This is a genomic window from uncultured Megasphaera sp. (genome assembly GCF_900539295.1).
In the GTDB taxonomy this organism is placed as follows: Bacteria; Bacillota; Negativicutes; order Veillonellales; family Megasphaeraceae; genus Megasphaera.
Window position 1 is genome coordinate 1 of the sequence record NZ_UQBH01000006.1, and the last position, 57,671, is coordinate 57,671.

Sequence of the window (57,671 nt, forward strand, 5' to 3'; positions counted from 1 at the left end):
CACGTCCATTCGCGGTGGATGATTTAGTTGGCACCCCAATATTTGACAAAGAGCCCATTTTTTGATTCACGCACCCATGAAGGGTGCGACATGTAGCCGGAATACCCAACACTTTTTCAAGTTGTTTCAATCCACGCACCCATGGCGGATGCGACTCATACGTATGGAATTACGATTGTCATAAGGGTGTTTCAATCCACGCCCCCCACAAAGGGTGCGACGCGCAACTTTTATCTTTTGGTTTCCGATGATGTCGTTTCAATCCACGCACCTCTTGCAAGGTGCGACCTACAAGGCCGAATGCCGGCGGCGAAGCTGGAATAGAACTCCGTTTAATATTATCTAAAAGTTGTTCTCCGACAGACCTTGGCTTTTTGGAGGCATGTAAAATTGTATTCCATCTTACCCATAGTTACCTCCTGACATTAACCTGGCCGTGAATGAAGATAATAGACGGGTTATTCTGGAAATTTGTATAAGCCTACTTAATACATTCGATGATAGGATCGATACCCTTTTAAAACAAACCAAGCAATCATGAGAGCGATAGTGATAATAAGAAGTGTAATACCTTTAGTCTTATTTTTTCTTTTTATTTCTCCTATGGAGTATTTACCAAGACCAATAAGAAAAAAGAATACGGCCCATAATATAAAATTCATAAATAACACCATCCTATCCTTCAATACATCTACATAATAAGTGCGCCTCTTTATACGTCATTACATCGCGACTCCTGGGGACCGTTTGCAATAGACGTTCATCGACGTTATAGCAATACGACAATAAATACACAAGGTAAAGGTTGCAATCCACGCACCCGTGAAGGGTGCGACGATAAAATAATAGGTCAGGACGAATGTTTCAGCGATGTTTCAATCCACACACCTATGAAAGGTGCGACGACTTTTCAAACAAAAGCTGCTAGGATGCTGTATATTTCAATCCACGCACCTCGTGTGAGGTGCGACAATAAGATAGTGGACCCCGACGGAATTAGTAGAAGTTTCAATCCACGCACCTCGTGTGAGGTGCGACTAACTGCGCCATGATATTGGCAGCCGACGGCGTGTTTCAATCCACGCACCTCGTGTGAGGTGCGACTACAGGCCAATGCAAGACTTTGCCGGCAAGGGCAGTTTCAATCCACGCACCTCGTGTGAGGTGCGACATCTATGGGCGCAGCTGTATCTTATCGACGGCGGAGTTTCAATCCACGCACCTCGTGTGAGGTGCGACCATTATATAGCCCTATTATACGCCCAATGTTCCCGTTTCAATCCACGCACCTCGTGTGAGGTGCGACTCAAGCGTTATCGTCTGGCGTCTTACAGGGCGATGTTTCAATCCACGCACCTCGTGTGAGGTGCGACTTTGTCGCGTACCAACGGTCCCGGGACAAGTAAGTGTTTCAATCCACGCACCTCGTGTGAGGTGCGACCCTAGAAACGTTATCTTGGACGTTATGGCGGCAGCGGTTTCAATCCACGCACCTCGTGTGAGGTGCGACATTACCGGGAAGCGGCTAACATCCGCATCCCGAGAGTTTCAATCCACGCACCTCGTGTGAGGTGCGACAAGCAGCTCGTAAACGGGCCGAAAAAGAAAGAGAAGTTTCAATCCACGCACCTCGTGTGAGGTGCGACGAAGCCCGTGTCCAGCCCGCTATTGTCGACCACGTTTCAATCCACGCACCTCGTGTGAGGTGCGACGAGAGCTGCCTTGATAATGCTGTTTGGAGAGTCATAGTTTCAATCCACGCACCTCGTGTGAGGTGCGACATCGCTTTTCAATCGTATCTGATGTTTGCTCTTCGTTTCAATCCACGCACCTCGTGTAAGGTGCGACGAAGTCATTCGTTTTGTTTTTCGTGGTGCTGGTGTTTCAATCCACGCACCTCGTGTGAGGTGCGACTTTCATTTTACTGTAAGCACCTTGTTCCGACTGCGTTTCAATCCACGCACCTCGTGTGAGGTGCGACACTGCACACCGGCAAAGCTGCAATTCCAGATTCCGTTTCAATCCACGCACCTCGTGTGAGGTGCGACTGCCGGTTAGTACCCCGGCGCGTGTCACAACGTCGTTTCAATCCACGCACCTCGTGTGAGGTGCGACCTGGCCTATCCCAACGCGCTCGATGACGAGCGCATGTTTCAATCCACGCACCTCGTGTGAGGTGCGACTATCATGATATCGATGACAACTACGAGACATATGTTTCAATCCACGCACCTCTTGCGAGGTGCGACCGTGGCCGAAACTTAATTCATCTATCAGTTTTTCGCGTTTCAATCCACGCACCTCTTGCGAGGTGCGACAGGCGGCCATTTTCAACTACAAATTCGTTTCGAGTTTCAATCCACGCACCTCTTGCGAGGTGCGACTGAAAACCTCATTTACGGCCGACTCGTCAAGCTGCTGTTTCAATCCACGCACCTCTTGCGAGGTGCGACGCCGTCTACACTCGATAATAGCGGACGCATCGACGTTTCAATCCACGCACCTCTTGCGAGGTGCGACAATAAGCTTGTTAAGCGATACTCACATAGTTATGGCGTTTCAATCCACGCACCTCTTGCGAGGTGCGACTTTTTGGTCAGGACGATGGAGTCGGACTGTAAATGTTTCAATCCACGCACCTCTTGCGAGGTGCGACAGATGCCCACGGGCGACGGGATTGAGTGGAACGGTGTTTCAATCCACGCACCTCTTGCGAGGTGCGACCCAATATCGGTCTATTTCGAGAAAATTCCAAAAAGTTTCAATCCACGCACCTCTTGCGAGGTGCGACTCTGTCACCGGTTAGTCCGTGCGGTCCGGCGATCCCGTTTCAATCCACGCACCTCTTGCGAGGTGCGACCAAAGAATTTGACGTCCCGGTGCCGGAAGCCGAAGTTTCAATCCACGCACCTCGTGTGAGGTGCGACCGGCTCGCCCCCGTAGCGATATGCAATTTTCTGGTTTCAATCCACGCACCTCGTGTGAGGTGCGACGAGCATCCAAAACGAGGTATTGCAGCTTATCACGGTTTCAATCCACGCACCTCGTGTGAGGTGCGACCGCTCCAATTCCCGGCGTCGTATTCTTGCTTGAGGTTTCAATCCACGCACCTCGTGTGAGGTGCGACAGGGTAATTTCTCCATCAAGCTTGCCGACAAGATGTTTCAATCCACGCACCTCGTGTGAGGTGCGACCGTGAGCTATAACGGGGGATCGTTTTTGGTAGATGTTTCAATCCACGCACCTCGTGTGAGGTGCGACGCCTATTAATGATCCGCGGGTTGCAGATAAATTGTTTCAATCCACGCACCTCGTGTGAGGTGCGACTAGAATTTTCGTTTTTCCGCGATACGCCGGTTAACGTTTCAATCCACGCACCTCGTGTGAGGTGCGACGTCGTGGCCGCATCAACGCAACAAAATACTTGATGTTTCAATCCACGCACCTCGTGTGAGGTGCGACGCTAGGAAGTGAGCAATTCGACTTTTCACAGATGGTTTCAATCCACGCACCTCGTGTGAGGTGCGACTCATGTTTACGGTGGACAACGTTAAGATGCTGATTGTTTCAATCCACGCACCTCGTGTGAGGTGCGACTTTAGACGGAATGACATTATAGGAGGCATAAATGGTTTCAATCCACGCACCTCGTGTGAGGTGCGACATGATATTACCTCCCTTATTTTTTCAAATTTATGTTTCAATCCACGCACCTCGTGTGAGGTGCGACCCGGCTACGACTTATCTACATTAACGGAAGGAGCAGAGTTTCAATCCACGCACCTCGTGTGAGGTGCGACTTGGCGGCACGCAAACGCGCGAGGTCAAAGAGGGCGTTTCAATCCACGCACCTCGTGTGAGGTGCGACTCCTAGGTATTGAATATGACGACAAAGATCACATTGTTTCAATCCACGCACCTCGTGTGAGGTGCGACGCTGGCCGCGCTGGAACGTCATCATAGCGATAGCGGTTTCAATCCACGCACCTCGTGTGAGGTGCGACAATTGTTGTTAAATAAGGAGGCAAAACAATGAATGTTTCAATCCACGCACCTCGTGTGAGGTGCGACCATTTCTGCAACCAATTTGACCGAGTCTGTACGGTTTCAATCCACGCACCTCGTGTGAGGTGCGACTAGCTGCTGAGGTCCTCCGCCTGGATGGACAGTTCGTTTCAATCCACGCACCTCGTGTGAGGTGCGACCGGATAGCCTTAATTTTATTCGTTTCTTTTTCTACTAGTTTCAATCCACGCACCTCGTGTGAGGTGCGACGCACATCATCATCACTCCTTTTTGCGCATAAAAGTTTCAATCCACGCACCTCGTGTGAGGTGCGACGGTCAACTAAAAACGCCCATTCAAAAGAGCAGGCGTTTCAATCCACGCACCTCGTGTGAGGTGCGACACGACAAGCTTAAGGGCTTGCGTGACCTGTTTTTGTTTCAATCCACGCACCTCGTGTGAGGTGCGACGGCTGCTGTATCGCAACCCCGCAGCAGGGGTCCGGTTTCAATCCACGCACCTCGTGTGAGGTGCGACTATTTCGGAAGCCGAGCACATGAAGGCACAGAATGTTTCAATCCACGCACCTCGTGTGAGGTGCGACCTAGAGGAAAAACCAGCAGCTGCTGGCGCGAACCAGTTTCAATCCACGCACCTCGTGTGAGGTGCGACACTCTTTGGCCGTCATATGATACCCCCTTACAGCGTTTCAATCCACGCACCTCGTGTGAGGTGCGACTCAGGTAGTTTCCAAACTTCCCGCCAAGGTCGCCGTTTCAATCCACGCACCTCGTGTGAGGTGCGACAGCCGCCAAAAACGTCAGGTAGCCGCCAATGGCGTTTCAATCCACGCACCTCGTGTGAGGTGCGACTATTGGATTTCGACGCATCAAAATCAGCCCTCATGTTTCAATCCACGCACCTCGTGTGAGGTGCGACGATCGATGATGACGACCTCGGATTGGATGATTATGTTTCAATCCACGCACCTCGTGTGAGGTGCGACGGCGACCAGCAGGATGCATTCTATCAGTCCTGCGTCGTTTCAATCCACGCACCTCGTGTGAGGTGCGACGTTGAAATACATAAATGAGAGAGCATTTGACGAAGTTTCAATCCACGCACCTCGTGTGAGGTGCGACATCGGGCTAAAGCCCGATAGAAAGACAGGTACAGGTTTCAATCCACGCACCTCGTGTGAGGTGCGACCTTGGTTAATTTGATCCCCTCAACAACGATTCCATGTTTCAATCCACGCACCTCGTGTGAGGTGCGACCTTACCGCTTGCATCGGCATTGCATCCGTCTTCGGGTTTCAATCCACGCACCTCGTGTGAGGTGCGACGCTATCACAACTTAATTCGCAAGCAATTCCATGCGTTTCAATCCACGCACCTCGTGTGAGGTGCGACGGTAGATGAATCGCGATTGTTAGTTTTTGACGGCGTTTCAATCCACGCACCTCGTGTGAGGTGCGACGTCCCAAGGTAACACATTGTAGAGATGGGCAGGCGTTTCAATCCACGCACCTCGTGTGAGGTGCGACATGCAGGCGGAAGATAGAGTACATCGTATCGGCCAGGTTTCAATCCACGCACCTCGTGTGAGGTGCGACTCAATTCTTATCCCGCTTCCGGTCCGTTATGCTGTTTCAATCCACGCACCTCGTGTGAGGTGCGACTGTAACATTTACGGACGGGTAATCAAGCGTCAAGTTTCAATCCACGCACCTCGTGTGAGGTGCGACGGACCGGCCGCCGTCTTTAAACGGTATTCCAACTGTTTCAATCCACGCACCTCGTGTGAGGTGCGACCAATGAGCTTCAACCGGCGCCGAAACGCCTTGTCGTTTCAATCCACGCACCTCGTGTGAGGTGCGACCCCAAGCGTCCCGGGCTTCCTTTGTTTCAAAAGCGTTTCAATCCACGCACCTCGTGTGAGGTGCGACGCTCAGAAACAGTGTCGGAAATGGGTTCATAGTGTTTCAATCCACGCACCTCGTGTGAGGTGCGACACAACGAGGAGCTCACCAAGCAGATTGAGACGATGTTTCAATCCACGCACCTCGTGTGAGGTGCGACACTTAACAAGGTACTGGACAGCGGAGCAGAGCCGGGTTTCAATCCACGCACCTCGTGTGAGGTGCGACGTTTGACAGAGCTACAATCGCAAAAATGCAAAGCTGTTTCAATCCACGCACCTCGTGTGAGGTGCGACAACCATAACCTTTAGCATCTATTAAATTACAAAAGTTTCAATCCACGCACCTCGTGTGAGGTGCGACGTTCTCCGTCCTGCGGGTAGCACCAATCCGGCGCGTTTCAATCCACGCACCTCGTGTGAGGTGCGACGATGATCCCCCCGGGGTCCTAAAATTTTTAAGCAGTTTCAATCCACGCACCTCGTGTGAGGTGCGACGTAAGTCGCGGATGGATGGTAACGCCCGCTTGGGCGTTTCAATCCACGCACCTCGTGTGAGGTGCGACCCATTATTTCATCTATTTCTTGCTGATATTTAGCGTTTCAATCCACGCACCTCGTGTGAGGTGCGACGCGAGTCCACATGTATCCAGCACTAACTGGAGATGTTTCAATCCACGCACCTCGTGTGAGGTGCGACAGCATTACCTGTATCTTTGCCGGAAGGACTGCGGGTTTCAATCCACGCACCTCGTGTGAGGTGCGACAATCCAACTCCGACGCAATTACGATATATCAACGTTTCAATCCACGCACCTCGTGTGAGGTGCGACAAAAAAGGACCTTGCGTCGATATGTAACGTGCTTCGTTTCAATCCACGCACCTCGTGTGAGGTGCGACCGCGAAGATATCCGGCCGCTAAAAAACGGCGAAGTTTCAATCCACGCACCTCGTGTGAGGTGCGACAATATCTATTTAACTGTTTTTTCTCTTTTAGTTTGTTTCAATCCACGCACCTCGTGTGAGGTGCGACTTCGAGTCTGTCGGGTGCCCGGCGTTATACGCAGTTTCAATCCACGCACCTCGTGTGAGGTGCGACTCACTCATATTGTTTTAATCTGAATTATGTATTGTTTCAATCCACGCACCTCGTGTGAGGTGCGACGATACGCAAGACACTAACACCGTAGATGACTTCCAAGTTTCAATCCACGCACCTCGTGTGAGGTGCGACATAGGTTGCATCGGCGCCGTCATCGTTCCACCGGTTTCAATCCACGCACCTCGTGTGAGGTGCGACGGGCCATCGTGCAATAGCCACGATCAACAGAGTCGTTTCAATCCACGCACCTCGTGTGAGGTGCGACTGTGAAATCAGCACCGTTTCGATTCAGCTTAGAATTGTTTCAATCCACGCACCTCGTGTGAGGTGCGACCGAAGCGTCCTGTCCTGGCCGCACCGTAGAACTGGTTTCAATCCACGCACCTCGTGTGAGGTGCGACGGCGGGCTATACCCCAAATAGTGTCGCCGTCTTGTTTCAATCCACGCACCTCGTGTGAGGTGCGACATCGTGAAATTGGTCAACGCTTTTTACAGCTTGTAGTTTCAATCCACGCACCTCGTGTGAGGTGCGACGCTATTGCCATTGTTATTACGACTTCTAGCCAACGGTTTCAATCCACGCACCTCGTGTGAGGTGCGACTTTTCGACCTCTTTTTCTAAAATGTCCATTCTGTGTTTCAATCCACGCACCTCGTGTGAGGTGCGACGCCGGCGGTGAGTGGACGCGCTTCGGGAAATACGTTTCAATCCACGCACCTCGTGTGAGGTGCGACGCGGTCTCTGTTTCCGCCAGTCTCCGCGCATTGTGGTTTCAATCCACGCACCTCGTGTGAGGTGCGACTATCCGGGACAGCAACTAAAAATAAGGAGATAAGTTTCAATCCACGCACCTCGTGTGAGGTGCGACCTGGTATTAACTAACGAAGAAGCCGACTACTTTTTGTTTCAATCCACGCACCTCGTGTGAGGTGCGACGCCTTATTAATACCGCCACCTATCAGCCCGAACAGGTTTCAATCCACGCACCTCGTGTGAGGTGCGACCCAAGCATCCCTATCGGCCTTGCTGTCAAAAGCGTAGTTTCAATCCACGCACCTCGTGTGAGGTGCGACTCTTTGATTTGCCGTCATCATCATCGTCGAAGTTGTTTCAATCCACGCACCTCGTGTGAGGTGCGACGATTAGTAACGCCGCCAGTCATAACAAGCAAAAGAGTTTCAATCCACGCACCTCGTGTGAGGTGCGACTTCCGATGTGCTTTATATCGTGTTAATAGGTTTTGGTTTCAATCCACGCACCTCGTGTGAGGTGCGACAATCGGGGAAAGGGCGATAAAGATGTATGGAAGCGTTTCAATCCACGCACCTCGTGTGAGGTGCGACTCTCTGAGTTCAGCATAATATGCTGGTTTGACGTGTTTCAATCCACGCACCTCGTGTGAGGTGCGACTCGTCGTACCTAGACGGCTACCGCATCCATTCTTGTTTCAATCCACGCACCTCGTGTGAGGTGCGACGGCCATGCCGCGAACACCAAGGGTGTGCATCAAGTTTCAATCCACGCACCTCGTGTGAGGTGCGACAGTAGCTACACGTTGACCACTTTTGCCGACATCGTTTCAATCCACGCACCTCGTGTGAGGTGCGACGGCAAAAGGACAGTTTTACCGTCTCTTTTGCTTGTATCCATGGGGTATAATGCCACAGATACGGTTCTTTCTTACTAAATTTAGGGATTTCATCAGATTTTTTATGTTTTGTTTAAGACTTTTGGTGGCTGATATGGTGTTCACTACACCTTCGCACTGTATAATTTACTTTTACACAGGTTGCGATTCGCAATCTCCGGCATAGATTTTGACACCATATCCGCCTACCATTGCAAAAATCGGATTCCCTTTTCCAGCATTACTTACTGGATTTTTTCGCCTTCTTGATAGATTTCAATATTGAGGCCTTCGATATTCTTCAAGGCGCTGTCATCGATGGCGTAGTCGTCAAAGGTATGAGGGGCCGTAACGTCTTCTTTCAAGTTAGACGTAATACTATGATGAACTCGGGCCGACGAGGCGTTACCGGTTTTATTGTTATGGCGAACCCAATAGAATTTCGTCATTTCAATACTGCCTTCCGGCCGAGCTGAGGAAGCATCGTTTTCAAATAAGGTGACCAAGGCTTCTTTTACCTTTTCTGAATCTTCTTCGCTAAAGCCCGTTTTTTCAGCCGATTGGACGTTGATGCTGCCGACGATTTTATAGACGCCGAAGTCAACGCGATGTTTCATCCCCATCGTATCGGAACCTTTTTTATCCCCCGGTTCAGTGTTAACGCTTTTTGTAATCTGCATGCTGGTAATGATGACCGGATTCAGGCTGACTGCCGTATGAACTGACACAGGACCGCGCACACCAATAGAAACAGCGTCAATCCCTGTCGCCTTTTTAAGGGCAAAGACCTGACCAAAGGCACGGACATCAGTCCAAATTTTGCAGGCTTCGTCAGCAAATAATTTTGCTCGTCCCGTATCTTTTTCTTTCATAGCCAAGGGCTTTTTCATGGCTTCTTCACTCTCTACTCTAGTCCGGATACTGTCACAACCGTCATCACAGCGTTCGTTGGACTGAACTAAAATCCGTTCGCCCATATCCTGCAGGCGATTACGAATCTTGCGCTTAATGCAGACGTCAGAAATTTCACCGTAGCCGTCGTAATCACTGCGCGGCTGATTCCCGTTCAAAGGATCCCCATTGGGATTGGCATGGTCTACGGTAATGAAGCCAATAAAGTCAATTTTGTTTGCTAATGTAGTCATGATAATTCCTCCCTATTTCGTTTCATCTGACTGATTCGTTGTATTATTGTCTGCATTCTTACTTTCTCTCAACGCTTTTTCTTTCTTCCGTTCTTCAATGATCTGCTGAATAGAAAATTGCTGACTGTAGAATCCAAGCAGGAATCGACTTCCCAAAGGGGCGTCGGAGACAAAATCTTCTTCTTGAAAAAGGTTCATGATTTTGGCTAAAAGTTTCCGTTCTTCTCCGTATGGTTCCCGTTTCTGCATATACGGGAGCAGGCGATTGTGAATGGTCATCCACGTCGTCGCCGGACGCATGGAAAAGACTTCCATATACTTCATAGCGTTCGTAATCCGTGAACCCCGTTCGTCACCCTTAAAAGTGGACCGTTCCAACTGATCGGCTACAGCCAGCATTCTCCCAAAAAGATAATCACGATTTCGATTCGTTTCATCAAGTGCCACAGTATATACCTCCTCTGGATGGACTTCATTCCATCGATTGCAAATTATGGTACAAGCAGGTTCCAAAATTCCCTGCCTCCACTGATAATATTTATCACCGGTCGCTTGATTTGCCCGGGTGACGACGCGTTGGACGATACACCGTTCGAGATTGAGCGGCAAAGGCCGGCCTTGTACGATGCAATAGAAGATGCGTTCCAGTTCCATCTTCATTTTTGTATCACTGACGTTTTCACCGTAACAGGCTTTGATGAGGCTGCGAGGTGACGGTACGCCAAAATAGCGCAGGGACGAATTTTTTTCTTTATCATATTTGTGTTGAGCCCAGCGGCCGGAAATATGCCACTTTTCCACTCGTTTCGTAAAATCAGTTCCTGAAAATTCATCATAATAGCAAATCGACAATCGTCCCGGTGTTGCCGCATCGAGGACCATGACATTGGCCTGAACAGTCGGGTCTTTTTTTAATTCATGGTAGTAGCCAGTAATAGCCTTGGTAAGGCTGTCTGCCCATTGTTTAAAGGTCTCTGGCCGTGTAACTTCCGAAGTTCCCCCTCCTCGGCGATGCATCAGATAATCGGTATCCGAAAAAACACCGGGAATCGGTTTCGAACTCCATGCCAAAAAGATACGGCCATCGCAATTATAGCCTTGATTTCGAACGAGCCACATCAAGGCATTCATAGCCTTTTGCGACGTTTCATAGCCAATGGACAAGCATTCATTTCCGTTTTCAAAGCGTCCGCGGAAGGTAAACCCGGCGTTATCATTGGAGGAAATGATTTTAGCTCCATCACCAGCAAACCGAATGCCCTTGGCGTGCTTATCGACAGGCATCATCATTTTTCCCGTTGCGTAGCAAAGTTCCGGCTCTTGAGGAAATTCATGCTCAAAAAACTTTATATATTGCTGCTGTACCTGCTGATCCTTCCACAACTCGACGGTTTTATCACCGGCAAGGATGACGCGGAACCGTACTAAGGCCTTTAAAAGATCACCGCTTGTTACCGAAAAAATCAATGGTTTCTCCCGGTCTTTGTCTTTATACGGCCATTTCTGCATAATTTTTCCGTTATCATCGCGATAGAGGACCGGCGGATTGGCCTTACAAAGGTCATCGATTACGTCGTGTCGGGTGACGTATTTATAGACGGCTTCTACCTTAGGATCGCTGTATGGTGACTGAACCCACTTGCCTAAGAGTTCTACGTACAGGGTATAAGGATGCTTCTCCTCTTTCCCGCCTTTTTTAGCTTTTTTCTCGCTATATAAGTCATAGTCACGGGCAATGTAGTTCAGCCGGTCATGCAGTGGATGTGGTGCCGGACTCGACGTCCGAGAGGCTGACTCCGGAGTGCTGGGCATAAGGGTCGGCTGTTCCTCTTTAGCAAGAGCCCTGGCCTGAACGAAGTTTCCCTCGCCGTCGATGGTGATTTCGATTTGGGCATTTTGGATAATATGCCCAATGGGAGGCAAGACGGCCTTGCTGCCGGCGACATCAGGCTTACCGGCTAAGGACGCATTTACGTCATAGGTCTTAACTAACTGCGCAATCCAGCTCATAAGCTTTCTCCTTCCAACCCGGCTTCTTCCCTTTCAACAGGGCAGATATCTTCCGGGGTAAAGACTTTGGCCGTCCCTTTGCGGATATCCCGCACAAGGGTGCAGGCTTCCGGCCGAATAAAGCGAACGATGCCGTGTTCCATGACCGGCTGCCAGAGCCGAACCTGCAGCATGTCGCGACCCGTTTCATCAGGATAGTTAAAGCCGTGGAACATCGTACCTAAGGGAATGGCCGGGATATCGTCATAAAATCCCGGGACCTCGCCATAGGCGACAGGTTCGATATAGCCCTGACATTCCCGCGTGCCTAAGAAAATATCGCGGCGGCCGCCTCGTTCGACCATCCGTTTGGCAATGTTGTGGTGCTTATTTTCATTGCGGTCGCAAGCAAGGTCCGGCCGATGGAGATTGAACTCGAAATGTGCTTTTACTTCATAGCACACATCGCTCAAATACTTATAAATAGAGAGTTCATTACCGCCGCCGTAAACAATGGGTTTTACGCCTCGGGACTGGGTTCGTATTTCATTCATGACCCGCATCTCATCAATAAACCAGCAAATCGTAGGTTTCCAATAGCAGCTTTCGACGATACCCTTCAAGGCCTGATAGGTCGGCACGGCATAGGAGGCTTTTTCACCGCCCATGCGGGTAATGGGATCGGTGAATAAGGCCATCCTTCCGTACACTTTAAAGGTTATTTCATTTCGCAAAATATCCCCTCCTTAATAATTACAAAGTGGATTGGCCTGTTCTTCTAATTTGAGACCGATGGCCGGATCATAATTCGATGCGTTCAAAGCCAGTGGTCCCTGCAAGGTCTGAAAAATGGCCCCCATCCGCTGAAGCTGTTCCACTTCATAGGAAAAAGCATTGACCGTATACTGCTGAGCCGTCTTAAGTAAGGCCAAGAGTTTCTTAGGATCCTCAACCTCACCATTCAGAGCCGTAATTAAACCAGCCCCGTCTCCATAAGGCACGACAATACCGCTCGTTGCCGAGTCAATGACATAAAAGGCTCTTCCGGCATCACCAAAGGCCTGAGTATCACGGAGTAATGCCAAATCTGCTCCATTACCCAGTTCTTTACAAGCCTGCCAGCCCGCTTCATTAAGGGAAAGTAAATCCAGCAAAGTATTTCGGCTCGGCAATTCGTAGGATTTATTGCGCTCTCCTTGAGCAGCATAATATGCTTCAAAGTAGCGGGCCATATTCGTCGGCTGGAGAATGTCCTGAATCTCCATGGTATGAAGCAAGTCTGCAGCCACTTTGACACCGGTTTGGATATCGGGCAGCTTATCGAGCTTCTCCCCTTCCAAATGGAAAACCTTGACCACTCCGTATTCCATTTCACCGTGACGGTTGCAGCGGCCCGCTGCCTGGGCAATGGAAGCAAAGCCGGCCATAGCCCGATATACCGTCGTGAAGGATACGTCGACACCGGCTTCAATCAGCTGCGTTGAGATACAGATGAGCCTGCGCTTCGAGGTTCCACCATGAAGAGCCGCCAAAGCCTCCCTCATGCGGTCGATTTCATTCTTTCGATGGGCCGGGCACATCTTAGTACTCAAGTGAATGATGTCGACGTCGTCCTGACTCTCTTTGACCAAGTTTTGTAACGCTTGATAAATCGTTCGCGCCTGACGGGTCAGATTGACGATACAGAGGACACTGCCCCGTTCCCTCGCATCGTGCAGCAACCGGGGAGCCAACGTTTCCGCTGTATACAGTTCATCTTTCAAATACTCGAAGCGTACCCTCTGAAAAGCTTCAAAGGTGTCGTTTAAATTATCGATCATTTCACTGTCGACATGAATGGGAACGTCCATACGGTCTAATTGAGGCTGCGTCGCCGTACAGAGGACGGCCGTGACGCCGGCAAAATCCTTTAAGAAATTCATAGCCAAATTAAAGATATAGGTGCATTTTACCGGAAGGGTCTGAATTTCATCGAAAATGATGATGCTGTCGGCCAAGGCCTGAAGACGGCGAGCAGATTGACAGCTGCTGTCAAACAATGTGTTGAGGAACTGAACCTGGGTCGTAAAAATAACCGGCGTATCCCAACGTTCGGTCAATAACTTCCGCCAGTCCCGTTCTTCCTCACTCATGTCTTCCTTCGGCAATACGTTGGAATGGTGCTCCAACACGGCCTCATCAAACTGGAATACGTCGCGGATTTCCTTGGCATTCTGATCGATGATGGACGTATAAGGAATGACGACGATGATTCGCTTTTTATGGTATTTCTTAGCCTGAGCTAAGGCAAAGCGCATACTGGCCAATGTTTTTCCGCTCCCCGTCGGTACCGACAGAGAGTAGATGCCCGGTTTCTCCGTTCCAAAATGTTGGCAGGCATCACTGATTTTTTGCCGCTCCAAAGCAATGGCCCTGGCCTTACCCTCTGCCGGAAGGGCAAAGGAATGAAGCCGGTCTTCCAATTTTCCGGAAAAGAGATTCCACAGCTCATCGTAGTCCCAATCCTGGGTCAAAGAGGAACCTCCCATGAACTCAGCCGTATCCAATCGATCAGCGTCCACAAGCCAACTGAAGAGCAGCCTTTCAACCATGCCCCAGTAAAACCAATAAATTCGGTCTTCACTATTTTGATCCTTGCCGCCAGCTTTACTCGCCTTATTGATGAAGCCATCCAATTTTTCAACTTCATCAAGCGCCTTATTGAACAAATCATCCAACTCCGCCGGTGACAGGACGGATTCAAAAAAATAGGCTTCTTCCTCTGCGGTTTCAACGCCTTCTTTTTGAATACGCCGTACATAATCCGATTCACCGCGCTCACTCAAAAAATTCGCCAAGCCACCATGATGAGACATAACAGAAAGGCCGGCTAAATTGATGGTCTTCCCTACAAAATATCCCTCACGGTGACGATAACGGTTTCCTAAAAACTGGGCGCCACCGGTCGAATGGTCGATTTTGCCGCGATAGTGAGCTGCCTTTTTAGGATCCTCAAGGGCTAATCGAATATACTTCTGAAAAGGCATACACTCCCCACTCGACGTACTCTGACTTTTAGAAAAATCATGCAAAAGGCCAGTCAACTTTGCCAGGGCTCCTAAGCCCCAAGGTGTCGCCGCCGCTTCCATCTTTTCGGCTACATTCACCAAGTGATTTCGAAGAGGCTGCACTACAATCCGACCGTTCTCATCTTTTCGAAAATGCGCAATAATTTCCATATAATCTCCTATCGATACGCCGTCAGGCCAGTCCATGACGGTAAGCTGCAAGCCATGGACCGGTTCACGATGCTACACCTGACAAGAAACGATTGACATATATGTATCCATCAAACTAATTATACTACTATGTAATATCTATCACAAAGTTTATGCATTATAATTTGATAAAAATCCTTTCAAGGGCATTCCCTCTTTCTCTAAAACAACCATTGCAACGGATGATACAAAAGCCAACGTCCGGTTCACGACGTGACCTTCAATAAGAATAAATCGACATGCCATATATCCTTTGAGCTCATTATATCACCTTCACGATTAAAATGCAACACTTTACAACTATAACTTATATAAACAAATTAAAGCGCTCAATAAATCCTATACCGGCCGTATCCCTATAAAAGGGAATGTACAGCTACGTCCCCTTATCTCGGAAGGACCCGCATCACAGGACACTGTCGTTCCAATGGTTTGAGTATCCTACCCCCGACAGCAGCACAATCGATGTTGATGTATTCTTTATTGTTTCTCAGAAGTTCCCGGCTCAAAGCATAGTATTGAGTGCCGCCTCCGGAAACAACATCATAGCCTTTATTGCTAAGCCCTATGGCGGTCACTATTAATACCCCCTATCTTTTTGACAATGCATTTAACACAATTTTAATTCTATTATATTACAAAGCTAAAAATGAAGCCGTCAGTAAAAAGATAGTCCTCCTACAAAAAAAGACATATCGACCTGCCCTTGGCCGAAGCCAGGGAGCCATGTCGATATGTCTCATTTTTTATTATCGAAAATTATTTTATTGAGATACGCTGTTTTCCTCGACGATCCCATGGGAAGTTCCCTGAAGGGATGTGTATTCTCGATCGGGGAAATTGTACCAGGTCACGTCATGGTTATCGTGTAGGCTGATGGCGATATGGGCAAAGGTGCTGTTTGGCGCAGAGCCATGCCAATGGACGACGCCGGGCGGGCAATAAACGACGTCTCCGGGATGGAGGACTTCTACTTTACCGCCCTTTATTTGATGGTAGCCCACACCGTCGGTGGCAATCAAGATTTGCCCGGTCTTATGGCTGTGCCACCGGTTATAGGTTCCTTTGGGAAAGACGACATACATCCATTCCGGAGAACCCGCAGCGTTCGGCTTTGTCAGTACCTTCCCCAAATAGACGGGATGATTAAAATTAGGCGACGCATAGGGTTCCGGTGAAGAAGGGAACAGAAAGGCGTCGTTTTTTTTCCGGCAGCCTTCGTCTTTCCCGTATCGGAAAAATGGATATTTTCATATTCCTCAGGGCTCAGCGGTCCCGTATGGACGGCAGGAGCGCTTTCAGGCGCCTTCCAGTTTTTATCGTAAATGACGATTTGCTGAAAGGCCGAATCTTTGACGGCACCGTGAAAATGGCTGACACCGGCCGGAACCTGGACGACATCACCGGGGTTGATGAGGACAGCCTCTTTCCCCCATTCCTGATAAATCCCTTGCCCGGCGACTCCCACGACGGTCATAGCCCCATGGGCATGCCAGCCGCTGTAGCTCCCCGGTTCGAAGGTAATGACATTGGTCTGGGGAACCTGATAGACATCGTCGGCCTCAATCAGATCATGGCGATGAACGGTCCCGACGAAGCGATCAGAAATATCGACGCCCACCGGAAACGGCATCTTGTGCGGTTCAGCTGCATCGACGGCCGTAACCGGCAGCATAGACAACATCATCATAAAAAGCAAAATCCATCTTACCATACGTCTCACATCTTTTAAAAAAATAATCTCACTCATCCCGATCTCTCAGGTAAAAATATCCGCCATGCTCCCTTCGCGCTTATAAGGAAGAAGCCAAGGCCCCGGCTTCTTTAGCGTTTTTAGCCATGCCCATATAGGTCAGACCGTATAAGGCAGCAAAGCGCTTCATGGTGAATTCGCCGGCGTCCAGCATCCACGCTTCCGGTGCAGCTCCCTGGAAGATGAAAAAGAGTTTTTTCCCGGATAAGCTTCCTTGGGAAACCTTCCCGTAAAACCGGTCCAGTACATTTCGTACAGAGCCGCAGATATTATGCCAGTACACCGGCGAACCGATGACGAGGACATCGGCCTTTTCAATCTTTCCGAGAACGGCGTCCAACTGGTCGCCGGGCAGGTCCTGTCCGTACGCATTGATCCGGTAATCGACGAGATTCAGCGTTTCATAGGTCTGATTTTTAAGGAGTTCCGCGGCGACTTTTGCCGTATTGCCATTTTCATTGGGACTTCCGTTTATAAATAAAATACTCATTGTATCTTCCTTTCCGGCCAGCATGAGCTGTGCCATTCAACGTTAATCATAAATATCTGTTTCAATCTTTCATTTGACGCTGCCAAAAGCGGACGGCTCGATTCAGCCACCCTTCGGCCACCGTCCCTTCACCGAGGCCAAATCCATGGGGCAGCCCGGGGAAAATCTCAATATCGGCATCGGTTCCATTGGCCCGGATGCCTTCAATCCGCCGCTTCATGGTGCCATACCAGGCAATGCCGTCAGCCGTCCCTACGCAGTTATACGTAGGCGGTTCCTTTCCGGTGACGTCGGACAGGCCGGTGTACTCCATGATGACCGCCGCCGGCTGAGGGTATGGCCTTTCGCCAAAGGCCCCCGTCCCATAGGTGCCAACCCAGGCCGCCATCCGGGCGCCTGCTGAGCCGCCCCAGAGGGAATAATCGCGGATATCGACCTCAAGTTCTCTTGCATGGTCATGAATAAAGGCGATGGCCCGGGACAAATCTTCACAGGCTTCGCGAGCGCCGACGCGATAAATGAGGGCAAAGGCGTTGTAACCTCGCTTGGCAAGCTCCTAGGCATGAGGAAAACTGTCGTGCATGGCACCGACATAGACAAAATCGCCGCCGGCACTGAGAATGGCCGTCTTGCCCTGAAGCTTGCCGCGGAAGAAAAATAACCCCGTGTCCTTCTTTCTCGGATCGGCAGCTTTTTCTGCCGAACTGTAGATATCATAAAAGACCCTCTCGCCGGCAAGGGCTCTCGATTTTAGCTCATTGACGAGACTCACCGTCCGCTCCGGTCTTATATAGCTGTACCAAAGAAGGGCTTTTCCCAAATCCTTCAACGTCATCTGAGGCGATAACGCCAGATCGACGGGAAACAGCAGTCGGCCGAAGCCGGAAAAGGCCTCGTCCCGGATCACATCACTGATTTTTGAATTCAACGAAAACGTTTCTTCCTTCATCTTTCCATCACCTCCTTCTTCCATCATTTACAAAACAATCTGCGGCCCCATCCATCGGACAAACAGGGTGACCCCATTCCCGTGCGGCATCCCGGTCAGAACGCCGACGGACAAAGGCGCTCCGTCGCCATAATAGAAGGCAGGGAAAAGCCCTGAGCCGATACCGGCCGGGCTTTCCGTACCTATTTGAAATGGTTCAACTTCAGGGTCTTACTCTTACAGACGCTTCCCATAGAATTCAGCCAGTTTGTTCACGGCTTCATCAACATATTCCGGTACCCAATAGGTCCGAATGTGGCTGGCGCCTTTGATGAGGAACAATTCCTTATCGGTCGTACCGCTGGCTTTAGCAAAGGCATCTTCCGTCATGTAGAGGGTGTCGGCCTTGTCGCCGGCCATCATCAAGAGGGGCTGATCGATGAGATCCATCCGATCTTCGACGTCAAAGGCCATGAGTTTCATGAGCGATTCCGTCGTGTAGCTGCCCGTCGCATTGGGATGGCGATGGGTCAGGCCATAGTATTCGATGCCGTCACGATAGAGGGTGTTTTCCGGGAGTTCTGCCATCTTGGCCCGAAGATCGTCATCGGTAGCATTGGGAGGCAGGAACCCTTCATAGACAATGTCGCCGGAAAGTTCTTTTTCCCGGGCATCAGCCGCTTTTTGAAGGCGAGACGGAATGCCTGCAATATCGGCATCATGGAAGCCATTGCGGCGTACCCGACCCGAATTAAACATGGATAGGGTCGCCACGGCCTTGATACGCTTATCCGTCTGGGCCGCTGCCAGCGTATAACCACCGCCGCCGCAGATACCGAGGGAAGCAATGCGAGCTCGATCGACTTTATTCAGCGTAGAAAGGTAATCGACCATGCCGCTCACATCTTCAATTCGGTTCGACGGATAATCGCGAAGGCGCGGAGTCCCGCCGCTGGCCCCCTGATAGCGAGCATCGGCAGCCACGGTAATGTAGCCAAGTTCTGCCAGTCGCTGAGCGTACAGGCCGGCTACCTGTTCCTTACTGCCACCGTTGGGATGAGCGACAGTGATAGCGGCATACTTCTTATCGCTCTTTTCATCATAATCAGCCGGCAAATAGAGGTTGGCAGCCACTTTGATACCATCCACTTCATATTCTACAGGGCGAATATTCACCTTGCCCGGTTCATTCTTTTCAATGGCATTGCCGTAAACGAGGCCGAAGGGATTCTCATTCGGCGAAGCGGCAACTGCCGTATTTCCATTCATACCCATCATCATCAATCCTCCCATCAAGGCGATCATGAACATTTTTTTCTTTATACCTATTTTCATACAATTTCCTCTCATTCAGAAGAGTTCAGAAGAACTTACCGCTCTTCATGAACCAAGGATATCAACCGGTAGTAACTACCTGTCAAGCCTTTTTTGGAGAATTTTTTTCATTTCGACAGAAAAGATTTCCTTCCGAGGTCATCCGCTATCGCTTGGGCTGTCTAGGAACCGATGCGAAAAGTCAGTCAGAATCAGAAAAAGCGCCGACTTCCATGATTCGATCAGAGAAGACCTTTTCCGGCGTCGCTGACATGCCGCAGTCCCGATTTCCGTTCATCGTCTCGATGGAGATGAGGTTTGTATTCCGTTTCTCCCCGCAGCACGCCTTCAACGTAGGCCTCAAAGTTGGGATAGCCATTATACTTATCTTCTTTTCGCTTGCCGCGCATGGGTCGTCCGTTGCTGTTCTTCAAAATGGCGGCAATGTAGTTGATATTATTGACCTTGTTTTCGTGAGCCATTTCAATGGCCGTACAAGTGGGTTCGCTGCCCCACAGGTTTTCCAAGGTGATCAATCGATGGGCAAAATCGCCCTGCATGGGTCCAAAGAGGTTCTGATACGTTTGGACCGAGGCATAGCCTGTCACGGCCTTGGGCGTCGTCACCGCTTCCCCTGTAAGGGCTTTTGATTCCCTTTGAGACTCTGCCCCTTCATCAGTATCAGGAATCTCTTCCTGCGGCATGTCGCCCGACTTTTCGGCTATGACAGCTTCTTCGACGAGCTCATCAATGGGCAAGGCAAGAGCTTTCTCTTGACAAGACTCGATGGAATCTTGGCCGGAAGCCTCGATGAGCGTTTCAGCGGAAGTTTCGCTGATGGGATTTTCTTCCGGAAGGCCTTCTTGTTGAGCTTCTTTCTCTTGAGCCAGGCGCTGCCGCTCTCGATAGCGGCGAACCCGTTCATGGGTCTGCTCCCGTCGTCTCTCGTCGCGGTGAAAGCTTTGCAGCTCATCCCAGATAAGGATGCGAATCATTCCCTCTTCATCGCGTTCGATGAGATCTACCTGCTCTAATGCCCGCAGCCCGTTTTCAATAAACGGCTGGCGGCGATGCAGGCTCTTGGCAATGAGCTGCGTCGTAAGGGGCTCGGTCTCCGACACGTAAATCGTACCGTCGTCGTTGACCATGCCGGCCATATCCTTTAAGAAGAACCACAGAACGATGTACGAATCGCCGTTAGGAAGATTCATCAAATAAAGGATACGGGGATCTAAAAAGAGTCCCACTTTCGTTTTCAGCCATTGTAATTTTTTCATTGCCAGCACCTCTTTTTTCATTTTGGGAAATGTCTTGCGAAATTACCCCTCTACTTATATAAGAGAAAAATAAATCGAAATGCGGCACATTTTTTTACAAAAATGGCGTTTTTCGTTTTATCTTTTCTTGAAAAAGCAGCGTATTCCAAGGATAAAGTTTGTTTTATCACGACTTTATTCTTGACTATCAAGTGTTATCCACGAAATACCTAAAGTTTTCCGAACTTTTAGAAATTTGTAAATTAATACATTTGTCCATTTCACACATACAATTTCAGCAAAAAATTAGACAACGCCTTCCCCCGTTCCAAACCTGCCTTTTCTGCCGTCAGGCCCTTTCATTTCCGGCAGCGCCTGTTTCATCTTAGAATGGCTCTTTAGAAATTCCCCCTATAGGTATAAGACAAAAAAAATGCCAATCGTCCACCCCCTATTTTGATAAAGCATCATTTCTCATTTTATCTTTTCTCGAAAACACATGAATTTTCAAAAATACGGATTGTTTATCCATGATTTTATTTTTGACTATCAATCATTATCCACGAAATACCTAAAGTTTTCTGAACTTTCAAAATTTTGCAAACTAATACATTCGTCCATTTCACGCATACAATTTCAGCAAAAAAATTAGACAACGCCGTCCCCCATTCCAAACCTGCCTTTTTTGCCGTCAGGGCCTTTCATTTCCGGCAGCGCCTGTTTTATCTTAGAATGGCTCTTTAGAAAATACCCCTCTCTATATATAAGACAAAAAAAACGGTAATCGTCTAAAGTTTTTTTCAAACTTTTTCCAAAAAGTCACCATTTTCTCATTTTCATTTTTCGTATTTTTCCTTATTTCAGTTGATTATATCTATTTCTAACTCAATGCATTCTGAATGATAAGGCTAGCATTCAAATACTTAACGTTTTCTGAACTTTCAAAAAATCGCAAATTAATACATTTATCCATTCCAAATATACATTTTTTTAATAAGACAGACTCCTCGAATCAGAGAAAGGAAAATTCTTATCCCGATTTCCCCTCTTCCCTGACTCAAAATCAGGCTGAAAAAATTTATAAAATTAAAAAAATATCATGTTTCCCTTATGCCGCTCTCATCATCTCTTCATCTTGTCTTTTCTTATTCTTGTCTTGTATCTTGTCTATTCTTATCTCCCTTCTTTTCTTATCTCTTCTTATCTTCTCTTTCTGTAACGCGTTACACCTCGTCGAAAAAGAGCATTTCAAAAGCCACATAAACCGCAGTACAAAGCCATTTAATAGAATTTCATTCGATTGGCAAATCACCTTATTACGCCCCTATTCTTTCCATATAAAGAACAGAAAGACTTGAGTAAGTTCATCTTTATAGATCTGAATACAACAAAAAAGCCGATACAAAACATCCCAGTCAGATGCCTGTACCGGCTTTTCTCATACAATCTCTTTGTTCAATCTTTCGATAAATCTTCCAACCACGTCTAAAAAAAAAACTTTCCACGGCTTCTGAAAAGTCGATGCCTCTTCTTTCTGAGAGGACGGCCAGCCACCAGACGCATTCCCCGATTTTAGCCGGCAGAATGGCTTGATCGTCACTGGGCCAGCGCCCTTCTTTAGCCATAATTTGGCGCCCGACGAGGCCGGCATCGGTCAAAAAGGCCAGGGCGTCTTTTTCGGTCGTCCATTCGTTCCCATGAAGCTGCTGTTCTAAAGCATGATATTTCTTACCACTTCTTGTTCCTTCTCGATTTCGGGATGGCTAAAAATTCCCGGTAGTGACGGTGACTCATCGTGCCGCTGCGATTCACGTTGTCCTCTCTTGCCATCCGGGCCTCGTATCCTAAAAGCGGCAGATCATCGCGGCCCTCTCCCGAATCCTCTATAAATTTCAAGGAAAAAGGGCCCACCGTCGTTATGACGATGAGCCCTTTCTCCTATATTCACTTATGCCTTATTCTTGAAGAGAGTATGAGATAAAATTCCTACCGGGAATTCCTTTCTTTATTTGTCCTTCTTATCTCCCGTATATTCGATGACGATGATGGCGCCCTTATTTTCCATTTCGGTAATGGGCTTACCGTCTTTACCCATAGCATTGCCGCCGTTATCCGTAGCCACGTAGATTTTTGTCGTATCCGGGCTTACGAGGACATTGCGGTACCGGTTATTGGTCTTGAACATTTTTTCTACATCGCCCTGGACCTGTTCGCTCTTGCCGTCGAGTTTCACACGATAGATGGCGCCACTCTTAAGGGTCGTAATGAGCAGGGAATTCCGCCACTCTTTAATTTTCCCGTTTTCCGGATAGTAGGCAACGCTGGAAGGAGCGATGGTCGGCCAGCCGATGTAGTAAAGGGGCGCATAGGTTTCATCGGCAAAGTTATAGCCATTACGGACAACGTTAAAGGATTTGAGCGGATCTTTAAGATTCGGGGCATCAAAGTCGGTTTCCTTCTGAGTCGGAACGCCTGCCGGAATGTTGTTTGGATCGAATTTTTCCTGTAATTCTTTGGGCGCCTTGGAATAGTTGGCATACACATAGGATTCGTTGTCTCTGTAGCCTGCAACATAGGGCCAGCCATAGTTGCCGCCTTTTTCAATGAGGTTCAGCTCATCATCCGTAGACGGGCCGTGCTCTGTCGCAAAGAGCTTATCCCCTACAAAGGCCAGGCCCTGCGTATTGCGGAATCCATAGGCATATACATGGCTGCGGACACCGTTTAATACGGGGTTGTCAGCGGGAATGGAGCCGTCTTTATTGAGACGCAAAATTTTCCCCGGATAGAGGCTGTAATCTTTAGCAGCAACCTGCGCTGCCGTCGGCAGCATCTGCGCCTGGATTTCCTTAGCTACGCGGGATCCCTGATTATTCCCTTGGTCACCGATGGTGTAGTAAAGCTTGCCGTCAGGGCCAAAACGCAGGCGACCGGAGTTATGGTCGACGCTTGCCGGCAGATTATCGAGGATAGCCGTTTCATCACGGAGCGTCTCAGTCTTCGGATCATAGGTCATGCGGACAATACGGGCATGCTTTTCACCATTGACTTCATAGGTATAGGCCGTGTAGACATAGTTATTTCCCTTAAGGAACTGCGGATCCAGAGCGAGGCCCAGAACCCCTTGATGCGGCGGCGCTGCCACAGCATTGTTGAAGGTATACAGTACCGTATGCTTACCCGTTTTGGGGTCGACCTTAGAAATCGATTTCGACTGCCGTTCCGTTACCCACAACGAATTATCCGGTCCCCAAAGGACTTCCCAGGGAGAACCAAGACCATCGACAAGGACCGTAGCCTTGAAGGGCTCTGCAATATTTACCTTGTCTCCATGAGCTGCCTGAGCCACCATACTGAAACCGGCCGTTGCGGTAATGGCAAGGCCACAAAGTACTGCTGCTGCTAATTTCTTCATAACGAATCTCCTTTCAAATGAAAATTTTTATGCTCAGATATCTCGAATCGGCTATATTCGACTAGAGGTATCCACATACCAAACAACACAAAATGTCACATCTTTGGGTACATTATATGCTACTGAATGGTTATTATGTTCCAATCCAGTATTATAATCAATTCGTTATCATACTACTGATTATACTAAAAAACTATCTACAGAGCAATTATCCGGCTTAATTACTTATGTAAAACCGCCGGCCGGCCTTCATCCCCACCTTAGAGGTGGAAAACGTCTAACGGATTACGTTAAAATTTCCCCACAACTATGTTACAGTCGCTTCCACCCGTAAAAGGGTGGCTCGACGGGAGGCGTAAGCCTTTATGGCTAAAAGTCAGCGTCTCAAAGTACTGGCTTTCACTTTTTTCAAGCCACGGTGCGCATAGCCCTAAAGTGATTCCCTCCTCATCGCTATGAAAAAGACAGGGCTTCATCCTATATTTTCTGGAAAACAAACTTGAGTATATGAGTTATATCTCATACAATATAGATAGGAGGAATTACACGAGCCTTGTTTTTCTTTTATGTAGGAGGAAAAATCGTCGTTACTAACGGCTTTACTAAAAAAACACAGAAAACGCCACCAAAAGAAATATCTCTGGCACAAAAGCGTCGAACCGATTACATTCGCCGAATGGAGGAATTAACATGAAACGCTTAACAGACTTTAAAGCAGAACAGATGAAAGACCCTGCTTTTGCTTCTGCTTATATGGAAGTTGAACCCGAAATGAATATCATCCGGGCTATCGTGGACACAAGAATTGCTCAGCATCTTACCCAACAGGAATTAGCCGAGAAAACAGGTATTGCCCAAACAGAAATCAGCCGAATTGAAAATGGCAGCCGAAATCCTTCCTTAAAGATTTTACAGCGCCTGGCTGACGGCATGAACATGGTTTTAAAAGTGTCTTTTGAGCCGAAAAAGAAAAGTCAAGTATAAAGAGCTAGCTGCATACGAAAGTGCAGCTAGCTCTTTAGCATTATGGAGTTATAAGGGCTACGTATTCAATATGCGTTGATACGTCTGTTTGAATGTCACCGCTCGACCGGCGGTTCGTGAGAACAGGTCCAAGACTCGATTTACTGGCCACAGGCTCCTTTGTCTGTTCGCAAGAAAAGATAGAAGGATTCTTTCCTTATATACTATTATGTACACGAATCTCGAGACCCGGGATTTCTGAGGAATCTCCGCCCGACCATCGTCTCCACTTTAGGTTAAATATTACATATCGCTAGCAAGTATTCTAAAAATACGCGTGTTTTGTTCTATGTGATGTTGAAGAATGATTCTACGATTTGCGGCTGAACACCAAACGTCACTTTGTCCTATTTTATTAAATCGGTTATTTAGCAATACAGATAATTCTGAACGTGAAAGACCAAGAGCTATCAGAATGGCTCCGGTTATATAGCCTGTATCATAGGTTGAAATCTGGTCCAAAGCATTGCCCATAATATTAATTTTTGAAACATAGCCGGAATCATTGACATAGAGAGTAATTATTGCTCCATGTCCATTACCGCCAACCCCAGTAAAATATAGGGTATATGGATCGCTCGGTCTCAGTTTTCCCACTTCTCTTACAGTATCGACTCTCATAGGAGTTTTTCCATAAGAAGAAGCTTGATTGATTTGCTCCGCCAAAGCATATGCACCTAAATCAGAGACCTGTACAATTTGTGCGGAAGCATAGGAAAAGGTAAAAAAGCAAAACATTAAAATCAAGAATACAATCTGCTTGCATTTATGCATTACCATCACCTCCGATAGCCTTCCATAACGAAACATATAATGGTGTTTTCTTGACAGCCATTTCTTAAAACCCCCTTAGAAATTTATATTTCATCAAAGACATTAGCCGTAAATTGTGTCTTTGATATATTCTTATTCCAATTTATCTCTGTTTTATGTTAATATTAATACATTAATATACTATTTTATTATACATCACACAAGCTCATTCACTCAACATTTATATGTTTTTTCATTGTCTACCGGACATGCCTATGTCGGTTCTTTTTTTGTGTATTTACAGACCTTATGTCAGCTCTCACCATTATCAATGGTGACCACCTCTTGCAACGGTATACTTTTAGACATCATAGAGAACAAAAATGCCGTCGTAGGAAAAATACTTGCTGACCGCAAAATAGTAAAGCTCCTGGGTCACCCGCAGAGAACATTCGCGAATGAAATGAAGCACTTCCTCGACAAATATCGTCATCTCCTGGACGATTAATTTTTTTCTATAATATAAAAGGCTCTCAATCATCTATTTCACAATAGTGACTGAGAGCCTCGTTTCGTGATATTAAACGGGGATGTATTCACAAATCCATTTCCATTTTTATTTCTTCAACAGGGACACCTTCGGTACTCCACTCGTTGTTTTCAACGGATTCCACCGTATGAAAGCCCACTTTTTCTGATGCTCTCCCTTTTCAAATTCCGAAGGATGCTAAATCACTCGCTCCTTACTTTTCCCTTGTAATGAGGGCCACAGCTTCTACGTGGTGGGTCCGAGGGAACATATCGACGGGCTGTACTTTCTTGGTATGGTAGCCGTGATCATTAAGGTAGGCCAGGTCGCGGGCTAAGGTTGCCGGGTTGCACGAGACGTAGACGACGCGTTTGGGTTTGCTGTTGGCGATGGCTTTTAAGACCGGTTCGCCGCAGCCGGCACGGGGCGGATCTAAGACGATGACGTCGGGACGGACGCCGTTTTTAATGAGTTCGGGCAGTTTATAGATGGCGTCGCCCAGAATGAATTGGGCGTTGCCGATTTTATTGTCCTTGGCATTGCGGACGGCGTCGCGGATGGCCGAGTCGACGATTTCGATGCCGTAGACTTGTTTTGCCTTCTGGGCCAAAAAGAGGGTGATCGTCCCCGTGCCGCAATAGACGTCGGCGACGATTTCCCCGCCTTTCAAATCGGCAAAGTCGAGGGCCGTTTCATAGAGGCGCTGAGCCTGTTCGCTGTTGACCTGGAAGAAGGACTGGGCCGAGATATGGAAGGTCAGGGAGCCGATGGAATCGTGAATGGTGCCGCTGCCGTAGATGGTCTTGGTCTTATTGCCTAAGATGACGTTGGTATGGCGTTTGTTGACGTTCTGAACGACGCTTTTGAGGCCCGGCACGTCGCGGCGCAGGTACTGGACCAGGTCTTTCATATGGGGAACCATGTCCGACGCCGTAACCAGGCAGACCATGACTTCGCCCGTATGGACGCCGACGCGGCCCATGATATGGCGGACGATGCCCGTCCGGGCGTCTTCGTCGTAGGCGGGAATCTTGAAGTCCTTCATCCACTGGCGGACGGTGGCGGCAATGGTGTTATTGCCTTCTTTTTGAATGGCACAGTTTTCGACGTCGATGACTTCGTGCGTGGCAGCCGCAAAACAGCCGATGGCGACGTTTCGCTTACCGGCGGCAGCTACGGGAAACTGCATCTTATTGCGGTAGTTCCACGGCGTTTTGGCGCCGAGGACGGGCAGGACGTCGACGCCCTGCAAGTGACCGATGCGTTCGATGGCGTCTTTTACCTGCTGGCGTTTTTCCTTCAATTCGCCGTCATAGCTGAGATGCTGGAGCTGACAGCCGCCGCAGCGGTCATAGACGGGACAGGGCGGCTTTTCCCGGTCCGGTGATGGTGTCAGGATTTCTTCTAAGACCGCCGTCGCATAGGTCTTCTTGACCAGCGTAACCCGGGCCCGGACCGTTTCGCCGGGAAGGGCCAAGGGCACGAATACCGTAAAGCCCTCATAGCGGCCAATGCCTTCGCCGCTCGTTCCCAGTCTGGCAATAGATAGCTCATAGGTTTTCCCCTTCTGCACAGGGATTTGCCGTGTTTCTTTCATAAGCTTCCTTTCTTGGCAAAGGCTACCCCTGCCCCTCTCCGAAAAGAGAGGCAGCAACGGGTATCTGCCTTGCTGTTTATAAGATGATGTCACTGACGACAGGTTCCTGAACGGCTGCCTGTTCGTCGGTTACGATGATATGGTCGGCGACGCGCTGGGCGAGGATCATCATATCGGCTTCTTTCTTTCCATATAAGGTGAATAAGGCTTCGCCGGGCCGCACCGGATCGTAGAGCTCTTTAAAGAGACGGATGCCGACCATGGGCTCGATGGCGTCTTCTTTCCGGGCCCGACCGGCTCCCATTTCCATGGCGATTTCACCGAGAGCTCGGCCGTCGATGCGGGTAATATAACCGCCGTCGGTACAGACCGCCGTAAAGACCTGTGCGGCCTTCGTAAGCGGGTGCTTACCGATCCACGACGTACTGCCCCCTTGGGCCTTGATGAATTCTTTAAACTTAGAAAGGCCCTTGCCGGAAGCGATCAGTTCCCGGATCATAGCCCGTCCCTGTGCTTCATCAGCTGCTTTCTGACCGACAATGAGCATCTGGGCCCCTAAGGCTTCGACGACTTCCATGAGGCGCCGGCCGCCTTTACCGGACAAGGCTTCGACAGCTTCGTCAACTTCAAGAGAATTGCCGATAGCCGTCCCCAAGGGAGCCGACATGGACGTAATGACGGCCCGTGTCGGACGGCCGGCCAGGCGGCCGATGCTGACCATGATTTCAGCCAGTTCACGAGCCTTTTCTTTGGTCTTCATGAAGGCTCCGTCGCCGTATTTGACGTCGAGGACGATGGCATCGGCACCGGAGGCGATCTTCTTGCTCATGATGGAGCTGGCAATGAGGGGGATACTTTCGACGGTCGCCGTCGCATCGCGCAGGGCATAGAGCAGTTTGTCAGCCGCTGCGATTTCACCGGACTGGGTAATGAGGGACAGGCCGACGCGGCGCACTTGTTCTAGGAACTTTTCTTCCGGCAGGACGACCTGAAAGCCGGGAATCGATTCCAGCTTATCGGCCGTTCCGCCCGTAAAGCCCAGTCCCCGGCCGCTCATCTTGGCGACGGGCACGCCGGCGGCAGCGACGAGGGGTGCGACGATGAGGGTCGTCGTGTCGGCAATGCCGCCCGTACTGTGTTTATCGACTTTGATGCCCGGAATGGAAGACAGATCGACGATGTCGCCCGATTTTGCCATAGCCAGGGTCAATTCCGTCGTCTCTTCGTCGGTCATGCCTTGAAGATAGATGGCCATGAGCCAGGCCGCTGCCTGATAGTCGGCAATGCGGCCTGCCGTGTAATCGGCGATGAAGCGGCGAATTTCTTCATCGGTCAAAACCTTTCCGTCCCGTTTATGGGCGATGCAGTCCATAGGCCACATAGGATCACCTCAGTTCTGTTAAAAAGCTGGTTCCGAATTGAAGGCCCGTCAGGCCGAAATTATCCATGATGGTCATGCCCAAATCGGCATAGGTCTTGCGGATTCCGAGGTCGACAGCGTCTTTAAGGGACGGGCTGTAGGCCAGGACCGGGACGCGTTCGCGGGTGTGATCCGTGCCGTGCCACGTCGGATCGTTGCCGTGATCAGCCGTAATGATCAGGAGTTCGTCATCCTGAATTTCTGCCATAAGGGGCCCCAATTCCGAATCGAAGCTTTCCAGGCATTCGGCATAGCCTTTGACGTCGCGGCGGTGGCCGTACATGCTGTCGAAGTCGACGAAGTTGGCCATGAGCAGGCCTTTATCGCTGCGATGGGCAGCTAATTGTTCCCGCAGGGCCACCATGTCTTCATGGTTGTTGGCCGTGTGATACGATTCCGTAAGGCCGATATGGGCGTAGATGTCGCCGATTTTCCCGACACCGACGACGGCGAAGCCTGCTTCCGACAAGTAGGAAAAGACCATTTTCCGCTTCGGCAGACGGCTGTAGTCGCGGCGGTCGCCGGTGCGGACAAAGTTCCCCTGTTCCCCGACGAAGGGACGGGCAATGATCCGGCCGACTTCATAAGGGCCGACGCAGACTTCTCGGCGCGTAATGTCGCAGATGCGGTACAGTTCTTCTAAAGGAATGACGTCGTTGTGAGCGGCAATTTGAAAGACGCTGTCGGCCGACGTATAGACGATGGGTTTTCCTGTCTTGAAGTGTTCGGCGCCGAGGCGATTGATGATTTCCGTCCCCGAGGCAATTTCATTGCCGATGTAGCCGTAACCCGTCTTTTCCGTAAAGGTATCGAGGAGATCTTTCGGAAAGGCCTTTTCAAAGGTCGGGAAGGGATTTTCGACGGGGTTCCCCATAAATTCCCAGTGGCCGCTGGTCGTATCCTTGCCCATGGAAATTTCTTCCATGAGACCGTAAGAACCGACGACGTCCGTATCTTCATGATGGATGTTGGCGACCTTCCCAAGGCCCATGCGGCGCAGATTGGGCAGGCTCAAGGGAACGTTAGCGTCGATATGTCCGTACGTATCGGCTCCTTTATCGCCGAAGCGTTCGGCATCGGGTGCTCCGCCGGCGCCGACACTGTCGGTTACGATGACGATGATGCGATTGAATTTCATGTGCTCCCCCTTCCTATAATCCCGGCAAATACTTGCGGGCCTTGGCAAAAGCGGCAATGGTCTTGGCATCGGTGATTTCATTCTTATCGATGAGGGCTTCCACTTCCTGGGGCGTATAGTATTCGACGTTCATGAATTCATCGTCGTCGAGATGCTGTTTGCCCTTTTCAAGACCTCTGGCTAAATAGAGATAAATCCGTTCGTTGCAGAAACCGGGCGACGTATAGACGTAGCCCATGGGCAAGATTTCTTTGGCCGTCACGCCCGCTTCTTCTTCCAGTTCCCGAGCGGCGCAGTAGTCCGGCGATTCGCCGTCGTGTTCGATCTTCCCGGCCGGTACTTCCAGCATGGCAACCGCTGCGGCATAGCGATACTGGCGGACGAGGATGATCTTGCCGTCATCCGTAAGGGGCAAAATGGCGCAGGCCCCGAAATGCCAAACCGCTTCGCGAGTGGCCGTCTTCTTTTCCCCACCCTGACCGTCGTCAATGGACACGGTGTCCACCGTTACGTGGAGCACCCGTCCTTTCATAATTTCTTTACGGGAAACGAGGGTTTCCTTACTAATGCTCATAGTATCATCCTTTCAAAAAAAAGCTTCCCGAACTCCGCTGCTGCGAACCCGAGAAGCTTTCTATTCCAACGCCGACAGCAAGCCGCAGGCTGTATTCTTATAGGCAAAGCGGCTCGGCGTCTCCGGACGGTCCGGAGGCTGCCGCTGTCTGAGTGTGGTTCTCTTATAAACTTAGAAAGCGAACAGATCGTTCAAGCTTTCTGACATCGTCGGATGGGTATAGATAAAGTCGCGCAGGACCTGGTATTTCAAGTTGTTGTCCATAGCCATCTTGACGAGGTTGATCATTTCATGGGATTCGGCGCAGAAGAGCTGAACGCCGAGGATCTGATCGTCCGCACCGACGAGGGCTTTGAGGACGCCTTCCGGTTTGCGCAGGACTTTGGCCTTGGGAATGGCCGCAGCCGGCAGGTTCATGACCCGGTATTCGATGTTCTTAGCCTTGGCTTCGCTTTCGCTGAGGCCGACCCGCGAGAAGGGCGGATCGATGAAGACCGAGTACGAGAAAGCACCGCGGTTCTGCGTCGTCCGGTCGCCCTTGCCGCTCATGTCAGACATGATGATACGGCTGTCGTCGAGGGAAATGTAGGTGAACTGGAGATTGCCGCAAACGTCGCCGGCAGCCCAGATGTTAGGAACGTTGGTCCTGAGGTGTTCGTCCGTTACGACAGCGCCTCTGTCCGAGAGGGCAATACCGGCTTTTTCAGCTTCGAGACCATCCGTATTCGGACGGCGGCCCGTTGCCATCAAGATGGCGTCGCCTTCTAAGACCGTATCCGTATCGCCGACGGTGTAGTACAAGGTTGCGCCGTCGATCTTCGTCGTCTTGGCGCCGGTTACGATTTCAATGCCCTTGGCTTCGAGGACGGAACGGATGTTGTCGGCAATGTCCTTGTCTTCGCGAGGCAAGAAGGCATCGATATCCTGTACGACCGTGACCTTACTGCCGAAGTTAGCGTACATGGCGGCAAATTCCAAGCCGATGTAGCCGCCGCCGACGATGGTCAATTTGGCCGGGAGTTCATCCAAATCCATCATCGATTCCGACGTGTAGACTTTATTGCTGTCCTTGACGCCGGGGATGCCCGGGATGACCGACGTAGCGCCGGTATTGATGACGAACTGTTTGCCTTCGAGCTGGAGAACGCCGTCTTTCGTCTTGACTTCGACGTGCGTTGCGTCTACGAAGGATGCCATGCCGTCGATGACTTCGACGCCGGCCTGGATCAGTTTATTGTAGTTCGCTTTGTTCAAGGCACCCGTCAATTCGCGTTTGCCTTCAATAGCTTTTTTATAATAAGCTGCTTTAGAAGCGAAATCAGACGTCGGAGCCGTTGCCGCTTCGGTAATGAGGCGTTTGGACGGAATGCAGCCGACGTTGATGCAGGTACCGCCGTACATGCCGTTGTCTTTTTCAATCAAGGCGACTTTCTTGCCCTGTTTGCCTAATTGTCCGGCTAAGGTTTTACCGGCTTTCCCAAAACCAATTACGATGACATCATACATTTTCATAATTAAGCCTCCTTAATTAAAAATATATAATCGTTGGTATCCATTTATGACAGCAGTCCGGCAAGGTCTCCCCTGCCGCCTGTTGTTCCCATGAGAAGAGCTAGACGCCGGTACTTCCGATGCCGCCCGTGCGCAGGCCGCCGGCAGCGTCATCGTTGACGGTCAGGTACTTCATGAAGATGCCCTGGCCGATGCGGTCGCCTTTTTCAATCGTATAGGCCACATCATTGGTATTGTAGTAGGCAATCATAATATGACCTTCGTTGTCTTCATTATTGTAATAGTCGCCGTCGACGATGCCCGTGCTGTTAGCCAGCATGAGTCCTTTTTTAAAGGCCAGGCTGGAACGGATGAAAATGGACAAGTATTCATCGCCTTCCATAAAGGCCTTGAGGCCCGTCGGGACGACGGTCACGGCATGAGGCGCCAGTACCGTCGTTTCAGCGGCTTCCAAATCGTAGCCGGCACTCTTGGCCGTCTTGCGAATGGGAAGGTGGATGTCACGGTCTTTATAGGCCGTGACGATTTCAAAACCTCTGCCCGTCATCGCGCCCTACCGTTTCTGGCGGTCGCGATTGCCGCTGTGACCGCCGCGAGGACCGCGACTCCGGTGGGACGGAGCTTCATCACCGCCGCCGAGGAGGGCTTTACGGGACAGGTTGACACGGCCCTGGCTGTCGATTTCGACGCACTTGACCATGATTTCATCGCCGACGTTGACCACGTCTTCGACTTTTTCAACCCGTTCCATAGCCAGCTGGGAAATGTGGACCAAGCCTTCTTTCCCGGGCAGGACTTCGACGAAGGCGCCGAAGTTCATGAGGCGTGTGACTTTGCCGACGTAAGTCTTGCCGACTTCTACGTCTTCCGTCAATTTTTCGATCCAAGCTTTCGCCTTGTCACCGCTTTCGCCGTCGACGGCTGCGATGTAGACTAAGCCCGAATCGTCGATATCGATTTTAGCACCCGTTTCTTCGGTGATCTGCTTGATCATCTTGCCGCCCGGCCCAATGACGTCGCGGATCTTATCGGGGTTGATATGGATGGAAATGATGCGCGGAGCGTAGGGAGACAGCTCTTTCCGCGGTTCAGCGATGGCCTGGAGCATCTTGCTCATGATGTGGAGACGGCCTTCGTGAGCCTGTTTCAAAGCCTGGTCGAGGATTTCACGGCTGAGGCCTTTGATCTTGATATCCATCTGAATGGCCGTAACGCCCTTCATCGTACCGGCAACCTTAAAGTCCATATCGCCGAGAGCATCTTCCATGCCCTGGATGTCGGTGAGGATCGTGAAGTCTTCGCCCTTGGTAACGAGACCCATGGCGACGCCGGCTACAGGAGCCTTAATGGGCACACCGGCATCCATCAAGGACAAGGTGCTGCCGCAAACGCTGCCCATGGAGCTCGAACCGTTCGATTCGAGGACTTCCGATACGACGCGGATAGCATACGGGAATTCTTCTTCGCTCGGCATGACCTGGGTCAAGGCCCGTTCAGCCAATTTGCCGTGACCGATTTCACGACGGCCGGGACCGCGGGACGACTTCGTTTCGCCGACGCAGAAGGACGGGAAATTATAGTGGTGCATGTAGCGGCGGTCCGTTTCCAGGCCGACGCCGTCGATGTGCTGGCTTTCCGACAACGGAGCCAGGGTGCAGAAGCTCATGATCTGCGTCTGGCCGCGGGTAAAGAGACCCGTGCCATGGGTGCGGGCAAAGAGACCGACTTCGCAGCTGACCGGACGGACTTCGTCGACGCGGCGGCCGTCGGGACGAATCTTGTCGACGGCGATCATGTGGCGGACGATTTCCTTGATCATCTTCTGAGTAATGGCGGCGACGTCGTCGGCATTATCCGGGTAGATGTCGGCAAAGTGTTCGTAAATGTCGGCTTCGACGGCATTCATCTTTTCTTCGCGTTCGATCTTATCGGCCGTGAAGATAGCCGTCTTCATGGCTTCTTCGCCATAAGCGTGAACGGCTTCGACGATGTCTGCCGGCGGTTCTTTTTCGACGAATTCCTGTTTCGGTACAGAAATGCTGTCTAAGAAAGAAAGCTGGAATTCGACGACTTTCTTGATTTCTTCATGAGCGACCATGATGGCATCGAGGATCTGTTCTTCCGGTACTTCGTGAGCACCGCCTTCAACCATCAGGATGGCGTCTTTCGTACCGGCGACGACGATGTCCATATCGCTCTGTTCGCTCTGAGCGACCGTCGGGTTGATGACGAACTGACCGTCTACGCGGCCGACGCGGACACCGGCGATCGGGCCGGCAAAGGGAATATGAGACATGCACAGGGAAACGGACGCACCGATCATGGCGGCGATTTCCGGGGCATTATCGTGATCTACGCAAAAATCATAAGCCACGACGTGAACGTCATGACGATACGTTTTCGGGAAGAGCGGACGGATCGGGCGGTCGATGAGACGGGCGAAAAGCGTTGCCGATTCAGGCGGTTTCCCTTCGCGTTTGATAAAGCCGCCGGGGATTTTACCGACAGAATACATCTTTTCTTCATAATCGACGGTGAGCGGGAAAAAGTCTGCGTCTTCACGGGCTTCCTTCGATCCCGTTGCCGTTACGAAAACGGCGGTGTCACCATACCGTACCAGTGCGGCACCGCTGGCCTGCTTAGCGAGTTTACCGACTTCAATTACCAGCGGGCGGCCGGCGAAATCCATTTGGAATTTCTGTTCTTCCATTGTTACCTCCTTGAATCTGACAGGTGATAGGCACTAGTTTGGAAAAATCGGCGATTCGCCCAAACTACAACCTACCAACCTGTGTTTTGAAAAAAGGGCCGATGCAGTCACATCAGCCCTACAGTATGCGAAATTATTTACGCAAGTTCAATTTTTCGAGAATTGCACGATAACGATCGAGGTCGTGTTTCTGCAAGTAACCGAGCAAATTACGGCGCTGGCCGACGAGTTTCAACAAGCCGCGGCGGGACGCATGGTCCTTCTTGTGGCTGCGGAGATGTTCCGTCAAATAAGTGATGCGGTTGGTGAGCAGCGCGATCTGTACTTCCGGAGAACCCGTATCGTTTTCATTGGCACCAAATTCAGCTACGATTGCTTTTTTTTCTTCTACGCTTAACATTGTATCTTTCCTCCATGTGTAAAAAATTAAGACTATTCGCAAAGTGCTAAGTGATCGTCGGAGTCATCGAGACACCGAGCACCCGTACGACATTAGTATTATACTATACCCGGCCAGTTGTGTAAAGTAATTATGAGGGAATCTTTGGGTGACCTGCCCTTTGCGGCACAAATGAATATCCTTGTATTCATCTATTATGCCATTACTTTTTGTTTTACACAAGGGGCTGATTTTTACAATAGATATACCGAGGCCGCCGATCCGAGTCTTGTCAAACCGCCCCCTTTCGCTTATACTATACGAAAAAGGTTGTATTTAATAATGAAGCTGAAAAGTAAAGGAGTCTTGCTCATGAAAAAATATGATGTCATCCTCATTGGGACCGGGTCGGCCAACATCATTGCCGACGCCGCGATTGTTCAGGGTTTATCCGTTGCCATCGTCGAACGGGGCAGCTTTGGCGGTACCTGCCTGAACCGCGGCTGCATCCCCACCAAGGTCATGGTCACGGCAGCCAGCCGCATCCGTGAAATCCGCGAAGGCGGCCGCATCGGCGTCTTTGCCGACAATGCCCGCCTCGATTGGGATATTTTAGCAAAAAGGCTCTGGGAAAAAATCGATGAAAGTAAATCCATTCAGGGCTATTACGACAAGTTCCCCAACGTCGATACGTATAACGGCACGGCAGCCTTCGTCGACAACCATACCCTCGACGTCACCTTAAATGACGGCACGGACGCGAAAATCCAGGGCGACAAGATTTTCATCGCCACCGGCGGCCGGACCAACATCCCCCGCATTCAGGGTCTCGAAGGCGTCGGCTACTTGACGTCAGAATCCTTCTTCGGCGAATCCTTCCCCAAGAAGCCTTATAAGAGCCTGATCATCATCGGCGGCGGCCCCATCGGCTGTGAATTTGCCCACGTCTTTGACGCAGCCGGCACGAAAATCACCATCGTCCAACACAACGCCCGCCTGCTGCCGAAAGAAGATGAAGCCATTTCTGAATTCATCCTCAAACAGTTCCGCCGCTACGGCATGGACGTCCGCCTCAAACAGGACACGCTGAGCGTCAGCCTGCGCGACGGCCTTAAAGTCCTCACCATCCGCGACATTGACAGCGGTGAAGAAGCCGAAGTCGCTGCCGAAGAAATTCTGGTGGCCCCCGGCATCAAGCCGACGACGGATCTCCTTCACCTGGAAAACACTGACGTTCGCCTCGATAAACGCGGCTACATCGAAACCAACGAATTTCTGGAAACGACGGCCGACGGCATCTGGGCTCTCGGCGACATCAACGGCATGGCTCCCTTCCGCCATAAAGCCAACTACGAAGCGGAAATCATCGCTCACAACCTCTTCTTGGGCAATGACCCGGAACACTGGCGCTGGGCAAGCTACGACATCATTCCGGCCGTCACCTACACCTATCCCGAAGTGGCTCAAGTCGGCCTGAGCGAAGAAAATGCCAAAAAGAAAGGCTACGACGTCGAAACGGCTATCAACCACTACTCGGCTTCGGCCAAGGGCTACGCCATGGGCTTTGAACCGGGCCAGGACGATGACGGCTTCGTAAAATTAGTCGTCGACAAAAAGACGAAATTCATCCTCGGCGCCCACATCGTAGGCCCTGAAGCCTCGATCCTCATTCAGCCTTTCATCAACAACCTCATGAGCGGCGAACACACCATTCAGCCCGTCCACGAAGACATCGCTTCGGAAACGGCCAAGAAACTGCGGGCCCTGCCCTTGACGCGGACCCTGACGCCGAAATCAGTCTACACCTTCAGCGAAACCATGACCCCTCACCCGTCTCTCTCGGAAGTCGTCATGTGGACCCGTTACTATTACGAAGGCAAGTAACTCCTCCTCCCCTTAACATACAGCATAGGCAAGAAAAAGGACGCTATGAAAAAATTCATAGCGTCCTTTTCTGTATGCCCATATTCAATTTACTTGGTCGCCATGGCAATGCGGACCAAGGTCAGCATAATCGGCACTTCGGTCAAGACACCGACCGTCGTCGCCAGGGCTGCCGGACTGGTCACGCCAAAGAGGGCAATGGCCACGGCTACAGACAATTCAAAGAAGTTGGATGCCCCGATGAAGCCTGCCGGAGCGGCAATGTCGAAGGGCAGTTTCAGCAGGCGGCAGGCACCGTAGGCGATGAAGAAAATAAAGAAGGTCTGCAGCGTAAGGGGTACGGCGATGAGCAGGATGTGAATGGGATTCGACAAGATGACCTGGGCCTGGGAGCTGAAGATGATAACTAAGGTCAAGAGCAGTCCCCATGTCGTCACGGAATCGAATTTATGGATGAAGGTCTGTTCAAAATACTCGATGCCCTTCTCCTTGACGACCAAGACCCGAGTCGCAATGCCCCCGGCCAAGGGAATGACGACGAAGAGGAAGACACTCATAAAGAGGACTCCATAGGGCACGATGACCTGCGACACGCCTAAGAGGAATTTGACGATAGGCACGAAAGCCAGGAGAACGATTAAATCGTTGGTCGCAACTTGAACGACCGTATAGCCGGGATTTCCCTTAGCCAGGGCGCTCCATACAAAGACCATGGCCGTGCAAGGAGCCGCACCGAGGAGGACGGCGCCGGCCAAGTACCCTTGTGCCAAATCATCCGGGATCCAGGCGGCAAAGACGATGTATAAGAAGAAATAGGAAATAGCGTACATCGTAAAGGGCTTGATGAGCCAGTTGGCCGCCCAGGTAACGAAGAGCCCTTTCGGCTCGCGGCCAATGGCCTGTATCTGTTTAAAATCGACGCTCATCATCATCGGATAAATCATAATCCAAATCAAGACGGCAATGGGAATGGAAATCCCCATGACCTGCAGAGTATCCAGGAAGGCCGGTACGGCCGGCATGGTGTAACCGATAAAGACGCCGGCAACCATGCAAAGGAATACCCAAATCGTTAAATATCGCTGGAAAAAGCTGATGCTTCCAGCCTGTTCATGACTCATGACAATGCCTCCATCGCTGGCAAGGGCTGTAACGCTTGTCAGCCTGATTATAGTTTTTCTAACGTTTGGCCGCGCACTTCATCGGACCGCCAGGGAATGAGAGCCGTGAAGCCCTTCGTATGGTCATGGACGGTATTGATCCACGGGATTTCATGGGCCGCCTTAGCGCAGAGCAAGGGACTCGTCGTTTTCGCCCGGCAAAAAGCCTTGTTGATGACCCACCAGCGGCAGTGAAGTTCCGTCCGCTTTAGGTCGCCTTCAAGGCGCAGGGCCTCATAGACCGGCGTCGCTTCCGGCAGGGTAACGATGACAACTTCCGTTTCATCGCCTTTAAGGCGCGGCAGTAAGTGCTGCACCGACGGCGGCGTTATACCGCGGGTCCGGCGGATTTCCTTATCGTAGTTTTCTGTCGATTCCAAGAGCAGCAGGGTGTGACCGGTCGGTGCCGTATCGATGACGACGATTTGCTCTCCGCCTTGGTCGACGATGTCGGCAAAGGCATGGAATACGGCGATTTCTTGGGTACACGGTGAGCGCAGGTCTTCTTCGATGTAGGCCAGGTCAGCCTGACTGAGGCCGTTGGCTTTGGCTTGGGCCAAGACGGCGTCCCGATACTGCTGCAAGGCTGCCCCTTCATCGATGCGGCTGACCGTCAGTCCCTCCGCCTGACCGACGATATCAGCAGCGTGAGCTGCCGGGTCGGTCGTCGTCAAGTGGACCTTGTGACCTCGACGGGCGAGGCCCATAGCGATGGCTGCCGCTGCCGTCGTCTTGCCGACACCGCCCTTGCCCATAGTGAAGATGATCTTTCGACCATGCTTTTCTAAGTCATCGATGACGTCTGACAAGGCTTTAACCGGTTTCAGGTCTTCAACAGACGAGGTGCCCTCAGGGATATCCCCGGTTAAGAGGGCCCGCACATGGTCGAGGCCGGTGACGTTATAAGAACGCAGGGGGATTTCAAAAAAGGGCCGTCCTTCAAGGGTTTCCGGCAGGGATTGCAAGGCCGATTCCTGTTTTTCATATAAGCCTTTCGTCAGGTCATCGTCCCAGGCATCCAGTTTGCCGTTGATGACGACAAGCTGACGGGCAATGCCCAAGGCGGCCAGTTCCTGCGAGGCCCGGCCGGCTTCTTTTAAGGGCAGGATATCCGGGCGGGCGACGAGGATCATCGTCGTCTGTTCCCCGTCGGCCAAGGTTCGAACGGCCTGTTTATATACTTCTTTTTTCGATTCCAGGCCGGCCAGCTGTCCCAAACAGGAGGCGCCGTGCTTGCTCTTTTGAATGAACTGGCTCCATGCCGACGGTAGCTGCAGCATCCGCAGGGTATGGCCGGTCGGTGCCGTATCGAAGATGATGTGATCATAATCTTTGCTGATTTCACCATCGGTCAGGAAGCGGGTAAATTCATTGAAGGCCGCAATTTCGACGGTACACGAGCCGGACAACTGCTCTTCCATATTGCGCAGAGCCGCTTCCGGCAAGAGGCCGCGGTACGGACCGACGACACTTTCCCGATACGCCGCTGCCGCCTGAATGGGGTCTAAGTTGGCAACGGACAGATTGGCCGCTTCCGGAATGGGTGTCGCCTTATCGCTCAGCTCCATGGAAAAGACGTCCTGCAGGTTCGACGCCGGATCGGTACTGATGAGCAGGACCTTGCGGCCGGCATCGGCTAAAGCAACCGCTGTCGCACAGGCCACAGACGTCTTGCCTACACCGCCCTTTCCGGTCAAAAAGAGGTATTTAGTGCGAACGGCGTCTAAGGGATCATATAATTTCATCAGGCTTCACCTCAGCAGCAAGAACTGCCGTCACCGCAGCAGCAGGAGGACGTATCGCTGCTCGTATCATCACCGCAACAAGCATCCCCTGCATCTTCCCCACAGCAGCAAGACGATGCGTCGTCACAGGTCGTGTCGGGAGAAGCCTGAGCCGCGTCTTTCAAAATCTCGATATCAAATCCGATGAGGGACGCAAATTCCTCATTCGTCGGATAGCGGCCCGAAAACTGAACGGCGCCGTCGACGAGGATGAGAGGCAGGTCTTCCGGCCCGTGTCCTTGGAGAAAATCGGTAACGGCCTTGGTCTGGACGAATTTCAAGGGGGCGTTCGACAAGTTATAGCGGCCGACGTCGATGCCCTTTCCCTTCAGCGTGTCCAACACCGTCGACAGACGCAGCAATTCCGGATCGATGGACGGGCCGCAGAGACCGGTCGGGCAGCACATCGCTTGTTCAAAAATTTCCATTTTCTTCATCGTAAAAACCTCCTCAATTCATTTATACATTTACATTTATCAATATATCAGGTAAAAGAAAGCCGGCCATTTCAGCAGCAGCGGCCGGCATCGTCGGGAGCCGTATCGCCAGAAGGCGTCATCAAATCGCGGATCATCTGCTGCAGGACATCCCCTTGGTGAACATTCAAGGAATAATAGACCCACTTCCCCTCTCTGCGGCCGGTGACGAGGTTGGCATCACAGAGAATCTTCATGTGATGTGACAGCGTCGGCTGAGACAGGTTCAAGTCCTCCAAGAGGACGCAGGCACAGCGTTCACCCTGCCGCAACAGCGACAAAATGCGAAGGCGCTTTTCATCCCCTAAGGCTTTAAAGACGCGAACCGCTTCCCTTTCTTCCATTCCCAATCCATCCTTTTATATTGATGTTTATCAATCTATGAACAGTATAATCCTCATATTGATACTTGTCAATCTATAGACTAAAAAAGAAGCCGCCCGAAGGCAGCTTCTCTTGGATTATATGGTAAAAAACTTATTTGCTGACTAAGTCTTCTTCTACCTGAATATGAAGTTCATGCAGCTGTTTCAGTGCAACCGTCGACGGAGCTTCGCTCATGGGATCGATGGCGTTCTGGGTCTTCGGGAAGGCGATGACGTCGCGGATGGACTTGCGTTTGAGCATGAGCATGATCATGCGGTCCAAACCGAAGGCCAGGCCGCCGTGGGGCGGTGCACCGTATTCGAAGGCCCGGAGAAGGAAGCCGAATTTCTGTTCTGCTTCTTCCGGCGTAAGGCCAATAGCTTTAAAGACGCGCTGCTGGACGTCGGGCTGGTAGATACGGAGGGAGCCGCCGCCGAGTTCGATGCCGTTGAGGACGAGGTCATAGGCCTTGGCATAGACGTGACCCGGGTCGGTTTCGAGTTTATCCATATCTTCATCGCGCATGGCCGTGAACGGATGGTGCATGGCGACGTAGCGTTTTTCTTCTTCGCTGTATTCAAACATCGGGAAGTCGACGACCCACGTGAAAGCGAATTCGTTTTCGTCGATGAGGTTCATGCGGCGGGCCATTTCTTTACGCAGTTCACCGAGGGCAGCTGCAACGACTTTCGGTTTGTCGGCAATCATGAGGACTAAGTCGCCTTTTTCAGCGCCGCAGGCCTTGCCGATTTCAAGGAGTTTGTCTTCGCCGAAGAATTTCTTGATCTGCGATTTCAGGGTGCCGTCTTCAAGGAAGCCGATCCAAGCGAGACCCTTAGCACCGTAGTGGCTGACGTATTCGACGAGGCCGTCTAATTCGCGGCGGGGAATGTCGGCGTCGCCTTTGACGTTGATGGCTTTAACCTGGCCGCCGTTGTCGATGACGCTGCGGAAGACTTTGAAGTCCGTGTCTTTGACGAGTTCCGTGACGTCGGTGAACTTCATGTCAAAGCGCAGGTCCGGTTTGTCGGAGCCGTAGTTTTCCATAGCGTAGTCCCAAGTCATGCGGTGAATCGGGAGCTTGACGTCATGTCCAAGGGTTTCTTTAAAGATGTAGTGTACCATTTCTTCGACGAGGGTCAGGATTTCTTCCTGGTCCATGAAGGACATTTCCATGTCGAGCTGGGTGAATTCCGGCTGGCGGTCGGCACGCAAGTCTTCGTCGCGGAAGCAGCGGGCAATCTGGTAGTAACGGTCCATACCGGAGATCATGAGCAGCTGTTTGAAGATCTGAGGAGACTGGGGCAGTGCATAGAACTTGCCTTCGTTGACGCGGCTCGGTACGAGGTAGTCACGAGCCCCTTCCGGCGTGCTCTTGCACAGTTCCGGCGTTTCGATATCGATGAAGCCGTGGCCGTTCAAGAAGGTACGCATGGCATGCTTTACTTTATGGCGCATGATGAGGTTGTTCTGCATTTCCGGACGGCGCAGGTCGAGGTAGCGGTATTTCAGGCGAATCTTTTCGTCGACGTCGATGTTGTCTTCGATGTAGAACGGCGGCGTCTTCGACGAATTGAGGATGCGCAGTTCTTCGCAGCGGATTTCGATCGTACCGGTCTTCATCTTAGGGTTGACCGTGTCGGCGTCACGCATGCGGACGACGCCGCGGACGACGAGAACGTATTCCGTGCGGACCTGTTCTGCCTTATCGAAAGAAGCCTGTTCGTAATCCGGAGAAGCGACGACCTGTACGATGCCCGTGCGGTCGCGGAGGTCGATGAAAATCAATCCGCCGTGGTCGCGGCGGCGTTCAACCCAGCCGGTTAAGACGACTTCTTTGCCCTTATCCGCTTCGCTTACTTCAGCGCAGTAGTGGGAGCGGTGTAAACCTTCCATTGTATCCATGAGTAAATCATCCCTTCTTGTGTGTTTCCATATATGCAACAATCCCATCAAGGGGAACGCTGACTTGTTCTTTGCTGGCCATATCGCGGACCATGGCAGCTCCGTTGGCCAATTCATCTTCACCGATGATGACCGTGTAATCGGCATTGAGCTTATTGGCCGACTTCATCTGGCCCTTCATGCTGCGGCCCAAGAGGTCGATTTCAGCATAGAAGCCTTTGTGGCGGAGAGCCTGCTGGAGTTCAAAGGCCTTGGTCTTCGCCGCATCGCCGAGGGAGACGATGAAGACCGGTTTTTTTGCATCGACCGGAGGCAGGAGGCCCTGTTCCTTTAAGGTCAGGAGCAATCGTTCCATGCCGATGGCAAAACCGATGCCCGGCGTTGACGGACCACCTACTTCTTCGATGAGGCCGTCGTAGCGGCCGCCGCCGCAGACCGTGCTCTGTGCGCCCAGAGGAGCGTACATGATTTCAAAGGCCGTATTGGTGTAATAGTCGAGGCCGCGGACGAGGCGCGGGTCGAGGGTAAAGGGAATGCCGATGGCCGTCAGATATTCCTGGACTTTGTGGAAGTGTTCCTTACATTCGTCGCAGAGATTATCCGTGATCAGGGGCACGCCCATGTTCATCATCTTTTCGCCGTCTTCTTTGCAGTCGAGGACGCGGAGAGGATTCTTTTCCAGCCGCGAATTGCAGTCGTCGCAGAGCTGATCTTTCTTGTCGGCAAAGAAGTCCAGCAGTTTCTGGCGGTAAATGGGACGGCACTTCGGGCAGCCTACGGAATTGAGGTGCAGGACGAGGTCCGTAAGGCCCAGTTCCCGGAAGAGCTGGAAGGCCATGGCGATGATTTCTGCATCGACGGCCGGATCCTTGGAGCCGATTTCTTCGACGCCAAACTGGGTGAACTGGCGGTAGCGGCCGGCCTGAGGGCGGTCGTGACGGAACATGGGTCCCATATAGTAGAGTTTATGGACCTGCGGTTCGCCGTAGAGCTTGTGCTCGAGAAAGGCCCGGACGACAGATGCCGTATTTTCCGGACGCAGGGTCATGCTGCGGCCGCCGCGGTCTTCAAAGGTATACATTTCTTTGGTAACGACGTCCGTCGTTTCCCCGATACCCCGTAAAAATAATTCGGTACTTTCAAACATAGGCGTACGGATTTCGCCAAAACCATAGAGCGAGCAGATCTGCCGGATTCTTGCTTCCAGCCACTGCCATTCCGCCGTCTGTTCCGGCAGGAAATCCTGCGTACCTCTCGGTGCAGTAATAGCCATTTTAAATATCCTCTCCTCCGTATACGATAGCACACAAACGGCGGCGCCGAGCCATTTTGTCGTCCAGCGCCTGAATGTATGTATTGACATCTTTCGGCATATATACTTTTTCCAGCGTATGACCGTCGCGGCCGAGGAACTTCGTCGCCCCGCCCGGTCCGGCTGCCAAGACAGACTGCCGTTCTTCCATCATTTCGATATTATAAGCACTCACCGTGCCCGGCAGTGCGTAGCCGATATTGGCAAAGCTGGCGGCCATGTACTTCTGGCGGTACATATAATAAGGCACGTAGCCGCCTTCGGCCAAGACGGACTGACAAAGGCTGACCATGCGGCCCGTCACGTCAGCCGGCGGGATCGCCGATCGCAGCTCGTGATGAAATAAAGGTGCCCGTTTTTTTAATGCTAACGTATGAATTGTAACATTTTCCGGGTGCAGTTTGCAAACTATTTCCATATTTTCCTGCATATCCCCTAGGTTTTGCCCGGGAAGGCCGGCAATAAAATCCATGTTGATGACAGAAAATCCGACCTTGCGGCAGGCCTCATACATGGTATAAATATCTTCCACGCGGTGCCGGCGCCCTAAGGCGTCGAGCAGGCGCTGCTGCATCGTCTGGGGATTGACGCTGATGCGGTTGACGCCGCAGTCCTTGAGCATCGTAAGGACGCTCTCTTCGGCCGTGTCGGGCCGGCCGGCTTCGACGGTCCATTCTTCGGCGTGCGGGAAATTCTGAGCCAGGCGCTCCATGAGGGGCTTTAAAACCGATTGCGGCAAGCAGGTCGGCGTGCCCCCGCCGACGTAAAGACTGGTCACGTCGAGATCGTAATCCCGGCAGAGGTCTGCCAAGTCGTCGAAGTCTTTCAGCATGGCCTCGCGAAAAGCCGCAAGACCGCCCTCCCCTTCTCCGCCAATGAGGCGTGACGGAAAAGAGCAGTAGAGGCAGTGACTGGGGCAATAGGGAATGCCGACGTATAAGGCCAGTTTACGGCCGCGGTCGGTCACATAAGGCCGCTGGAGGGATGCCATAGCGACCAGGTCCTGTGCCGTTTTATCAGCGACGTGGTACGATTCGGTCAGTATCTTCTCAGCCCCTTTTTCATCAAGGCCCTGATCAAAGAGATGGTGAACGAGTTTCGTCGGCCGCACGCCGATGAGAGTCCCCCACGGTCCGGGGCCGTGACCGGTAAAGCGCTGGTGCCAGTGAATGAGGCAGTCTTTGATGGCCCCCCGCTCGCCATCTTTCGATAAGAGGCCGATTTCAGACGACCACGACCGCCCTTCCTCGGTAAAGGTACAGCTGACATAAAGATGGCTGCCATCGTCCCGAAGGGTAATGGCAGCTCCGACGTCGCGGCTTTCCCGACCGCCGACATACCCCAGGGAGGCCATGACCTGGCCGATGAGAGCATGCAGGCCTTCGGGGCCGCAGTACGTATAGGTCTTTTCAGGCATCTTATTCCGCTGCTTTCGCGGCAGCCGCTTCTTCAGCGTCGCGTTTCTGCTGGCATTCTTCACAATAGCCGTAGACCTTGAGCTGATGGTCGACGGTATGGAAGTGGAGTCGTTTTTCCAAAATCGTTTCCAGCGTTTCCAAGAGGTCGTCTTCGCATTCCCATACCTTGCCGCAGCCGAGGCAAATGAGGTGATGGTGGAAATGGCCTTCATTGTCGCGGTCGTTCAATTCGTAGCGGCTGCAGCCGTCATCGAAGTCGAGTTTTTTGAGGAGGTCCATCTGGGTGAAGAGATCGAGGGTCCGATAGACCGTAGCCAAGCCGATATCAGGAGCCTTTTTCTTGACCAGTTCAAAGACTTCTTCAGCGCTCATATGGCGAATCGGGCTTTCGACGAAGGTCCGCAGGATGATCTGACGCTGAGAGGTCATTTTATATTTTTTGAATTTGATTTTGTCTTTCATGCGTTTCATCATGGTATCCATGATTTCTTTTTTATTGGTTTCCATTTTTATTCATCGCCTTTTCTCTATAGGAATTGTAAAACCACAGATGTTTGCACAGGATCTGTAAAACTGCCGTCACCGGGACGGTAAGGATCATGCCGGCTATGCCAAAGAGGGTCCCGCCGATGAGCAGGGCTATGACAATGACCACCGGGTGCAGTTTAATGACGGCACCCATGACCTGGGGCATGATGAGGTGGCTGTCGATCTGTTGAATGACGACGTAGAAGATGAGAACCTTCAAGGCCAGGGACAGGTCGATCAGGGCCCCCAAGAGGATGGCCGGCGCCGCGCCGACGATAGGCCCGACGATGGGGATCCATTCGGTAATGGCCGCCAAGAGGGCGATGACCATCGGATAGGGCACGCCCAAGGCCCACATGCCGATAAAGGTCAGGACGGCAATGATGCAGCTCATGAGGATCTGGCCGCGGATGTAGCGGCTCAGAACGTGCTGGATTTCCAGAAAGAGGGACGCCAAGTGGTCGCGGTAGCCTGCCGGAAAGATGCCGACAAAGGTCCGAACCATGCGGCTGCCGTCTTTCATGAAGTAGAAGGTAATGATGGGCACGACGAAGAATTCGACGACCGTGCCGGCAATGACGAAGACCGACTGCAGGAGATTGGTAATGCCGTCGATACCGTAATTGCTGGCCCTGGCGAAGGCGTCGTTGATGATCCGTTTTACCTGATCGGGAATGTAAAGCTGGGTCTGCTCGTTTTCAAGCTGCATGACCAGGTCCGCCGTCCGATTGACTAAGTTGCTGAAGTTGGCAGCTAACAAATTCGTCTGGACGACTAAGGGCTTGACGATGCTGTTGGTAATGACCGTCACCAGGAAGATGAAGACCACAAAGGAGATGAGAATGGCAATGCTCACCGGCATCTTGCGCCCTGTAAGGCGCAGGAAGCCTTTGATGATCCCGTCTCGTATAGGCATAAGGATAAAGGTCAGAATCAAGGACACGATGGCCGGCCAGTAGATGGCATGGACCGTCAAAAACAAGGCCCCTGCCAGGACGGCCAGGGTAACCCGCATCCAAAATTCGGCTTCCTTATAGGTAACCATAGTTTACCAGCCCCCGTCCAAAAAGGGATTACCCATCCGTTCGTCGCCGATCGTCGTCGCCGGGCCGTGGCCGGGCAGGACGACCGTATCATCGGGCAGGGTCAGGAGCTTCGTTTCAATGCTGTTCAGCAAAACATCCGACGAGCCGCCGTATAAGTCGGTACGGCCGACGGAATAGCGGAACAAGGTGTCGCCGGAGAAGACGACGCCTTCCCCGTAGAGGCTGAGGCCGCCTGGCGTATGGCCCGGCGTTTCCAGGACCTTGAAGCGCAGGGTCCCCAGGCTGATGACGTCCCCGTCTTTCGACAGATGATCGGCCGACGTGCATTCGATAGCCTGCCCCATGAACATCGACAGGTTTTGATGCGAATTCGAGATGAGACCGGCGTCGCCGGCACCGACGTAGACCGGTACGTTTTTGCGCTGGCGCAGTTCCTGCAGGGCTCCGATATGATCGGCATGACCATGGGTCAGGAAGATGAATTTCAATTGAAGTTCATAGCGGGACAGGGCCATGTCGATGGCCTTGTAGTCCCAAGCCGGGTCGACGACCATAGCTTCTTTCGTGTCGCTGTCATAGACGACGTAGCAGTTGGTCATGATCGGCCCGAGTTCCATACTGATATATTGCATACTCATGTCGTTTTCCCCCTTAAAAAGTTTTTTTGCTGTCTAATAGAATCGTAACCGGCCCGTCGTTCTCGAGGGACACGACCATATGGGTCCGGAAACGGCCTGTTGCCGCCTCTACACCAAAGGCGCGGACGGCTTCGACAAAGCGGCCGTACAGGGCTTCGGCCTGTTCAGGTTTGGCAGCTTCTGTATAACTGGGGCGGCGGCCGTGACGGGCATCTCCGTACAGGGTAAACTGGGAGATGACCAGCATGTCACCGCCTTTATCGAGAAGGGAGTCGTTCAGTTTTCCCGCTTCATCTTCAAAAATTCGCAGGTGAACGATCTTATCGGCCAGATACTGGGCGTCTTTTTCATCATCATCGACGGAGACGCCGAGGAGGACCGTAAGGCCTTCGGCAGCCGTTCCGACGAGGACGCCGTCCGAGGTGACCGATGATGTCAGCGTCTTTTGTACGACAGCTCTCATTGCATGCTTCCTCCCGTATATCGTTCGACGACATAGACATCCTTCAAGCGGCGGATCTTAGTGGCAATGAATTCAAACTGTGCCAAATCCTTGATGCTGATGCCCATGTGGATGACGACGTTTTTCGTATCACTGGTCTTGGCATTGATGCTTAAGATGGAAATCTTCAATTCCGCCAGGGCGGCCATGATTTCGGCCATGATGCCCGTGCGGTCATAGGCGACGATTTCCATGTTGACTTCAAAACGTTCGTCCCCTTGGTAATCCCACTCGACGTCAATCAAGCGGTCGACATCGTTCTGGCCATGAGTGACGTTGGGACAATCGGCACGGTGGACGGAGACGCCGCGGCCGCGGGTGATGAATCCGATAATCGGATCGCCCGGTACGGGGCTGCAGCATTTGGCAAGGCGAACCAACAGTCCCGGCTCCCCTTTTACCAAGATGCCCGTGCCGCTGTGTTTTACGGGTTTGCGGGTCTTCAGTTTTTCCAGCATGGTCAAACTGCTGTTCTGTTCTTCCTGCTTCTGCAGGTCTTTCTTCTGGAGCTCCAAGAGCTTGATGAGGACCGTATTGACGGCAAAACCGCCATAGCCGACGGCAGCTGCCAAATCGTCCTCCGAGCCGGCGTTCATCTGCTTGGCCACCCGGCCCAGACGACCGCCGACGTTTAAGGTCTTCCAGTCGTGGTTGAGGCGCTTGCATTCCCGTTCCAGGGCTTCCAGGCCTTTTTCGATGTTTTCTTCCCGGTTTTCTTTCTTGAACCAGTTGCGGATTTTCGACCGGCTTTCAGAGCTGCCGACAATATTGAGCCAGTCCAAACTGGGTTTCCCCGTCTTGGACGTAATGATTTCAACGATATCCCCGTTTTTCAAACGATAATCGAGGGGCACGATCTTGCCATTGATCTTGGCGCCAACGCAGCGGTGGCCGACGTCAGTGTGGATGCGGTAGGCAAAGTCGATGGGAATGGCCCCCTGGGGCAAGTCGATGACGTCGCCTCGCGGCGAGAATACGAAGACTTCGTCAGAAAAGGCGTCGAGCTTGAGGGCATTGACGAATTCCTGAGGATTGCTCGTATCCTGCCATTCCAAGAGGTTTCGCAACCAGCCCATCTTTTCATCGAAGGAATTCTTATTCGCCGTCTGGTTTCCTTCTTTATAGCGCCAATGAGCGGCGACGCCGTATTCGGCGATATGGTGCATTTCCCAGGTACGGATCTGGATTTCAACGGGCTGTCCCCGCGTTCCGATGACCGTCGTGTGCAGAGACTGGTAATTATTGGGCTTAGGCATGGCGATGTAGTCCTTGAAGCGGTACGGCAAGGGCTTCCACAAGCTGTGGACGATGCCTAAGACGCCGTAGCAGTCCTTGACGTCGTCGACGATGACCCGGATGGCGAAGAGGTCGTAGACCTGGCTCAAGTCGCGGTTATCTTTCTTCATTTTTTTATAAATGCTGTAAAAATGCTTGGGCCGGCCGTTGATTTCGCAGTGAATATGGGCGTCGTCGAGGGCTTTTTTCAAGATATCAATGGCTTCGTTGACGATTTCTTCGCGGACGTGCCGCTTCTGTTTCATCTGGTCGACGAGGTCATAGTATTTATCCGGTTCAAGGTAGCGGAAGGACAAATCTTCCAGCTCCCATTTGATGTTAAAAATACCGAGGCGGTGCGCCAGGGGCGCAAAGATTTCCAGCGTTTCCTGGGCGATCCGCTTCTGTTTGTCGCTGCGCATGTAACGCAGGGTCCGCATGTTGTGCAGACGGTCAGCGAGCTTGATGACGACGACGCGAACGTCCTTGGCCATAGCCAGGAACATCTTGCGCATGCTGTTGAGCTGCTGATCTTCTTTCGTCCGGTAATTGAGACGGCTCAATTTAGTGACACCGTCGACGAGGAAGGCCACTTCCCGGCCAAATTCGCGGCGGAGGTCTTCGAGGGTACAGGACGTATCTTCGACGACGTCATGGAGCAGCGAGGCTGTAATCGTCGTCGTATCTATTTTCATGTCGGCCAAAATTTGGGCCACGGCCAGGGGGTGCAGGATGTAGGGCTCCCCACTGACGCGATGCTGGTCCTTATGGGCTTCTTCTGCCGCATGATATGCTTTCGTTACATCTTCGCAGTCTGCCTGTGGCAGGTACGAGTGTATCGTATCGATGAGGTGCCTGAATTCGGCATCTTGAATTCTTTCTCCCATAAAAACCTCCTTACTCCCTGCAATACCGTTCATACGTCGGGGACATATGAAGATCCATTTTCCCTGCAAGGATAGGAAAATAATAGACTGGACCGTCGTCATCCTGGCGAACTTTGAGGACGCCGATTTCCCGAAGGACGACGATGGCCGCATAAATAGTATGGACGTCATAATGGTCGGCCTGAGAGGCTGCCATGCGGCGCCGGACCTGCCAGACGGGCATCCCCCATTCAGGCAGGCATTGTTTCAGAGCCATGTAGATATCGACCATGACCGTCCGATTGAGTGTCGCCGTACCGTTTAAGACGTGAATGTCCTGAACGACCAGTTGGGGCGACGACGTACCGTTAAAGTCATTGCGCTCGAGCTGGAAGGCGACGTCGACCTTATCGCCTTCGACGACGGCATCGCAAAGGCCCGGCTGAGACCAGGCGACACCGCTGAGCCTTGTTTTATGAGGGCCGCTGACGACGAGGCGGACGTGCTGCTTATCCCGCCCGATAGGCCTGATTTCTTCAACGGTCAGGTCGGTCAGGGAAAAGACAGGCCGGTTGTTGCCCATGCCGTAAGGCTCAAGGGCGGCCAGTTCGGAAATCATGTCTAAAGAGACATCCTCCGTTTCCAGTTCCCGGTCCAAGTGGACTAAAGGGACGTAATCGTCAGCCGTCATGTGCGTGGCCGCGTAGGACAACAGGCGCTGGCGCAGGCCTTCGATATTCTCGGCCTTGATGGAAAAGCCGGCGGCCATCGTATGGCCTCCGAATTGAAGGAGCAAATCTTTGGCCGACTGCAGAGCCTCATACATATTGAAGCCGCTGATGCTCCGGCAGGACCCTTTGCCGATACCATCGTCGCTTACGGTGATGACCAGGGACGGCCGATAATACCGCTCGACGAGGCGCGATGCGGCAATGCCGATGACGCCGACGTGCCAGCCTTCATGACTGGCGATGAGGACGCCGTCCCTCCCCTGACGCTTACTTTCGATTTGAGCCACGGCCTCTTTGGCAATGGCATGTTCGATGTCCTGCCGTTCCGTATTGAGACGGCTCAACTCAGAAGCGGCAACAGCCGCTTTTTCGGCATCGGTTTCTAAGAGGAGTTCGACGCCCTTGGTGGCATGGCTGATGCGGCCGGCAGCATTCAGCCGCGGTGCCGCCGTAAAGGCGATGCGGCCGGCTGTAATGCCCTTCTCGATCAGGCCCGATGCCTGGAGGAGTGCGTGCAGCCCTGTTCGCTGTCCTTTTTTCATCAGTTCCAGGCCGCTGCGGACGATGATCCGGTTTTCCCCGACTAAGGGCACCAGGTCGGCAATGGTTCCTAAAGCCGAAAGATCGGCATAGCCTGCAAGGTCTTCCCCACAGCAGCGCTGCCAAAGGGCCCGGCAGAGGACGTAGGCCACACCGGCACCGGCCAACTCTTTAAAAGGATAGGGACAGCCGGGCTTTTTCGGGTTGAGAACGGCCAGGGCCGGTGGTATCTGTTCCGGCGGCTCATGGTGGTCGGTGATGATGATGTCGAGTTTGGGTGAAAACTCACGGACCAGCTCATAGGACGAAATGCCGCAGTCGACGGTTATCAAGACATCGGCTTCGCCCTGCAGATGCTGAAGGGCCTCTTCATTGAGGCCGTAGCCTTCACTCTGGCGTTCCGGGATGTAGAACCGAGGGTTCCCGCCCAAATCCCTTAGGACAGAATAAACAAGTGACGTCGACGTAATCCCGTCGACGTCATAGTCACCATAGATGACGATGCGCTCTTTATCCTGAACGGCCTTTTTCAGCCGCGCTACGGCAGCTTCCATCCCATCCATCAGGAAGGGGTCGGCCATGTCGGTCAAGGTGTCGTGGAGAAAATGGCGGCCTTCTTCAACATTGGCAACGCCGCGATTGGCCAGTATCTGTGCCAATACCGGTGATATGTGCAATTGTTCTGTTAAGGCCGACGTAAGACCTTCTTGAAAGGGGGCAAACTGCCAGCGTTTCTCCATCTGCATCACAACTCATTCTCAGGAATAATCACTATCAATAAATCAATTATTATTTTATCACTTTCTATTCTCAAAATAAAGACTAAATTAATATGCACTTAGCATGATTTTCATCTTGCCAATAGATTTTACCGTCTCTTTACGTCCCCTTCCCCTTTCTTCAAAAGGCGGAAACACGGCAGGAAGATACCGAAAAAGGACTATCCATGAAAGGTCACGAATAGCCCTCTTTATCATATAATCATGTAAAAATATGGTCTTACGACGGCAGTGCTTCAGCAGATGCGCCAGCTTCGACGGTATCTTTTTCTTGTTCACGATGAACGGGATTGATGTCATCGTGAGAAATCGTCAGGCGATGGCGGGCAGCTTCCAAGATGAGGTCGGCCGTCTTGACGATGCCGTAATCACTGGATTTGAGGCTCAAATCGTAGTTGGCCCCATACCCCCAGAAAGAGTCCGTACAGTACATGCAGTGATCCCGCCGTTCACGATTGACGTGATTGCGGAGTTTCGTCGCCCTGTCGGCATCGATGTGTTCCCGGAGCATGATGCGCTGGACGGCCCAGTCCGGATCGGACGAAATGAAGACGTTGAAGGTATTCGGCCGTTTGCGCAGGACGTAGTTTGCCAGGCGGCCGACGATGACGCAGGAATGGCCCGTCGTCAAGGCTTCAATGACTTCGGCTTCATCGCGGAACATTTCCATCTGATTCGATTCATAGCCCGATGCATAGTGAACGTAGTCTTCGTAGACCTTGGAGAGGAGCGGCCCCAAACGGCGCTTCTGATCCTTGCACCAGGCGACGACGGTCTGGGGGTGTTCTTTCTGGGTCCGGTTGAAGATTTCCGTATCGTAATAAGGAACGCCTAATTTACGGGCTACGAGCTTGCCGACATTGCGGCCGCCGCTGCCGAATTCACGAGAAATGGTAATGACCAGAGGGCAGTCCGTATTTTCCTTCATCCAAGCCGGATGATTGGTACGGCCGGCGATTTCGCCGATAGCGCGGTGCGGAAAGAGCAGGTGTTCAATAGGCCCTGCCATGGTGCAGCCCAAGAGGATGAGGACCAGGCCGATGACGGCATTGGCCGTAACCGGTTCCGATAAGATAATCGACGCCAGGATCAAGGCGATGATCGGTTTAATGAAAAAGGCAAAGGAGGCATTCGACGGGCCCGTAAGTTCAATGGCCTTCATGAAGAACAGGTAGCCAAAGCCGGTGACGACCAAGGAACAGTACAGGAGCGGCCAAATGGTACGCGAGTTGATCCCGGCAATGATCGGGTCGCCGTGGAAGATGAGAATGACCAAGAGGAACAGACAGCCGATGAGAAAGCTGAAGGCATTTTCGACGTTGCCGCCAAGTTTCCCTATCCGCAGTTTCCCCAAGGTCGTGTAAAAGGCAAAGGAGACAGCGGCTGCCAAGGACACCAGGAGTCCTACGTTTCCGTTCTGGATGATGTCCACGGGATTGGCGACGATGATCAGGCCGATGAGGCTTAAGATCAAGGTAATGGCCTTCTTGCGCGTAAAGGCTTCGTGGATCAAGAAGTACGAAAAGATCATGACGAAAATAGGATTGCTGGAAAAAACGATAGCCGCCAGACTGGCGTTAGCCATGTTGACGCCGATCTGGAAGAGAATCATGCTGAAGCAGATATTGACCAATCCCAAGACGGCCAAATAGCCCCAATCAGACCGATCGAGACGGATATGGTGATGCTTCATGTCCCGAATGGCCAGCGGCATGAGCAATACCCCGCCGACGAGAAAGCGGAGAAAGGTCAGCTGAAACGGCGTAAAGGCAGTACCGGCGATCTTCAGGGAAATTTCCATCGTCCCAAAAGCCAAGGCTGCCAGGATAATACAGAGCGTACCAAATTTAGATGACATAAAAGAGGCCCCCTAGTTCATCTAATTATTATGATAGAGAATAAAAAATTTGATAATCCAATCACGATTCATTATACACTACTTACCCATAAATGACAAACAAAAAGGCCCTGCGTGGTGGAAACCACCACACAGAGCCTTTCCGTTATGTATCATGCAGCAAGTGCACTAGAATTAGTCTTCAAAACCCTTCTGGAGACGGACGTAGGAATGACGACGATTCTTAGCGTCTGCTTCAGTCTTAGCATAGAGGGCTTCAGCTTCTTCAGGGAAGCTCTTCTTGAGGGATGCATAACGAACTTCACCCTGCAAGAATTCCTGGAATTTGCTGTAATCCGGTTCTTTGGAGTCGAGGCTGAACGGGTTCTTGCCCTGTTCTTTGAGATCCGGGTTGTAACGGAACAGATCCCAGTAACCGCATTCGACAGCGAGTTTTTCTTCTGTCTGGCTCTTGCCCATGCCCTTACGGATACCATGGTTGATGCAAGGAGCGTAGCAGATAACCAAGGACGGGCCATGGTAAGCTTCAGCTTCGGTGATAGCTTTGAGGAGCTGGTTCTTGTCAGCGCCCATAGCTACCTGAGCTACATAGACGTAGCCGTAGGAAATAGCCATCATGCCGAGGTCCTTCTTCTTCGTGCGTTTGCCGGCAGCAGCGAACTGAGCGATAGCTGCAGTCGGGGTAGCTTTAGAGGACTGGCCGCCCGTGTTGGAGTAAACTTCCGTATCGAGAACGAGGACGTTGATGTCGTTGTCCGAAGCGAGGACATGGTCAACACCGCCGTAACCGATATCGTAGGACCAACCGTCACCACCGATGATCCACTGGCTGCGTTTTACGAAGAACTGTTTCTTAGCGAGGAAGTCTTCGAGAACCGGTTTGCCGGCAGCTTCTTTTTCGAGGAGAGCCGTCAATTTGTCAGCGCGTTCACGAGAGCCTTCGCCTTCGTATGCATGAGCAGCCCAATCGCTGAGAGCTTCCTGGAGTTCCGGAGAAGCGACAGCTTTAGCAGCGTCGAGGTTTTCAACCAAGTCTTTGCGGACTTTGTCTACGCCGAGGAACATGCCGAGGCCGAATTCAGCAGCATCTTCGAAGAGGCTGTTTGCCCAAGACGGGCCGTGGCCGGCAGCGTTCATGGTGTACGGAGAAACAGGAGCCGATGCACCCCAAATGGAGGAGCAGCCTGTTGCGTTAGCGATCATCATGCGGTCGCCGAAGAGCTGTGTAACGAGTTTGACATACGGTGTTTCACCGCAGCCTGCGCATGCGCCGGAGAATTCGAGGAGCGGCTGTTCGAACTGAGAACCGATAACGGTCTTCTTGTTCTGCGGGTTAGCTTTCGGAGCAACCTTTTCGGTAGCATAGTACCAGAATTCCATCTTCTTGCGTTCTTCGTCGGTGTTCGGGACCATGGTCAAAGCCTGGACCGGGCAGACGTTTACGCAGGAGCCGCATTCGAGGCAGTCGAGCTGGTCGACTACGATAGCCAAATCGTATTCTTTACCGGATTTAGCTTTAACAGCGACTTTGTAACCAGCCGGAGCAGCAGCCGTTTCTTCTTTCGTCGTCAAGCACGGACGAACCGTAGCGTGCGGGCAAACGAAGGAACACTGGAGGCAGCCGATACATTTTTCGTTATCCCAGGAAGGAACGTGCAGAGCCGGGCCTGCTTTTTCGAATTTAGAGGTGCCGGAAGGCATGGTGCCATCTTCGCGGCCGACAAATGCGGAAACCGGGAGATCGTCGCCAACCTGTTCGAGCATCGGTTTTGCAACTTCCGTGAAGTACTTCGTAGCCGGACGGCCTTCGACGACTTCGTCAACGGCATCAGCCCAGGAAGCCGGATAGTTAACTTCATGGAATTCTTTGATACCAGCATCAACGGCGCCATTGTTCATGTCAATAATCTTCTGGCCTTTTTTGCCGTAGTTCTTGATGATGGAGTCTTTCAAGTATTTAACAGCGTCTTCTACAGGGATGATCTTAGCAAGGGCAAAGAAAGCAGCCTGCATGACCATGTTGATACGGGTGCCGAGGCCGAGTTTCTGGCCGATAGCGTCACCGTTCAAGGTGTAGAATTTAACGTGATGTTTAGCGATAGCGCGTTTGATGCGAGCCGGAAGTTCGTGTTCCAGTTCTTCATCAGTCCAGGTGCAGTTCAGCATGAACGTGCCGCCGTCTTTGATGCCGCGGAGAACATCGAAACGACCTACATAGGACTGACGATGGCAAGCGATGTAGTCAGCTGCGTCGATGAGGTACGGCATATCGATCGGGCGAGTACCGAAACGCAGGTGAGAAATCGTTACGCCGCCGGATTTCTTGGAGTCATAAGCAAAGTATGCCTGTGCATACATATCCGTGTGGTCACCGATGATCTTGATAGCCGATTTGTTAGCACCGACAGTACCATCAGAACCGAAGCCCCAGAATTTGCAGGACGTAAGGCCCGTCGTATCAACCGGCATTTTCGGTTCGCGTGCAAGGCTGAGGTTGGTAACGTCGTCGACGATGCCAAGGGTGAAGCCGTTGAGCGGATGATCTTTCTTCAATTCTTTGAAGACGGCGAGGAAGTCTTCCGGAAGAACGTCTTTGGAGCCCATGCCGGTGCGGCCGCCGATGACGTCAATGTTAAGACCTTCTTCTTTTACGAAGCCCGTGATATCGAGATAAAGCGGTTCGCCGAGGGAGCCCGGTTCTTTCGTGCGGTCGATGACAGCAATCTTCTTGACCGTTTTCGGAAGAACGTTGAGCAGGTATTTG

General features: G+C 51.5%; 39 protein-coding genes, 1 pseudogene and 1 CRISPR repeat array (1 of these 41 running past the window's edge). Of the genes and pseudogenes, 3 read left to right on the plus strand and 37 right to left on the minus strand.

Annotated elements, in window-relative coordinates:
* Positions 1 to 804 precede the first annotated feature (804 nt).
* Positions 805 to 8,639: a CRISPR direct-repeat array (repeat unit 33 nt; unit sequence GTTTCAATCCACGCACCTCGTGTGAGGTGCGAC).
* A gap of 263 nt (positions 8,640 to 8,902) precedes the next feature.
* The 13 genes and pseudogenes from cas7c to QZQ46_RS03080 all read right to left on the minus strand — a co-directional run bounded on the left by cas7c (position 8,903) and on the right by QZQ46_RS03080 (position 24,204).
* A complete protein-coding gene (gene cas7c, locus QZQ46_RS03020; RefSeq protein ID WP_296826696.1) occupies positions 8,903 to 9,802 on the minus strand; it encodes a type I-C CRISPR-associated protein Cas7/Csd2 in 900 nt (299 codons plus the stop codon).
* Positions 9,803 to 9,814: 12 nt separating this feature from the next.
* The gene (cas8c, locus tag QZQ46_RS03025; protein ID WP_296826698.1) at positions 9,815 to 11,812 is read right to left on the minus strand and encodes a type I-C CRISPR-associated protein Cas8c/Csd1; all 1,998 of its coding nucleotides are present in this window, start codon (positions 11,810 to 11,812) and stop codon (positions 9,815 to 9,817) included.
* Positions 11,809 to 12,525, minus strand: coding sequence for a type I-C CRISPR-associated protein Cas5c (gene cas5c, locus QZQ46_RS03030; protein ID WP_296826700.1), 717 nt, complete (start codon positions 12,523 to 12,525; stop codon positions 11,809 to 11,811). Before cas5c ends, cas8c begins: the two co-directional genes overlap by 4 nt.
* 12 nt (positions 12,526 to 12,537) lie before the next feature.
* Complete coding sequence (gene cas3 / locus QZQ46_RS03035) at positions 12,538 to 15,009, minus strand: CRISPR-associated helicase Cas3' (protein WP_296826702.1); 2,472 nt, start codon at positions 15,007 to 15,009, stop codon at positions 12,538 to 12,540.
* Between the two features lie 803 nt (positions 15,010 to 15,812).
* Positions 15,813 to 16,181: a cupin domain-containing protein gene (locus QZQ46_RS03040; RefSeq protein WP_296826704.1), complete on the minus strand. Its 369-nt coding sequence runs from the start codon at positions 16,179 to 16,181 to the stop codon at positions 15,813 to 15,815.
* Entirely contained in the window at positions 16,166 to 16,738 is a 573-nt protein-coding gene (locus QZQ46_RS03045; protein WP_296826706.1) for a cupin domain-containing protein, read from the minus strand. Before QZQ46_RS03045 ends, QZQ46_RS03040 begins: the two co-directional genes overlap by 16 nt.
* Positions 16,739 to 16,841: 103 nt before the next feature.
* A complete protein-coding gene (locus tag QZQ46_RS03050; protein ID WP_296826708.1) occupies positions 16,842 to 17,291 on the minus strand; it encodes a flavodoxin family protein in 450 nt (149 codons plus the stop codon).
* Between the two features lie 61 nt (positions 17,292 to 17,352).
* Positions 17,353 to 17,832, minus strand: a pseudogene (locus tag QZQ46_RS03055) (alpha/beta hydrolase); the annotation flags it as partial.
* A 15-nt stretch (positions 17,833 to 17,847) separates the two neighbouring features.
* Positions 17,848 to 18,240, minus strand: coding sequence for a hypothetical protein (locus QZQ46_RS03060; RefSeq protein WP_296826712.1), 393 nt, complete (start codon positions 18,238 to 18,240; stop codon positions 17,848 to 17,850).
* Between the two features lie 216 nt (positions 18,241 to 18,456).
* Complete coding sequence (locus QZQ46_RS03065; RefSeq protein WP_296826714.1) at positions 18,457 to 19,554, minus strand: alpha/beta hydrolase; 1,098 nt, start codon at positions 19,552 to 19,554, stop codon at positions 18,457 to 18,459.
* A gap of 221 nt (positions 19,555 to 19,775) precedes the next feature.
* The gene (locus tag QZQ46_RS03070) at positions 19,776 to 20,810 is read right to left on the minus strand and encodes a phage replisome organizer N-terminal domain-containing protein (protein ID WP_296826716.1); all 1,035 of its coding nucleotides are present in this window, start codon (positions 20,808 to 20,810) and stop codon (positions 19,776 to 19,778) included.
* Between the two features lie 1,394 nt (positions 20,811 to 22,204).
* Positions 22,205 to 22,414, minus strand: a complete 210-nt coding sequence (locus QZQ46_RS03075; protein ID WP_296826720.1) for a hypothetical protein — start codon at positions 22,412 to 22,414, stop codon at positions 22,205 to 22,207.
* 380 nt (positions 22,415 to 22,794) lie between these two features.
* Positions 22,795 to 24,204, minus strand: coding sequence for a glucose/sorbosone family PQQ-dependent dehydrogenase (locus tag QZQ46_RS03080; RefSeq protein ID WP_296826724.1), 1,410 nt, complete (start codon positions 24,202 to 24,204; stop codon positions 22,795 to 22,797).
* Positions 24,205 to 24,745: 541 nt separating this feature from the next.
* On the opposite strand from QZQ46_RS03080, the gene QZQ46_RS03085 reads away from it, so the two are divergent.
* Together QZQ46_RS03085 and QZQ46_RS03090 are read left to right on the plus strand one after the other, a co-directional pair.
* A complete protein-coding gene (locus tag QZQ46_RS03085) occupies positions 24,746 to 24,898 on the plus strand; it encodes a type II toxin-antitoxin system RelE/ParE family toxin (protein ID WP_292280494.1) in 153 nt (50 codons plus the stop codon).
* Complete coding sequence (locus QZQ46_RS03090; protein ID WP_225069307.1) at positions 24,895 to 25,188, plus strand: helix-turn-helix domain-containing protein; 294 nt, start codon at positions 24,895 to 24,897, stop codon at positions 25,186 to 25,188. Before QZQ46_RS03085 ends, QZQ46_RS03090 begins: the two co-directional genes overlap by 4 nt.
* Before the next feature lie 282 nt (positions 25,189 to 25,470).
* On the opposite strand, the gene QZQ46_RS03095 is transcribed toward QZQ46_RS03090, so the two are convergent.
* From QZQ46_RS03095 to rpsO, 9 genes are all read right to left on the minus strand, one after another.
* A complete protein-coding gene (locus QZQ46_RS03095) occupies positions 25,471 to 26,001 on the minus strand; it encodes a hypothetical protein (RefSeq protein ID WP_296826726.1) in 531 nt (176 codons plus the stop codon).
* Positions 26,002 to 26,723: 722 nt separating this feature from the next.
* Entirely contained in the window at positions 26,724 to 28,106 is a 1,383-nt protein-coding gene (rlmD, locus tag QZQ46_RS03100) for a 23S rRNA (uracil(1939)-C(5))-methyltransferase RlmD (protein ID WP_296826728.1), read from the minus strand.
* 76 nt (positions 28,107 to 28,182) lie between these two features.
* Positions 28,183 to 29,487 (minus strand): thymidine phosphorylase, encoded by a 1,305-nt coding sequence (locus QZQ46_RS03105; protein ID WP_296826730.1) that lies wholly within the window; start codon positions 29,485 to 29,487, stop codon positions 28,183 to 28,185.
* Between the two features lie 4 nt (positions 29,488 to 29,491).
* Positions 29,492 to 30,664 carry a phosphopentomutase gene (locus tag QZQ46_RS03110; protein ID WP_296826732.1) on the minus strand — a complete coding sequence of 391 codons (1,173 nt, stop codon included), beginning with the start codon at positions 30,662 to 30,664 and terminating at the stop codon, positions 29,492 to 29,494.
* Between the two features lie 13 nt (positions 30,665 to 30,677).
* The gene (locus tag QZQ46_RS03115; RefSeq protein WP_044503634.1) at positions 30,678 to 31,238 is read right to left on the minus strand and encodes an NUDIX hydrolase; all 561 of its coding nucleotides are present in this window, start codon (positions 31,236 to 31,238) and stop codon (positions 30,678 to 30,680) included.
* 171 nt (positions 31,239 to 31,409) lie between these two features.
* Positions 31,410 to 32,750 (minus strand): FAD-dependent oxidoreductase, encoded by a 1,341-nt coding sequence (locus QZQ46_RS03120; RefSeq protein WP_296826736.1) that lies wholly within the window; start codon positions 32,748 to 32,750, stop codon positions 31,410 to 31,412.
* A 100-nt stretch (positions 32,751 to 32,850) separates the two neighbouring features.
* The gene (locus tag QZQ46_RS03125; protein ID WP_296826739.1) at positions 32,851 to 33,297 is read right to left on the minus strand and encodes a dUTP diphosphatase; all 447 of its coding nucleotides are present in this window, start codon (positions 33,295 to 33,297) and stop codon (positions 32,851 to 32,853) included.
* 6 nt (positions 33,298 to 33,303) lie between these two features.
* Positions 33,304 to 35,460 carry a polyribonucleotide nucleotidyltransferase gene (locus QZQ46_RS03130; protein WP_296826741.1) on the minus strand — a complete coding sequence of 719 codons (2,157 nt, stop codon included), beginning with the start codon at positions 35,458 to 35,460 and terminating at the stop codon, positions 33,304 to 33,306.
* 133 nt (positions 35,461 to 35,593) lie between these two features.
* Positions 35,594 to 35,860, minus strand: a complete 267-nt coding sequence (gene rpsO, locus QZQ46_RS03135; RefSeq protein WP_065360842.1) for a 30S ribosomal protein S15 — start codon at positions 35,858 to 35,860, stop codon at positions 35,594 to 35,596.
* A 351-nt stretch (positions 35,861 to 36,211) separates the two neighbouring features.
* On the opposite strand from rpsO, the gene QZQ46_RS03140 reads away from it, so the two are divergent.
* Positions 36,212 to 37,723 (plus strand): NAD(P)/FAD-dependent oxidoreductase, encoded by a 1,512-nt coding sequence (locus QZQ46_RS03140; RefSeq protein WP_296826743.1) that lies wholly within the window; start codon positions 36,212 to 36,214, stop codon positions 37,721 to 37,723.
* Positions 37,724 to 37,812: 89 nt separating this feature from the next.
* Here the strand turns inward: QZQ46_RS03140 and arsB are convergent, their stop codons facing one another.
* The 15 genes from arsB to nifJ form a co-directional block, all read right to left on the minus strand.
* Positions 37,813 to 38,844, minus strand: a complete 1,032-nt coding sequence (arsB, locus tag QZQ46_RS03145) for an ACR3 family arsenite efflux transporter (protein ID WP_296826745.1) — start codon at positions 38,842 to 38,844, stop codon at positions 37,813 to 37,815.
* 47 nt (positions 38,845 to 38,891) lie between these two features.
* A complete protein-coding gene (arsA, locus tag QZQ46_RS03150; protein WP_296826747.1) occupies positions 38,892 to 40,628 on the minus strand; it encodes an arsenical pump-driving ATPase in 1,737 nt (578 codons plus the stop codon).
* An 11-nt stretch (positions 40,629 to 40,639) separates the two neighbouring features.
* Positions 40,640 to 41,104, minus strand: coding sequence for an arsenite efflux transporter metallochaperone ArsD (gene arsD / locus QZQ46_RS03155; protein ID WP_296826748.1), 465 nt, complete (start codon positions 41,102 to 41,104; stop codon positions 40,640 to 40,642).
* A gap of 71 nt (positions 41,105 to 41,175) precedes the next feature.
* Positions 41,176 to 41,487 carry a metalloregulator ArsR/SmtB family transcription factor gene (locus QZQ46_RS03160; RefSeq protein WP_296826750.1) on the minus strand — a complete coding sequence of 104 codons (312 nt, stop codon included), beginning with the start codon at positions 41,485 to 41,487 and terminating at the stop codon, positions 41,176 to 41,178.
* Positions 41,488 to 41,620: 133 nt separating this feature from the next.
* Positions 41,621 to 43,414 carry an aspartate--tRNA ligase gene (gene aspS / locus QZQ46_RS03165; protein WP_225069286.1) on the minus strand — a complete coding sequence of 598 codons (1,794 nt, stop codon included), beginning with the start codon at positions 43,412 to 43,414 and terminating at the stop codon, positions 41,621 to 41,623.
* A 7-nt stretch (positions 43,415 to 43,421) separates the two neighbouring features.
* Positions 43,422 to 44,687: a histidine--tRNA ligase gene (gene hisS / locus QZQ46_RS03170; protein ID WP_296826752.1), complete on the minus strand. Its 1,266-nt coding sequence runs from the start codon at positions 44,685 to 44,687 to the stop codon at positions 43,422 to 43,424.
* 1 nt (position 44,688) lies between these two features.
* A complete protein-coding gene (gene hemZ / locus QZQ46_RS03175) occupies positions 44,689 to 46,206 on the minus strand; it encodes a coproporphyrinogen dehydrogenase HemZ (protein ID WP_296826754.1) in 1,518 nt (505 codons plus the stop codon).
* Positions 46,145 to 46,651, minus strand: coding sequence for a Fur family transcriptional regulator (locus QZQ46_RS03180; RefSeq protein WP_296826756.1), 507 nt, complete (start codon positions 46,649 to 46,651; stop codon positions 46,145 to 46,147). Before QZQ46_RS03180 ends, hemZ begins: the two co-directional genes overlap by 62 nt.
* Positions 46,638 to 47,717, minus strand: a complete 1,080-nt coding sequence (locus QZQ46_RS03185; RefSeq protein WP_296826758.1) for an AI-2E family transporter — start codon at positions 47,715 to 47,717, stop codon at positions 46,638 to 46,640. The genes QZQ46_RS03180 and QZQ46_RS03185 overlap by 14 nt, the downstream gene beginning before the upstream one ends.
* 3 nt (positions 47,718 to 47,720) lie before the next feature.
* A complete protein-coding gene (locus QZQ46_RS03190; protein WP_296826760.1) occupies positions 47,721 to 48,356 on the minus strand; it encodes an MBL fold metallo-hydrolase in 636 nt (211 codons plus the stop codon).
* A 13-nt stretch (positions 48,357 to 48,369) separates the two neighbouring features.
* Positions 48,370 to 48,819: a D-aminoacyl-tRNA deacylase gene (dtd, locus tag QZQ46_RS03195; RefSeq protein WP_296826762.1), complete on the minus strand. Its 450-nt coding sequence runs from the start codon at positions 48,817 to 48,819 to the stop codon at positions 48,370 to 48,372.
* Entirely contained in the window at positions 48,816 to 51,020 is a 2,205-nt protein-coding gene (locus tag QZQ46_RS03200; protein ID WP_296826764.1) for a bifunctional (p)ppGpp synthetase/guanosine-3',5'-bis(diphosphate) 3'-pyrophosphohydrolase, read from the minus strand. Before QZQ46_RS03200 ends, dtd begins: the two co-directional genes overlap by 4 nt.
* A gap of 10 nt (positions 51,021 to 51,030) precedes the next feature.
* Entirely contained in the window at positions 51,031 to 53,016 is a 1,986-nt protein-coding gene (gene recJ / locus QZQ46_RS03205) for a single-stranded-DNA-specific exonuclease RecJ (RefSeq protein WP_296826766.1), read from the minus strand.
* A gap of 253 nt (positions 53,017 to 53,269) precedes the next feature.
* Complete coding sequence (locus tag QZQ46_RS03210) at positions 53,270 to 54,907, minus strand: EamA family transporter (protein ID WP_296826768.1); 1,638 nt, start codon at positions 54,905 to 54,907, stop codon at positions 53,270 to 53,272.
* A gap of 174 nt (positions 54,908 to 55,081) precedes the next feature.
* Positions 55,082 to 57,671, minus strand: partial view of a pyruvate:ferredoxin (flavodoxin) oxidoreductase gene (nifJ, locus tag QZQ46_RS03215; RefSeq protein WP_296826770.1) — the 3' portion only. Its footprint extends 926 nt past the window's final position; 2,590 of the gene's 3,516 nt are visible here — the last part of the coding sequence; its start codon lies beyond the right edge, outside the window — the gene reads right to left on this strand; its stop codon occupies positions 55,082 to 55,084.

What these genes read in the sequence shown, in the direction of transcription:
- QZQ46_RS03070 (WP_296826716.1), bottom strand. Translation starts at nt 20,810, where the DNA reads ATGAAAAAATTACAATGGCTGAAAACGAAAGTGGGACTCTTTTTAGAT.
- QZQ46_RS03075 (WP_296826720.1), bottom strand. Translation starts at nt 22,414, where the DNA reads ATGGCTAAAGAAGGGCGCTGGCCCAGTGACGATCAAGCCATTCTGCCG.
- cas3 (WP_296826702.1), bottom strand. Translation starts at nt 15,009, where the DNA reads ATGGAAATTATTGCGCATTTTCGAAAAGATGAGAACGGTCGGATTGTA.
- rpsO (WP_065360842.1), bottom strand. Translation starts at nt 35,860, where the DNA reads ATGTTAAGCGTAGAAGAAAAAAAAGCAATCGTAGCTGAATTTGGTGCC.
- QZQ46_RS03125 (WP_296826739.1), bottom strand. Translation starts at nt 33,297, where the DNA reads ATGACGGGCAGAGGTTTTGAAATCGTCACGGCCTATAAAGACCGTGAC.
- dtd (WP_296826762.1), bottom strand. Translation starts at nt 48,819, where the DNA reads ATGAGAGCTGTCGTACAAAAGACGCTGACATCATCGGTCACCTCGGAC.
- QZQ46_RS03090 (WP_225069307.1), top strand. Translation starts at nt 24,895, where the DNA reads ATGAAACGCTTAACAGACTTTAAAGCAGAACAGATGAAAGACCCTGCT.
- QZQ46_RS03105 (WP_296826730.1), bottom strand. Translation starts at nt 29,487, where the DNA reads ATGTGGCCTATGGACTGCATCGCCCATAAACGGGACGGAAAGGTTTTG.
- QZQ46_RS03190 (WP_296826760.1), bottom strand. Translation starts at nt 48,356, where the DNA reads ATGAGTATGCAATATATCAGTATGGAACTCGGGCCGATCATGACCAAC.
- QZQ46_RS03115 (WP_044503634.1), bottom strand. Translation starts at nt 31,238, where the DNA reads ATGAGCATTAGTAAGGAAACCCTCGTTTCCCGTAAAGAAATTATGAAA.
- arsD (WP_296826748.1), bottom strand. Translation starts at nt 41,104, where the DNA reads ATGAAGAAAATGGAAATTTTTGAACAAGCGATGTGCTGCCCGACCGGT.
- QZQ46_RS03210 (WP_296826768.1), bottom strand. Translation starts at nt 54,907, where the DNA reads ATGTCATCTAAATTTGGTACGCTCTGTATTATCCTGGCAGCCTTGGCT.
- cas7c (WP_296826696.1), bottom strand. Translation starts at nt 9,802, where the DNA reads ATGACTACATTAGCAAACAAAATTGACTTTATTGGCTTCATTACCGTA.
- QZQ46_RS03185 (WP_296826758.1), bottom strand. Translation starts at nt 47,717, where the DNA reads ATGGTTACCTATAAGGAAGCCGAATTTTGGATGCGGGTTACCCTGGCC.
- QZQ46_RS03130 (WP_296826741.1), bottom strand. Translation starts at nt 35,460, where the DNA reads ATGGAAGAACAGAAATTCCAAATGGATTTCGCCGGCCGCCCGCTGGTA.
- arsA (WP_296826747.1), bottom strand. Translation starts at nt 40,628, where the DNA reads ATGAAATTATATGATCCCTTAGACGCCGTTCGCACTAAATACCTCTTT.
- QZQ46_RS03060 (WP_296826712.1), bottom strand. Translation starts at nt 18,240, where the DNA reads ATGAAGGAAGAAACGTTTTCGTTGAATTCAAAAATCAGTGATGTGATC.
- QZQ46_RS03180 (WP_296826756.1), bottom strand. Translation starts at nt 46,651, where the DNA reads ATGGAAACCAATAAAAAAGAAATCATGGATACCATGATGAAACGCATG.
- QZQ46_RS03110 (WP_296826732.1), bottom strand. Translation starts at nt 30,664, where the DNA reads ATGAAATTCAATCGCATCATCGTCATCGTAACCGACAGTGTCGGCGCC.
- arsB (WP_296826745.1), bottom strand. Translation starts at nt 38,844, where the DNA reads ATGAGTCATGAACAGGCTGGAAGCATCAGCTTTTTCCAGCGATATTTA.
- QZQ46_RS03160 (WP_296826750.1), bottom strand. Translation starts at nt 41,487, where the DNA reads ATGGAAGAAAGGGAAGCGGTTCGCGTCTTTAAAGCCTTAGGGGATGAA.
- hisS (WP_296826752.1), bottom strand. Translation starts at nt 44,687, where the DNA reads ATGGCTATTACTGCACCGAGAGGTACGCAGGATTTCCTGCCGGAACAG.
- QZQ46_RS03140 (WP_296826743.1), top strand. Translation starts at nt 36,212, where the DNA reads ATGAAAAAATATGATGTCATCCTCATTGGGACCGGGTCGGCCAACATC.
- QZQ46_RS03200 (WP_296826764.1), bottom strand. Translation starts at nt 51,020, where the DNA reads ATGGGAGAAAGAATTCAAGATGCCGAATTCAGGCACCTCATCGATACG.
- QZQ46_RS03080 (WP_296826724.1), bottom strand. Translation starts at nt 24,204, where the DNA reads ATGAAGAAATTAGCAGCAGCAGTACTTTGTGGCCTTGCCATTACCGCA.
- aspS (WP_225069286.1), bottom strand. Translation starts at nt 43,414, where the DNA reads ATGGATACAATGGAAGGTTTACACCGCTCCCACTACTGCGCTGAAGTA.
- recJ (WP_296826766.1), bottom strand. Translation starts at nt 53,016, where the DNA reads ATGCAGATGGAGAAACGCTGGCAGTTTGCCCCCTTTCAAGAAGGTCTT.
- QZQ46_RS03095 (WP_296826726.1), bottom strand. Translation starts at nt 26,001, where the DNA reads ATGCATAAATGCAAGCAGATTGTATTCTTGATTTTAATGTTTTGCTTT.
- QZQ46_RS03120 (WP_296826736.1), bottom strand. Translation starts at nt 32,750, where the DNA reads ATGAAAATGTATGATGTCATCGTAATTGGTTTTGGGAAAGCCGGTAAA.
- QZQ46_RS03045 (WP_296826706.1), bottom strand. Translation starts at nt 16,738, where the DNA reads ATGATGATGTTGTCTATGCTGCCGGTTACGGCCGTCGATGCAGCTGAA.
- QZQ46_RS03065 (WP_296826714.1), bottom strand. Translation starts at nt 19,554, where the DNA reads ATGAAAATAGGTATAAAGAAAAAAATGTTCATGATCGCCTTGATGGGA.
- cas8c (WP_296826698.1), bottom strand. Translation starts at nt 11,812, where the DNA reads ATGAGCTGGATTGCGCAGTTAGTTAAGACCTATGACGTAAATGCGTCC.
- QZQ46_RS03050 (WP_296826708.1), bottom strand. Translation starts at nt 17,291, where the DNA reads ATGAGTATTTTATTTATAAACGGAAGTCCCAATGAAAATGGCAATACG.
- rlmD (WP_296826728.1), bottom strand. Translation starts at nt 28,106, where the DNA reads ATGAAAGAAACACGGCAAATCCCTGTGCAGAAGGGGAAAACCTATGAG.